The 57671-nt window shown below is 39.8% G+C and carries 45 protein-coding genes, 12 tRNA genes and 4 rRNA genes (1 of these 61 only partly in view); 5 read left to right on the top strand and 56 right to left on the bottom strand.

Annotation, left to right across the window (positions count from 1 at the left end):
- From AC3WSO_RS01745 to AC3WSO_RS01595, 31 genes are all read right to left on the bottom strand, one after another.
- Positions 1–1476, bottom strand: a 16S ribosomal RNA gene (locus AC3WSO_RS01745) (it extends 76 nt beyond the left edge of the window).
- Between the two features lie 145 nt (positions 1477–1621).
- Positions 1622–1697, bottom strand: a tRNA-Ala gene (locus AC3WSO_RS01740).
- An 18-nt stretch (positions 1698–1715) separates the two neighbouring features.
- A tRNA-Pro gene (locus AC3WSO_RS01735) sits at positions 1716–1792 on the bottom strand.
- 10 nt (positions 1793–1802) lie between these two features.
- Positions 1803–1879, bottom strand: a tRNA-Arg gene (locus AC3WSO_RS01730).
- Positions 1880–1896: 17 nt separating this feature from the next.
- A tRNA-Leu gene (locus AC3WSO_RS01725) sits at positions 1897–1985 on the bottom strand.
- Positions 1986–1990: 5 nt separating this feature from the next.
- A tRNA-Gly gene (locus AC3WSO_RS01720) sits at positions 1991–2065 on the bottom strand.
- Between the two features lie 46 nt (positions 2066–2111).
- Positions 2112–2196, bottom strand: a tRNA-Leu gene (locus tag AC3WSO_RS01715).
- A gap of 21 nt (positions 2197–2217) precedes the next feature.
- A tRNA-Lys gene (locus tag AC3WSO_RS01710) sits at positions 2218–2293 on the bottom strand.
- A 6-nt stretch (positions 2294–2299) separates the two neighbouring features.
- A tRNA-Thr gene (locus AC3WSO_RS01705) sits at positions 2300–2375 on the bottom strand.
- Positions 2376–2378: 3 nt separating this feature from the next.
- A tRNA-Val gene (locus AC3WSO_RS01700) sits at positions 2379–2454 on the bottom strand.
- A gap of 10 nt (positions 2455–2464) precedes the next feature.
- Positions 2465–2580: ribosomal RNA gene (rrf, locus tag AC3WSO_RS01695) — 5S ribosomal RNA — on the bottom strand.
- 116 nt (positions 2581–2696) lie between these two features.
- Positions 2697–5624: ribosomal RNA gene (locus AC3WSO_RS01690) — 23S ribosomal RNA — on the bottom strand.
- A gap of 179 nt (positions 5625–5803) precedes the next feature.
- Positions 5804–7355, bottom strand: a 16S ribosomal RNA gene (locus AC3WSO_RS01685).
- The 16S, 23S and 5S rRNA genes sit together here with 9 tRNA genes alongside, the layout of an rRNA operon.
- An 826-nt stretch (positions 7356–8181) precedes the next feature.
- On the bottom strand, positions 8182–8454 hold the full coding sequence (locus tag AC3WSO_RS01680; protein ID WP_349661792.1) for a hypothetical protein: 273 nt from the start codon (positions 8452–8454) through the stop codon (positions 8182–8184).
- 515 nt (positions 8455–8969) lie between these two features.
- Positions 8970–10472 carry a lysine--tRNA ligase gene (gene lysS, locus AC3WSO_RS01675; protein ID WP_492528198.1) on the bottom strand — a complete coding sequence of 501 codons (1503 nt, stop codon included), beginning with the start codon at positions 10470–10472 and terminating at the stop codon, positions 8970–8972.
- 268 nt (positions 10473–10740) lie between these two features.
- Complete coding sequence (gene dusB, locus AC3WSO_RS01670) at positions 10741–11781, bottom strand: tRNA dihydrouridine synthase DusB (RefSeq protein WP_492528196.1); 1041 nt, start codon at positions 11779–11781, stop codon at positions 10741–10743.
- Between the two features lie 82 nt (positions 11782–11863).
- Positions 11864–12385, bottom strand: coding sequence for a 2-amino-4-hydroxy-6-hydroxymethyldihydropteridine diphosphokinase (folK, locus tag AC3WSO_RS01665; protein WP_492528195.1), 522 nt, complete (start codon positions 12383–12385; stop codon positions 11864–11866).
- The gene (gene folB, locus AC3WSO_RS01660; protein ID WP_492528193.1) at positions 12385–12750 is read right to left on the bottom strand and encodes a dihydroneopterin aldolase; all 366 of its coding nucleotides are present in this window, start codon (positions 12748–12750) and stop codon (positions 12385–12387) included. Before folB ends, folK begins: the two co-directional genes overlap by 1 nt.
- Positions 12750–13604 (bottom strand): dihydropteroate synthase, encoded by an 855-nt coding sequence (gene folP / locus AC3WSO_RS01655; RefSeq protein ID WP_492528191.1) that lies wholly within the window; start codon positions 13602–13604, stop codon positions 12750–12752. The genes folB and folP overlap by 1 nt, the downstream gene beginning before the upstream one ends.
- Before the next feature lie 13 nt (positions 13605–13617).
- Entirely contained in the window at positions 13618–14457 is an 840-nt protein-coding gene (gene pabC / locus AC3WSO_RS01650; RefSeq protein WP_492528189.1) for an aminodeoxychorismate lyase, read from the bottom strand.
- Entirely contained in the window at positions 14458–15039 is a 582-nt protein-coding gene (pabA, locus tag AC3WSO_RS01645) for an aminodeoxychorismate/anthranilate synthase component II (protein ID WP_492528187.1), read from the bottom strand.
- Positions 15036–16445 carry an anthranilate synthase component I family protein gene (locus AC3WSO_RS01640; protein WP_492528185.1) on the bottom strand — a complete coding sequence of 470 codons (1410 nt, stop codon included), beginning with the start codon at positions 16443–16445 and terminating at the stop codon, positions 15036–15038. The genes pabA and AC3WSO_RS01640 overlap by 4 nt, the downstream gene beginning before the upstream one ends.
- A gap of 299 nt (positions 16446–16744) precedes the next feature.
- Positions 16745–17674, bottom strand: a complete 930-nt coding sequence (cysK, locus tag AC3WSO_RS01635; RefSeq protein ID WP_492528183.1) for a cysteine synthase A — start codon at positions 17672–17674, stop codon at positions 16745–16747.
- A 726-nt stretch (positions 17675–18400) separates the two neighbouring features.
- Positions 18401–19372 carry a peptidyl-prolyl cis-trans isomerase gene (locus AC3WSO_RS01630; protein ID WP_492528181.1) on the bottom strand — a complete coding sequence of 324 codons (972 nt, stop codon included), beginning with the start codon at positions 19370–19372 and terminating at the stop codon, positions 18401–18403.
- On the bottom strand, positions 19356–20237 hold the full coding sequence (gene hslO, locus AC3WSO_RS01625) for an Hsp33 family molecular chaperone HslO (RefSeq protein ID WP_492528179.1): 882 nt from the start codon (positions 20235–20237) through the stop codon (positions 19356–19358). Before hslO ends, AC3WSO_RS01630 begins: the two co-directional genes overlap by 17 nt.
- 21 nt (positions 20238–20258) lie before the next feature.
- Positions 20259–21026 (bottom strand): type III pantothenate kinase, encoded by a 768-nt coding sequence (locus AC3WSO_RS01620; RefSeq protein ID WP_492528177.1) that lies wholly within the window; start codon positions 21024–21026, stop codon positions 20259–20261.
- A gap of 844 nt (positions 21027–21870) precedes the next feature.
- On the bottom strand, positions 21871–22704 hold the full coding sequence (locus AC3WSO_RS01615; protein WP_492528175.1) for an aldo/keto reductase: 834 nt from the start codon (positions 22702–22704) through the stop codon (positions 21871–21873).
- Between the two features lie 129 nt (positions 22705–22833).
- On the bottom strand, positions 22834–24858 hold the full coding sequence (gene ftsH, locus AC3WSO_RS01610; RefSeq protein ID WP_492528173.1) for an ATP-dependent zinc metalloprotease FtsH: 2025 nt from the start codon (positions 24856–24858) through the stop codon (positions 22834–22836).
- A gap of 435 nt (positions 24859–25293) precedes the next feature.
- Positions 25294–25836: a hypoxanthine phosphoribosyltransferase gene (gene hpt, locus AC3WSO_RS01605; RefSeq protein WP_079563700.1), complete on the bottom strand. Its 543-nt coding sequence runs from the start codon at positions 25834–25836 to the stop codon at positions 25294–25296.
- A gap of 63 nt (positions 25837–25899) precedes the next feature.
- Positions 25900–27306 (bottom strand): tRNA lysidine(34) synthetase TilS, encoded by a 1407-nt coding sequence (gene tilS, locus AC3WSO_RS01600; RefSeq protein WP_492528171.1) that lies wholly within the window; start codon positions 27304–27306, stop codon positions 25900–25902.
- Between the two features lie 31 nt (positions 27307–27337).
- The gene (locus AC3WSO_RS01595; protein WP_492528169.1) at positions 27338–29728 is read right to left on the bottom strand and encodes a SpoIIE family protein phosphatase; all 2391 of its coding nucleotides are present in this window, start codon (positions 29726–29728) and stop codon (positions 27338–27340) included.
- A gap of 688 nt (positions 29729–30416) precedes the next feature.
- Between AC3WSO_RS01595 and AC3WSO_RS01590 the strand changes: the two genes are divergently transcribed.
- The 4 genes from AC3WSO_RS01590 to AC3WSO_RS01575 all read left to right on the top strand — a co-directional run bounded on the left by AC3WSO_RS01590 (position 30417) and on the right by AC3WSO_RS01575 (position 31302).
- A tRNA-Gly gene (locus AC3WSO_RS01590) sits at positions 30417–30491 on the top strand.
- A 10-nt stretch (positions 30492–30501) separates the two neighbouring features.
- A tRNA-Met gene (locus tag AC3WSO_RS01585) sits at positions 30502–30578 on the top strand.
- A gap of 5 nt (positions 30579–30583) precedes the next feature.
- Positions 30584–30655, top strand: a tRNA-Glu gene (locus AC3WSO_RS01580).
- A gap of 395 nt (positions 30656–31050) precedes the next feature.
- The gene (locus tag AC3WSO_RS01575; protein ID WP_492528167.1) at positions 31051–31302 is read left to right on the top strand and encodes a hypothetical protein; all 252 of its coding nucleotides are present in this window, start codon (positions 31051–31053) and stop codon (positions 31300–31302) included.
- A gap of 211 nt (positions 31303–31513) precedes the next feature.
- Here the strand turns inward: AC3WSO_RS01575 and AC3WSO_RS01570 are convergent, their stop codons facing one another.
- From AC3WSO_RS01570 to metG, 25 genes are all read right to left on the bottom strand, one after another.
- Positions 31514–31969, bottom strand: a complete 456-nt coding sequence (locus tag AC3WSO_RS01570) for a S1 domain-containing RNA-binding protein (RefSeq protein ID WP_386830828.1) — start codon at positions 31967–31969, stop codon at positions 31514–31516.
- 133 nt (positions 31970–32102) lie between these two features.
- Complete coding sequence (locus AC3WSO_RS01565; protein ID WP_492528165.1) at positions 32103–32567, bottom strand: FtsB family cell division protein; 465 nt, start codon at positions 32565–32567, stop codon at positions 32103–32105.
- Between the two features lie 17 nt (positions 32568–32584).
- Entirely contained in the window at positions 32585–33076 is a 492-nt protein-coding gene (yabQ, locus tag AC3WSO_RS01560) for a spore cortex biosynthesis protein YabQ (protein ID WP_492528163.1), read from the bottom strand.
- The gene (gene yabP / locus AC3WSO_RS01555; RefSeq protein ID WP_004229167.1) at positions 33073–33372 is read right to left on the bottom strand and encodes a sporulation protein YabP; all 300 of its coding nucleotides are present in this window, start codon (positions 33370–33372) and stop codon (positions 33073–33075) included. Before yabP ends, yabQ begins: the two co-directional genes overlap by 4 nt.
- 108 nt (positions 33373–33480) lie before the next feature.
- Positions 33481–33771: an RNA-binding S4 domain-containing protein gene (locus AC3WSO_RS01550; RefSeq protein WP_197142729.1), complete on the bottom strand. Its 291-nt coding sequence runs from the start codon at positions 33769–33771 to the stop codon at positions 33481–33483.
- A gap of 4 nt (positions 33772–33775) precedes the next feature.
- Complete coding sequence (yabN, locus tag AC3WSO_RS01545; RefSeq protein ID WP_492528160.1) at positions 33776–35236, bottom strand: bifunctional methyltransferase/pyrophosphohydrolase YabN; 1461 nt, start codon at positions 35234–35236, stop codon at positions 33776–33778.
- A 9-nt stretch (positions 35237–35245) separates the two neighbouring features.
- The gene (locus tag AC3WSO_RS01540) at positions 35246–36868 is read right to left on the bottom strand and encodes a putative polysaccharide biosynthesis protein (RefSeq protein WP_492528158.1); all 1623 of its coding nucleotides are present in this window, start codon (positions 36866–36868) and stop codon (positions 35246–35248) included.
- Between the two features lie 148 nt (positions 36869–37016).
- Positions 37017–37553, bottom strand: a complete 537-nt coding sequence (spoVT, locus tag AC3WSO_RS01535) for a stage V sporulation protein T (protein WP_197142735.1) — start codon at positions 37551–37553, stop codon at positions 37017–37019.
- Between the two features lie 907 nt (positions 37554–38460).
- Positions 38461–41967, bottom strand: coding sequence for a transcription-repair coupling factor (gene mfd, locus AC3WSO_RS01530; protein ID WP_492528156.1), 3507 nt, complete (start codon positions 41965–41967; stop codon positions 38461–38463).
- Positions 41968–42164: 197 nt separating this feature from the next.
- The gene (locus AC3WSO_RS01525; protein WP_492528154.1) at positions 42165–42392 is read right to left on the bottom strand and encodes an anti-sigma-F factor Fin; all 228 of its coding nucleotides are present in this window, start codon (positions 42390–42392) and stop codon (positions 42165–42167) included.
- Positions 42393–42692: 300 nt separating this feature from the next.
- A complete protein-coding gene (pth, locus tag AC3WSO_RS01520) occupies positions 42693–43253 on the bottom strand; it encodes an aminoacyl-tRNA hydrolase (RefSeq protein WP_349661794.1) in 561 nt (186 codons plus the stop codon).
- Between the two features lie 266 nt (positions 43254–43519).
- The gene (locus AC3WSO_RS01515) at positions 43520–44110 is read right to left on the bottom strand and encodes a 50S ribosomal protein L25/general stress protein Ctc (protein ID WP_492528151.1); all 591 of its coding nucleotides are present in this window, start codon (positions 44108–44110) and stop codon (positions 43520–43522) included.
- 253 nt (positions 44111–44363) lie between these two features.
- Entirely contained in the window at positions 44364–45323 is a 960-nt protein-coding gene (locus AC3WSO_RS01510) for a ribose-phosphate diphosphokinase (protein WP_053485323.1), read from the bottom strand.
- A gap of 24 nt (positions 45324–45347) precedes the next feature.
- A complete protein-coding gene (glmU, locus tag AC3WSO_RS01505) occupies positions 45348–46718 on the bottom strand; it encodes a bifunctional UDP-N-acetylglucosamine diphosphorylase/glucosamine-1-phosphate N-acetyltransferase GlmU (protein ID WP_492528149.1) in 1371 nt (456 codons plus the stop codon).
- A gap of 262 nt (positions 46719–46980) precedes the next feature.
- On the bottom strand, positions 46981–47283 hold the full coding sequence (spoVG, locus tag AC3WSO_RS01500; RefSeq protein WP_079563683.1) for a septation regulator SpoVG: 303 nt from the start codon (positions 47281–47283) through the stop codon (positions 46981–46983).
- Positions 47284–47549: 266 nt separating this feature from the next.
- Complete coding sequence (locus AC3WSO_RS01495) at positions 47550–47924, bottom strand: RidA family protein (protein WP_079563682.1); 375 nt, start codon at positions 47922–47924, stop codon at positions 47550–47552.
- Complete coding sequence (purR, locus tag AC3WSO_RS01490) at positions 47921–48754, bottom strand: pur operon repressor (RefSeq protein ID WP_079563681.1); 834 nt, start codon at positions 48752–48754, stop codon at positions 47921–47923. The genes AC3WSO_RS01495 and purR overlap by 4 nt, the downstream gene beginning before the upstream one ends.
- A gap of 56 nt (positions 48755–48810) precedes the next feature.
- Positions 48811–49677: a 4-(cytidine 5'-diphospho)-2-C-methyl-D-erythritol kinase gene (gene ispE / locus AC3WSO_RS01485; RefSeq protein WP_492528147.1), complete on the bottom strand. Its 867-nt coding sequence runs from the start codon at positions 49675–49677 to the stop codon at positions 48811–48813.
- 454 nt (positions 49678–50131) lie between these two features.
- Positions 50132–50314 carry a small, acid-soluble spore protein, alpha/beta type gene (locus tag AC3WSO_RS01480; RefSeq protein WP_206700644.1) on the bottom strand — a complete coding sequence of 61 codons (183 nt, stop codon included), beginning with the start codon at positions 50312–50314 and terminating at the stop codon, positions 50132–50134.
- A 114-nt stretch (positions 50315–50428) separates the two neighbouring features.
- A complete protein-coding gene (gene veg / locus AC3WSO_RS01475) occupies positions 50429–50689 on the bottom strand; it encodes a biofilm formation stimulator Veg (protein ID WP_049667356.1) in 261 nt (86 codons plus the stop codon).
- Positions 50690–50846: 157 nt separating this feature from the next.
- Positions 50847–51728 carry a 16S rRNA (adenine(1518)-N(6)/adenine(1519)-N(6))-dimethyltransferase RsmA gene (gene rsmA / locus AC3WSO_RS01470; RefSeq protein ID WP_492528144.1) on the bottom strand — a complete coding sequence of 294 codons (882 nt, stop codon included), beginning with the start codon at positions 51726–51728 and terminating at the stop codon, positions 50847–50849.
- On the bottom strand, positions 51721–52287 hold the full coding sequence (rnmV, locus tag AC3WSO_RS01465) for a ribonuclease M5 (RefSeq protein WP_492528142.1): 567 nt from the start codon (positions 52285–52287) through the stop codon (positions 51721–51723). The genes rsmA and rnmV overlap by 8 nt, the downstream gene beginning before the upstream one ends.
- Positions 52288–52550: 263 nt before the next feature.
- A complete protein-coding gene (locus AC3WSO_RS01460) occupies positions 52551–53771 on the bottom strand; it encodes a resuscitation-promoting factor (RefSeq protein WP_492528140.1) in 1221 nt (406 codons plus the stop codon).
- Positions 53772–53908: 137 nt separating this feature from the next.
- Entirely contained in the window at positions 53909–54679 is a 771-nt protein-coding gene (locus AC3WSO_RS01455) for a TatD family hydrolase (protein WP_492528138.1), read from the bottom strand.
- A 251-nt stretch (positions 54680–54930) separates the two neighbouring features.
- Positions 54931–56907 carry a methionine--tRNA ligase gene (metG, locus tag AC3WSO_RS01450; RefSeq protein ID WP_492528136.1) on the bottom strand — a complete coding sequence of 659 codons (1977 nt, stop codon included), beginning with the start codon at positions 56905–56907 and terminating at the stop codon, positions 54931–54933.
- Positions 56908–57343: 436 nt separating this feature from the next.
- On the opposite strand from metG, the gene abrB reads away from it, so the two are divergent.
- Complete coding sequence (abrB, locus tag AC3WSO_RS01445; RefSeq protein WP_492528134.1) at positions 57344–57622, top strand: transition state genes transcriptional regulator AbrB; 279 nt, start codon at positions 57344–57346, stop codon at positions 57620–57622.
- Positions 57623–57671 lie beyond the last annotated feature (49 nt).

Raw genomic sequence — 57671 nt, 5'->3', positions numbered from 1 at the left:
GGCGGCTGGCTCCAAAAGGTTACCCCACCGACTTCGGGTGTTACAAACTCTCGTGGTGTGACGGGCGGTGTGTACAAGGCCCGGGAACGTATTCACCGCGGCATGCTGATCCGCGATTACTAGCGATTCCGGCTTCATGTAGGCGAGTTGCAGCCTACAATCCGAACTGAGAACGACTTTATCGGATTAGCTCCCTCTCGCGAGTTGGCAACCGTTTGTATCGTCCATTGTAGCACGTGTGTAGCCCAGGTCATAAGGGGCATGATGATTTGACGTCATCCCCACCTTCCTCCGGTTTGTCACCGGCAGTCACCTTAGAGTGCCCAACTAAATGATGGCAACTAAGATCAAGGGTTGCGCTCGTTGCGGGACTTAACCCAACATCTCACGACACGAGCTGACGACAACCATGCACCACCTGTCACCGTTGTCCCCGAAGGGAAAACCATATCTCTACAGTGGTCAACGGGATGTCAAGACCTGGTAAGGTTCTTCGCGTTGCTTCGAATTAAACCACATGCTCCACCGCTTGTGCGGGCCCCCGTCAATTCCTTTGAGTTTCAGTCTTGCGACCGTACTCCCCAGGCGGAGTGCTTAATGCGTTAGCTGCAGCACTAAGGGGCGGAAACCCCCTAACACTTAGCACTCATCGTTTACGGCGTGGACTACCAGGGTATCTAATCCTGTTTGCTCCCCACGCTTTCGCGCCTCAGCGTCAGTTACAGACCAGAAAGTCGCCTTCGCCACTGGTGTTCCTCCAAATCTCTACGCATTTCACCGCTACACTTGGAATTCCACTTTCCTCTTCTGCACTCAAGTCCCCCAGTTTCCAATGACCCTCCACGGTTGAGCCGTGGGCTTTCACATCAGACTTAAAGGACCGCCTGCGCGCGCTTTACGCCCAATAATTCCGGACAACGCTTGCCACCTACGTATTACCGCGGCTGCTGGCACGTAGTTAGCCGTGGCTTTCTAATAAGGTACCGTCAAGGTACAGCCAGTTACTACTGTACTTGTTCTTCCCTTACAACAGAGTTTTACGATCCGAAAACCTTCTTCACTCACGCGGCGTTGCTCCATCAGGCTTTCGCCCATTGTGGAAGATTCCCTACTGCTGCCTCCCGTAGGAGTCTGGGCCGTGTCTCAGTCCCAGTGTGGCCGATCACCCTCTCAGGTCGGCTACGCATCGTCGCCTTGGTGAGCCGTTACCTCACCAACTAGCTAATGCGCCGCGGGCCCATCTTATAGCGACAGCCGAGACCGTCTTTCAGTATTTCACTATGAAGTAAAATAGATTATTCGGTATTAGCCCCGGTTTCCCGGAGTTATCCCAAACTATAAGGTAGGTTGCCCACGTGTTACTCACCCGTCCGCCGCTAACGTCAAAGGAGCAAGCTCCTTATCTGTTCGCTCGACTTGCATGTATTAGGCACGCCGCCAGCGTTCGTCCTGAGCCAGGATCAAACTCTCCATAAAAAGAAATTTGATTAGCTCAAATTGTTTTGCTGGCATCATGTTTGATGTCCAAAATTTTGTTTCGTTCACTAACTCAAGGTTAGCTACTAAAAACTTTATTGATTACGTTTTGCTTGTTCAGTTTTCAAGGTTCATTTGTTTTAATTGGTGGAGCCTAGCGGGATCGAACCGCTGACCTCCTGCGTGCAAGGCAGGCGCTCTCCCAGCTGAGCTAAGGCCCCATAGATATTTTTAGGAAATGGTCGGGAAGACAGGATTCGAACCTGCGACCCCTTGGTCCCAAACCAAGTGCTCTACCAAGCTGAGCTACTTCCCGTTTGTTATATTGGCGCGCCCGACAGGAGTCGAACCCATAACCTTCTGATCCGTAGTCAGACGCTCTATCCAATTGAGCTACGGGCGCTAATTATTAAAATAAAATGGTGCCGAGGGCCGGAATCGAACCGGCACGGTAGTCACCTACCGCAGGATTTTAAGTCCTGTGCGTCTGCCAGTTCCGCCACCCCGGCACATTTGGAGCGGAAGACGAGGTTCGAACTCGCGACCCCCACCTTGGCAAGGTGGTGTTCTACCACTGAACTACTTCCGCATGTGCATAAGATTTATTTATCCTGGCAATTATTAAATTTAAAATATGGTGCGGGTGAAGGGAGTCGAACCCCCACGCCTTGCGGCGCTAGATCCTAAGTCTAGTGCGTCTGCCAATTCCGCCACACCCGCATATTTTGTTGGCAATTTAAATGGTGAGCCATGAAGGACTCGAACCTTCGACCCTCTGATTAAAAGTCAGATGCTCTACCAACTGAGCTAATGGCTCAAACTATGGTGCCGGCGATAGGAGTCGAACCCACGACCTACTGATTACAAGTCAGTTGCTCTACCAACTGAGCTACACCGGCAAATGGTGGAGGATGACGGGCTCGAACCGCCGACCCCCTGCTTGTAAGGCAGGTGCTCTCCCAGCTGAGCTAATCCTCCTGGGTATTACGCCTAGCGACGTCCTACTCTCGCAGGGGGAAGCCCCCAACTACCATCGGCGCTAAAGAGCTTAACTTCCGTGTTCGGTATGGGAACGGGTGTGACCTCTTTGCCATCATCACTAGACTATTTTAAAGACAAGATTTATTATAACACATTTTGTTATAATTGCAAGCTTTTTTTAAAAAACTTTCTTGTTCTTTCAAAACTGGATAAACGGTGCATTGAATGTTTCAAACATTTTGGTTAAGTCCTCGATCGATTAGTATTCGTCAGCTCCATGTGTCACCACACTTCCACCTCGAACCTATCTACCTCATCGTCTTTGAGGGATCTTACTTACTTGCGTAATGGGAAATCTCATCTTGAGGGGGGCTTCATGCTTAGATGCTTTCAGCACTTATCCCGTCCACACATAGCTACCCAGCGATGCCTTTGGCAAGACAACTGGTACACCAGCGGTGTGTCCATCCCGGTCCTCTCGTACTAAGGACAGCTCCTCTCAAATTTCCTACGCCCACGACGGATAGGGACCGAACTGTCTCACGACGTTCTGAACCCAGCTCGCGTACCGCTTTAATGGGCGAACAGCCCAACCCTTGGGACCGACTACAGCCCCAGGATGCGATGAGCCGACATCGAGGTGCCAAACCTCCCCGTCGATGTGGACTCTTGGGGGAGATAAGCCTGTTATCCCCGGGGTAGCTTTTATCCGTTGAGCGATGGCCCTTCCATGCGGAACCACCGGATCACTAAGCCCGTCTTTCGACCCTGCTCGACTTGTAGGTCTCGCAGTCAAGCTCCCTTGTGCCTTTACACTCTACGAATGATTTCCAACCATTCTGAGGGAACCTTTGGGCGCCTCCGTTACCTTTTAGGAGGCGACCGCCCCAGTCAAACTGTCCGCCTGACACTGTCTCCTGCCCCGCTAAGGGGCATGGGTTAGAATTTCAATACAACCAGGGTAGTATCCCACCGACGCCTCCTTCGAAGCTGGCGCTCCGAGATCTCTGGCTCCTACCTATCCTGTACAAGTTGTACCAAAATTCAATATCAGGCTACAGTAAAGCTCCACGGGGTCTTTCCGTCCTGTCGCGGGTAACCTGCATCTTCACAGGTACTATAATTTCACCGAGTCTCTCGTTGAGACAGTGCCCAGATCGTTACGCCTTTCGTGCGGGTCGGAACTTACCCGACAAGGAATTTCGCTACCTTAGGACCGTTATAGTTACGGCCGCCGTTTACTGGGGCTTCAATTCGCAGCTTCGCTTGCGCTAACCACTCCTCTTAACCTTCCAGCACCGGGCAGGCGTCAGCCCCTATACGTCACCTTACGGTTTTGCAGAGACCTGTGTTTTTGCTAAACAGTCGCCTGGGCCTATTCACTGCGGCTCTCATGCGCTTGCACGCTCAAGAGCACCCCTTCTCCCGAAGTTACGGGGTCATTTTGCCGAGTTCCTTAACGAGAGTTCTCTCGCACACCTTAGGATTCTCTCCTCGACTACCTGTGTCGGTTTGCGGTACGGGCACCTCTCACCTCGATAGAGGCTTTTCTTGGCAGTGTGAAATCAGGAACTTCGTCCATACGGACTCGCCATCACAGCTCAACGTTACAGTGTGCGGATTTGCCTACACACACGCCTTACTGCTTGGACGCGCATATCCAACAGCGCGCTTACCCTATCCTACTGCGTCCCCCCATTTCTCAAACGGTGAGGAGGTGGTACAGGAATATCAACCTGTTGTCCATCGCCTACGCCTATCGGCCTCGGCTTAGGTCCCGACTAACCCTGAGCGGACGAGCCTTCCTCAGGAAACCTTAGTCATACGGTGGACGGGATTCTCACCCGTCTTTCGCTACTCATACCGGCATTCTCACTTCTAAGCGCTCCACCAGTCCTTCCGATCTGACTTCAACGCACTTAGAACGCTCTCCTACCACTGACATCGTAGATGTCAATCCACAGCTTCGGTGAATCGTTTAGCCCCGATACATTTTCGGCGCAGCGTCACTCGACCAGTGAGCTATTACGCACTCTTTAAATGATGGCTGCTTCTAAGCCAACATCCTGGTTGTCTGTGCAACGCCACATCCTTTTCCACTTAACGATTACTTTGGGACCTTAGCTGGTGGTCTGGGCTGTTTCCCTTTTGACTACGGATCTTATCACTCGCAGTCTGACTCCCGTGTATAAATATCTGGCATTCGGAGTTTGTCTGAATTCGGTAAACCGGGATGGCCCCCTAGTCCAAACAGTGCTCTACCTCCAGTATTCTCATCACGAGGCTAGCCCTAAAGCTATTTCGGAGAGAACCAGCTATCTCCAAGTTCGATTGGAATTTCTCCGCTACCCACACCTCATCCCCGCACTTTTCAACGTGCGTGGGTTCGGGCCTCCAGTAAGTGTTACCTCACCTTCACCCTGGACATGGGTAGATCACCTGGTTTCGGGTCTACGACCACGTACTATTTCGCCCTATTCAGACTCGCTTTCGCTGCGGCTCCGCCTTCTAAAGCTTAACCTCGCACGTAATCGTAACTCGCCGGTTCATTCTACAAAAGGCACGCTATCACCCATTAACGGGCTCTAACTACTTGTAGGCACACGGTTTCAGGATCTCTTTCACTCCCCTTCCGGGGTGCTTTTCACCTTTCCCTCACGGTACTGGTTCACTATCGGTCACTAGGTAGTATTTAGCCTTGGGAGATGGTCCTCCCGGATTCCGACGGAATTTCACGTGTTCCGCCGTACTCAGGATCCACTCAGGAGAGAACGAACTTTCGACTACAGGGCTTTTACCTGCTCTGGCGGACCTTTCCAAGTCGCTTCATCTAACTCGCTCTTTTGTAACTCCGTATAGAGTGTCCTACAACCCCAAGAGGCAAGCCTCTTGGTTTGGGCTCTTCCCGTTTCGCTCGCCGCTACTCAGGGAATCGATTTTTCTTTCTCTTCCTCCAGGTACTTAGATGTTTCAGTTCCCTGGGTCTGCCTTCAAGACGCTATGTATTCACGTCAAGATACTACGCGATTAAACGTAGTGGGTTCCCCCATTCGGAAATCTCCGGATCAAAGCTCACTTACAGCTCCCCGAAGCATATCGGTGTTAGTGCCGTCCTTCATCGGCTCCTAGTGCCAAGGCATTCGCCGTGCGCCCTTAATAACTTAACCAAGTTATTAAGCCTAAAAAACTTAAAAAATAAATGTGTTTGTTACTATTTCAATGTCGTTTTATCCAGTTTTCAAAGAACAAGTTTTGAAGTATTTCATTCGTTAAGAATGAACCTTCAAAACTGAACGCAAAACGTAATCTTACAAACCCTAGGTTTGTATTCCGAAAATATCCTTAGAAAGGAGGTGATCCAGCCGCACCTTCCGATACGGCTACCTTGTTACGACTTCACCCCAATCATCTATCCCACCTTCGGCGGCTGGCTCCAAAAGGTTACCCCACCGACTTCGGGTGTTACAAACTCTCGTGGTGTGACGGGCGGTGTGTACAAGGCCCGGGAACGTATTCACCGCGGCATGCTGATCCGCGATTACTAGCGATTCCGGCTTCATGTAGGCGAGTTGCAGCCTACAATCCGAACTGAGAACGACTTTATCGGATTAGCTCCCTCTCGCGAGTTGGCAACCGTTTGTATCGTCCATTGTAGCACGTGTGTAGCCCAGGTCATAAGGGGCATGATGATTTGACGTCATCCCCACCTTCCTCCGGTTTGTCACCGGCAGTCACCTTAGAGTGCCCAACTAAATGATGGCAACTAAGATCAAGGGTTGCGCTCGTTGCGGGACTTAACCCAACATCTCACGACACGAGCTGACGACAACCATGCACCACCTGTCACCGTTGTCCCCGAAGGGAAAACCATATCTCTACAGTGGTCAACGGGATGTCAAGACCTGGTAAGGTTCTTCGCGTTGCTTCGAATTAAACCACATGCTCCACCGCTTGTGCGGGCCCCCGTCAATTCCTTTGAGTTTCAGTCTTGCGACCGTACTCCCCAGGCGGAGTGCTTAATGCGTTAGCTGCAGCACTAAGGGGCGGAAACCCCCTAACACTTAGCACTCATCGTTTACGGCGTGGACTACCAGGGTATCTAATCCTGTTTGCTCCCCACGCTTTCGCGCCTCAGCGTCAGTTACAGACCAGAAAGTCGCCTTCGCCACTGGTGTTCCTCCAAATCTCTACGCATTTCACCGCTACACTTGGAATTCCACTTTCCTCTTCTGCACTCAAGTCCCCCAGTTTCCAATGACCCTCCACGGTTGAGCCGTGGGCTTTCACATCAGACTTAAAGGACCGCCTGCGCGCGCTTTACGCCCAATAATTCCGGACAACGCTTGCCACCTACGTATTACCGCGGCTGCTGGCACGTAGTTAGCCGTGGCTTTCTAATAAGGTACCGTCAAGGTACAGCCAGTTACTACTGTACTTGTTCTTCCCTTACAACAGAGTTTTACGATCCGAAAACCTTCTTCACTCACGCGGCGTTGCTCCATCAGGCTTTCGCCCATTGTGGAAGATTCCCTACTGCTGCCTCCCGTAGGAGTCTGGGCCGTGTCTCAGTCCCAGTGTGGCCGATCACCCTCTCAGGTCGGCTACGCATCGTCGCCTTGGTGAGCCGTTACCTCACCAACTAGCTAATGCGCCGCGGGCCCATCTTATAGCGACAGCCGAAACCGTCTTTTAGTATTTCACCATGAAGTGAAATAGATTATTCGGTATTAGCCCCGGTTTCCCGGAGTTATCCCAAACTATAAGGTAGGTTGCCCACGTGTTACTCACCCGTCCGCCGCTAACGTCAAAGGAGCAAGCTCCTTATCTGTTCGCTCGACTTGCATGTATTAGGCACGCCGCCAGCGTTCGTCCTGAGCCAGGATCAAACTCTCCATAAAAGAAATTTGATTAGCTCAAATTGTTTTGCTGGCATCATGTTTGATGTCCAAAATTTTGTTTCGTTCACCAACTCAAGGTTAGCTACTAAAAACTTTATTGATTACGTTTTGCTTGTTCAGTTTTCAAGGTTCATTTCGTTGTTGTTTTGTTTCAACAACTTTTATAGTATAACATTTTTGTTTTTCGTTGTCAACTCTTTTTTAGAAGTTTTTTCACTTCGTTTCAAAAGCAACAACTCTTATATAATACCATTCTTAGTTTTCAATGTCAACATCTTTTTTTGATGTTTTTTCGAATTCATTTTGTTCCTTGCGTCGTCTTAACGACAAGTAATAATTTATCATGATTCTACTATATCCGCAAGTGTTTTTTCACTATAAAATTTTCTTTTTTATAAATAGCGAATTAGTGAGTTATTTTACGTTTTTTCGAGAACTAAATAACTCTTATAACCTTCTATCTATCTCTTTATTTGTTTTACTATACATCTCTTTCTTAAAAATCACAACAAACTAAATAAGAAGAGTCTTACTTCTATAAAAGAATAACCTTTTTAAAAGGATGTTTTCTCAAACTTTTCTTGAAAAACAACTAAGTTCTACACAATAAAATGTGTCATCGCCCCTCTTACACATCTCTCTAACAAATAAACAATAGAAAAAAGGAGTCAAAGTGTTCTCCTACACCTCGACTCCTACTTATTCATGTTTATTACTTTTTAACTTATTGTTCCGCACAAAATAACAAAAAAGAAAGAAGAATATATTATGTTCGCTTTTCAAATGCGGAATTCAAAATTGAAAGTGTGTTTTTCAAAATAAAATATTAGTTATTTTGTTTCTCAACTACATCTAAGCACCAAGAGAAATTATCCCATGCCGAATACCAGCCACTGAAAACTTCAGAGGAATCATCCCAACGAACATCGAACTTCTTCTGACCATTTATATCCACTAAATATAAAGCTAGAGTCGGTTCCAACTTAGAAACCGCTAATTTCATGCCATTTTCAAGCTCTTCCTCAGTAAACAGAACATCTGAAACTGAGCGTACTTGCGCCTGTTCAAATACTAGTTTGTTAAAGATTTTATAATTCATTATAAGCCTCCAATAATACTTCTATAATGTCTATTTCTATTTTATCTGCAAATTACAGAACTCTAAAAGTATACCTTATATTCATTCATCATTTAAATACTCTACTTAATTCTTTTTATCAATTATGTCTCGGCATAATTGCGTCCGGAGGCTTTAGGCCAACACGAAGTTGGTCCACTCAGTCGTGCCACAGGACGTGGCTCCCTTAGACTGAGTTCCTCGATTTCAGCAGATGTTTGCACACCGGCTGAAAAGTGACTTAAAACTACATTCGTCTTAACACCTATAGAGGTGGGAGACTTCCGCTAAAAAAGATAAACTTTTCAAACATTAACTAATTAAGTCTATTTCATCACAGAAAACACAAAACAGGAGTCTTAGTGCTTCTCCTACACCTCGACTCCTGTTTTTTCACGATTACCTCTAAACAAAAGCTGTTCTTTTCTAGTTCGATTACCGCTTTTTTATCCTGAGTAGTAGTCGTGCTATATCCTCTATCAATTAAGTTAAAACAACTATTTAGTTGTATGACGCATTGTAGGGAATAATAATACGTCACGAATTGATGGTGAATTTGTAAGAAGCATGATTAAACGGTCGATACCAATGCCCAATCCACCTGTTGGAGGCATACCGTATTCTAATGCTTCAATGAAATCATTGTCCATTTCATGCGCTTCATCATTACCGGCTGCTTTTTCAACTAATTGAGCTTCAAAGCGCTCACGTTGGTCAATAGGGTCATTTAGTTCTGTAAAGGCATTCGCATGCTCACGACGAACGATGAATAGTTCGAAACGGTCTGTAAAACGCTCGTCCTCTGGATTTTTCTTAGCTAGAGGTGAGATTTCTACTGGATGACCATAAACAAATGTAGGTTGAACTAGAGTTTCCTCAATCTTTTGCTCGAAGAACTCGTTAATAATATGACCTACCTCATGTGTTTCTTTAACTTCTACTCCATGTTCTTTAGCAAGTGCTTGAGCTTGTTCCTTAGTCATAGGCTGCCAGAAGTCTACACCTGTAGCTTCTTTTACTGCATCTACCATATGAACTCGTTTCCAGCCTACAGCAAGATTAATTTCATCTTCACCGTATTGAACTGTAGTTGTCCCAAGAACTTCTTGCGCTACATGAGCAATAAGGTTTTCTGTTAGAGACATAATATCTTTGTAGTCCGCATAAGCTTCATACAGCTCTATCATTGTAAATTCAGGGTTGTGGCGTGTTGAGATCCCTTCATTTCGGAAAACACGACCAATTTCATACACTTTCTCTAGTCCGCCAACAATTAGACGTTTCAAATGTAGTTCGATTGCAATACGCATATATAATTCCATATCAAGTGCATTATGGTGTGTAATAAATGGACGAGCTGCTGCACCACCAGCAATTGTATGAAGCATTGGTGTTTCTACTTCTAAATATCCTGCATTATCTAAATAATTGCGAATAGCACGGATAATTTTAGAACGCGTAATAAATGTTGTTTTACTTTCCTCATTTGTCATTAAATCTAAATAACGTTGACGGTAGCGTTGTTCAACATCTTGTAAACCGTGGAATTTTTCCGGCATAGGGCGTAGCGCTTTTGATAAGAATGTAAACTCTTCAGCCTTTACAGAAAGCTCTCCCACTTGTGTTCGGAATACATTACCACGAATACCTACGATATCACCTAGGTCAGCTTGTTTAAATAGTTCATATGCTTCTTCGCCAACATGATCTTGGCGAACGTAAATTTGAATTTGGCCACCTAAATCTTGAATATGTGCAAAGCCAGCTTTTCCTTTACCGCGTTTCGTCATAATACGCCCCGCAATAATTACCTCTTGTAGGTTTTCCTCTAGCTGCTCTTTTGTTTGATCTGCAAATTGTTCACGTACTTCTGGTGATAAATGCGTACGTTCAAAACGACTACCAAATGGATCTTGACCATTTTCTCGAATAGCCGTCATTTTTTGGCGTCTCACCAAAAGCTGATCATTTAATTCTTCTATGTTTGACACTTGATTCACTCCTTATTAAATTGTCCGCGTTGCGTTTATATCCATAATATTTCTATTGTACACAATTTTATTGCTGTAATCATCTGTTTCGCTTTAATTTCCATAAGAGAAAAAATGATTAATAATTCTAAAAATTGATTTTGACAGAAAAATAGACGTCTCAAAAACAAATGAGACGCCTTTTTAATGTAATCAATTATGCCTCGGCATAATTGCCCGCTTCGCTTTCGCTGAGTTCCTCTATTTCATCCTGTGTTTGGACACCCACAGAAAGAAGTTATAGAATTAACTCTTTTGCTTCTGGAATTATTAATGTATTTTCAAGTTCTTCATAGTCTTGTACAAGTCCATTTAATAGTGCACGAAGCTCTACCGCAGTTTCTGTTTGGTTAATCGCTTTACGCGCTTTACCATTACCTCGAATACCTTTTAAATACCACGAAGCATGTTTACGCATTTCGCGTACTGCAACACTCTCTCCTTTTAATTGCATAAGGCGTTCAAAGTGAAGCAAACACACATCAATTTTTTCACGTACATTTGGCTCTTCCTTTAGCTCACCAGTTTCAAGGTATTGAACTGTACGATAAATCATCCACGGATTACCTAAAGCAGCGCGTCCAATCATTACTGCATCTACCCCAGTAGTATCAAGCATACGTTTTGCATCTTGAGGAGTTTCTACATCACCATTACCAAGCACAGGAATTTTCACATTTTCCTTCACTTGTCGAATGATATCCCAGTTTGCTTTTCCTTCGTACATTTGTACACGTGTACGTCCGTGAACAGCTATTGCTGAAGCACCAGCACGTTCAGCAGCTTGTGCGTTCTCAACAGCAAAAATATGCTCGTCATCCCAACCAATACGCATTTTTACGCTGACAGGTTTTTTTACTGCATCGACAACAGCCGCTACCATTTCATATAATTTATTCGGATCTAAAAGTAAACGTGCGCCCGCTTCACATTTAATAATTTTATTAACCGGGCAGCCCATATTAATATCGATAATATCGGCAGTTGTGTTTTCATCTACATACTTAGCTGCTTCCACTAGTGTTGCTTTATCACCACCGAAAATTTGCAATGAAAGTGGATTTTCACGCTCATCGATATAAAGCATGCCCAGTGTTTTTTCGTTCTTCTGGACAATCCCTTTATCACTAATCATTTCTGCATACACTAGCCCCGCCCCGAACTCCTTAACAGTTAAACGGAAAGCAGAGTTACAAATTCCAGCCATTGGCGCTAATACGACACGGTTGTCCATGACAATATTCCCAATTTGAAACGGCTTCTCAGTTGTCTGACCCAACGTTGTTTTCCCCCTTCTATAGGTTTTCACCTATTTCTATATAAAAGCAACCGCAGGAGGCTTTAATTTAAAGATTAGAAACCTAATTAACGGACTGCATCATTTTTAACTTCGCTGATGCTTGCCATAAAATTACGCCTTCCTCTTCACTATCCATCTGTTGCATTATATCGTGTGCCCTTCTCAGCTGTTCTCCAACTGGCGCAGGCGTAATTTCTATGAGTGGTACTAGTACGAAAGCTCGCTCATACATTCTTGGATGTGGAACAATTAAGCTTTCAGTTTCAATATTTTCGTTATTGTAGAGCAAAATGTCAAGGTCAATGATTCGTGGGCCCCATCGAAATTCACGAACCCGCCCTAGTTCACCTTCAGCCCATTGGCAAATTTTCAGCATTTCGGAAGATGAATAACTCGTTTTAATATGAACAGCAATATTTAAAAAATCTGCTTGATCGGTGTAGCCTACCGCCGCTGTTTCATAAACTGACGAAGTTTGTACAACTTCAATTCCACCTTTACCCTCTAAAAGTTTAACAGCGTGCTGCAGATTTTCAAATCGATCTCCCATATTTGTACCGATCGATAAATACACATCATTCATTAGTAAACACCTCTCGTTACCTCTACAGACACCTCTTTATAATAACCGTGTATCGGTGGGTCCGGTTTAATAAGCTCCACGCGAACACCCTTAACCTTTTCTGAGTATGTCTCTAAAATACTGTTTGCTATTTTTGAAACAAGTGCTTCAATAAGCTTGAAAGGTTCGCCTTCTACGATATCACGGCACAACGCATAAACCTCTGCATAGTTTACCGTATAATCCAAGTCATCAGTCTCTCCAGCCTTTGTCATATCTACAGCAAGTGAAACATTTGCACGGAAGCGTTGACCAAGTTTCGTTTCCGCCGCTAAAACACCGTGATAACCGTAAAACTGCATATCCTTTAAATGAATATAATCCATTACGCTTCCTCCTTGTAGATACGCTTACCTACTAAAATATCAGCCATATGTGTCGCTCGTGTCATTTCCTTTACATCATGCACACGAATCATATGACAGCCCTTTTCAATACCGTAAACAACCGTTGCACCTGTACCTTCTATACGCTCCTCAACAGGTAACTTTAAGACATTACCAATCATTGATTTACGTGAAGTCGCTAGCAAAACAGGATACCCCATTGCTACCAATTCATCTAAATGTTGCATCATTTCTATATTTTGAGCGGTAGTTTTCGCAAAACCTATGCCCGGATCTAAAATAATATGATTATCTGGTACACCTGCATTTCGAGCAATAGAAATACTCTTTTCTAAGTCGCTTTTAGCCGTCATCCAGAAATCAATACCATAATTAGTATTTTCTCGATTATGCATTAAAATAATTGGTACATTTAAATCTGCAGCCACTTGAGCGATCTCAGGTTCAGCTTTTGCTCCCCAAATATCATTAATAATATGCGCACCAGCCTCAATAGCCGCTCGAGCTACGTTCGCTTTATACGTATCAACCGAGATAATTGCCGGCACTTTAGCTACTAACGCTTGAATAACTGGCACAATGCGTGCAATTTCATCTTCATCGGAGATACGTTCATAACCTGGTCGTGTTGATTCTCCGCCAACATCAATAATTTTAGCACCATCAGCTACCATTTTTTTTGCTTGTTCAATAGCTGCTTCAACATTATTAAACTTTCCTCCGTCTGAAAACGAATCCGGTGTGACATTTAAAATACCCATCACAAAAGTTTCTGCTTTATAGTCTAACGTGATACCGTTAATAGTTAATGTTGTTGTATAGTTTTCTAGCATGTAAACTCTCCTTCTATTCTTGTTCCACTTCATTGGAAAATGCTTCATGTAAACGCGAATAAACAGGCCCTTTATTGCCTAATAATTGCTTGCTCTCTAATTTAAGAATTGGAACAAGTTCTTGTATAGAGTTAGTAATAAAGCACTCCGAGCTTTTCTCTACATCTTCACTAGTAAAGAAACCTTCTTCCACCTTAATGCCCAGAGATTGTGCTCGCTCAATTACCCACGCTCGGATAATTCCAGGTAAAATACCCGTCTCTAAGGAAGGCGTATATAGTATATCATCTTTCACCCAAAAAATATTTGATGTTACACCCTCAGCAACAAAGCCATCTTCCGTTAAAAAGAAGCCCTCTTGTTGCGCTAGAGATGGCATCTCAAAACGCCCAAGAACGTTATTACCATAATGGTGCGACTTCACTCGAAGCCCTTTTTCAGGAGTGTTACGAGGTGTTACAAGCCATTGTGCGTTTTTTTCCATGCCTCGAGGTGTAGCATGTAATTCTTTGCGAAAAACAATAACATTCGGTTGTCTATATTCAGTAGGCTGTAAACCGATACTATGCTCTCCAGCTGAGACATTTATTCGGAAATAACCATCCTGTCCTTCGGCCTGCTCATTTAATTGCTGAACAACCTTAAGTAAATCCGCTTCGGTATAGGACATATGAATACGATATTGAGAAAGCGCCGTTTGCAACCTTTCCATATGTGCTTCCCAGCAAAACACCTTTCCTTTATACGTTCGAAACGTTTCAAAAAAGCCTAACCCGTATAAGAATCCATGATCAAATGGTGAAACGCGTAAATCCTGCGCCTCTACGTAGTCTCCATTCATCCAGCACCGCATTTACTTCGCTCCCTCAACATACAAATCTATAAACTGGCGTAGAAGCTTCTTTCCTTGTTCTGTCATAATCGATTCAGGATGGTATTGCACTCCCTCAATTGGATAATCCTTATGACGAATGCCCATAATTTCGCCTTCTTCTGTCCATGCCGTTACTTCAAGACATGCAGGTAATGTTTCCTTCTCTACAATTAAAGAATGGTAACGAGTAGCTTCAAATGGATTTGGCATCCCCCTATGCAAACCTATTTCAGCATGATGCACAGGTGATGTTTTACCATGCATCAAACGCTCAGCCCGTATAACACTCCCTCCGAACACTTGAGCAATGGCTTGATGGCCAAGACAAACGCCTAAAATCGGAATATTTCCCGCGAAATACTTAATAATGTTCAGGCTTTCACCCGCTTCATTCGGGCTGCATGGCCCAGGAGAAATGACAATCATATCTGGCGCAAGCTGCTCAATATCTTTCACCGTCAATACATCGTTTCTTTTTACTATCAGTTCATGACCAAACTCCCCAAAATACTGTACAAGGTTATACGTAAAAGAATCGTAGTTATCAATCATTAAAATCATTTTGCTCTCTCCTCTGCCATTGCCTTAGCCTGCCACATCGCCTTCGCTTTATTTAAAGATTCTTGGTATTCTCTTTCCGGAACAGAATCAATAACAATGCCCGCTCCCGCCTGAATATGTGCTACTCCATCTTTAACAAATGCTGTACGAATGACAATATTAAATTCCATATCACCTGTGTAGCCTAGCCAGCCAATCGAACCCGTGTATAATCCTCTTCTTACAGGTTCTAATTCCTCAATAATCTCCATCGTACGAATTTTCGGTGCGCCTGTTATCGTTCCTCCCGGGAACATGGCACGGATAACGTCTGCATTGGTTTTCCCTTCAGCTATTTCTCCTCTTACATTAGAAACAATGTGCATCACGTGTGAATAGCGTTCAATCACCATGAACTCATCCACCTCAACCGTCCCATACGTAGATACTCTTCCTAAATCATTGCGCTCTAAATCAACAAGCATTACATGTTCAGCACGTTCTTTGTCGTTATCAATTAATTCCTGTGCTAATGCTAAATCCTCTGCCTCTGATTTCCCTCTTGGTCGTGTACCAGCAATCGGTCGAGTAGACAATTCGTTACCGTGACGCTTCACCAAAAGCTCAGGTGAACCAGAAACGACAGCAAAATCCGGTGCTTCTATAAACGCCATGTACGGTGAAGCATTAAATGCACGTAACGCTTCATATACATCCATTGCAGTTGCGTTTAACTTTTTAGATTGACGCACTGACAAATTCACTTGAAATACATCACCTTGCGCTATGTACGTTTGGATTTTACTCACCGCTTCCTCAAAAGCCGTTCCAGCGAATGATACTAACAGTTCACTTTCATCATTTACGATTTCTACAGCACTTGCTTTTTCAAATTTACGATTAAGCAATCCTTCTTGCGCTGCCCCCTGCCACGCATTAGCCCATTCCTCCAAATTTACATTACAGTCTGCTAACTTCATAAGCGTAACTTTATTTGTTTTCACATCGTGTACCGCCCAGCAATCAAACATATAAAAATATATATCTGGTACATGTAAATCATCTATAGCAGTAGTAGGCAACACTTCAATTTTACGAGCGTAATCGTATGCTACAAACCCAATAGCTCCACCTTGAAAAACAGGAAGCTCAGCATTATAAGAAACGTGATATTTCTCTACTAATTTCTCTAATAAATCAAGAGGCTCACCCTTTAAATTTTCAGTCACACCATTTCTCCACTTTATAAGTAAACCATTCTCAACCGATTGCGCTGTAGCTAACGGATTCCAAGCAGCTATCGTAAAATTTCCTCCGCGTCCACTTTCTAAAAAAATATGTGCTTGTTGTGCTTCTGTTTGCTTCTTATAACTATAAAAAAACGAGTCTGCATCCATCGATATTGTTTTCGTAAGTATTGTCTTCAAATTGCTATTCCCCTTTTAGTCATATGATGTGTGATTCCATCTTAACTTGAATACTGATAAAGCACTAGACTCTATTTATCAAATAATAAACACGGCCGCTAACAATGGCTTCGTAAAGATTTTAAGTAATACAGTTGCCTAGTGAAGTCTATCCTAATTCCATTTTTTCGAACTGCCCCATAAATGTTAGTTATACCACTAACATTTACGGGCAATTTTTATTTTCAATTATGCCGAGGCATTATTGATAATAAAAAAAGGCCCCTCGTTAAAGGAGCCCCTACGTACAAATAATTAGATTAGTCTTCAAATTGATATAAAGGTGTTGATAAATAACGTTCCCCATTTGAAGGTACGATTGCAAGAACATTTGAACCCTTACCTAAACGTTTCGCTGCTTCAATCGCAACATGAATAGCTGCACCTGATGAAATACCACATAAGATACCTTCTTCACGCGCTACTTTACGAGCTACATCAAAAGCAATCTCATTTTCAACTGGGAATACAGTAGAGTATACATCTGTATCTAACACTTCAGGAACGAAACCAGCTCCGATACCTTGAATTTTATGTGGCCCTGGTTGACCGCCAGAAAGTACCGGTGAATCTTTTGGTTCAACAGCAATAATTTCAATATTTGGGTATTTCTCTTTTAGCACAGCACCAGCACCAGTAATTGTACCTCCTGTACCAACACCAGCAACAAATGCATCTAATGTTAAACCTTCAAACGCTTCTACAATTTCTGGACCTGTAGTTAAACGGTGAACAACAGCATTAGCTGGGTTCGTGAATTGTTGTGGTAAGAAGTAGCCATGCTCCGCAGACAATTCCTCCGCCTTAGAAATTGCACCTTTCATACCTGCTGGTCCAGGTGTTAATACTAGTTCTGCACCATAAGCACGCAATAAGTTACGACGCTCTAAGCTCATTGTTTCTGGCATTACTAAAATTGCTTTATAGCCTTTAGCTGCAGCAATCATTGCAAGACCAATACCTGTATTTCCAGAAGTAGGCTCAATAATTGTACCACCTGACTTTAATGTACCATCTTTCTCAGCCGCCTCAATCATCGCTAAAGCTAAACGGTCTTTTACTGAGCTACCTGGGTTAAAGTATTCTAATTTTACATAAACAGTACCTTCATTTTCACCTGTTGCATGATTTAATTTAACAATTGGCGTTTTACCAACTAATTCAGCTACTGAATTTGCTAATCTACTCATTTATCAATCCACTCCTAATTCCTACTAATTTTATAGGTTTTACTTATTTTTGATTTTATCAATTTTTCCATTCGATTGTCAATAAATATAACTTATATTTTCAGAATATTTATTACATCCGATTCAACCTCAACTTATAATAATATCGCCTTGGCGTAATAACGCCATAAAGCTTTCAGTCGACTTTTGCGTATGAAGAGAAATAAAAATCCGCTCAATATCCTGGGGTGGCCGTTGCTTTGTGACGCTAAACGTCTGCAGGGGTTTTCCCTGGCTCACTTTTCCCGCAGATATCTCGCAGATTCTTTAACTTTTTTCAGCTAATGGATTTTGTAGCGAAAGCGAGGTGACAGATACAGAAGTCATCTCCTCTTTATATGGTGAGCCGAAATAGAGGAAGTCAGTCTAAGAACGCCACGTCCTGTGGCAATGACTGAGTGACCAACATCGGTGCTGTTGTTGTTGTTGCTGTCGCTTCGCTTTCGCACAGATAAAACCGTGTTGCTGTCGCTTCGCTTTCGCACAGATAAAACCGTGTTGCTGTCGCTTCGCTTTCGCACAGATAAAACCGTGTTGCTGTCGCTTCGCTTTCGCACATACAAACACGTTGCTGCCGCTACGTCAGCACTACGCTTCCGCGAAAAAATCATCTGTTGACCTAAAGCCTCCGACGGATGTCACGGAATTATGCCGAGGCATAATTGCTACTCATTTCAGAGCAATCTGTTATTTAACTTTTTTCGCTTCACCGTAGTACCAAGTTGCATTAAATTCAGACCAAAATGCTTCTGGTGTAACAGATTGTGACAACTGCTCTAAGGCAAGCTCACGTTCAATATGTTCTTTCACATCATCATATGTAAAGGATTGACCTTCTAATATCTCTTGTACTTGTACAATTCCATAATGACCATTAGCAAGCTTAAACGCTTTACTAATCTCACCTGCTTTTAAAGCTTTCACTGTTTTTAAAATAGCTGGATCGATATTTTCTTGGTTTTCTGTAAGGAAACCGACATCTCCACCTAAGCTAGCCGACGCACTGTCTACGGATATTTCACGTGCCAGTACCGAAAAATCAGAGGCATTTTTCATTTCACTTAATGCTTCCTCAGCAGCTTTTTTTGAATCCACCTCTATAAAATTCGTACGATAGTTTGTTTTCGTATTATAAAGCGCCTGGTTTTCCTCGTAATATTTCTCAATACTACCTTTTTTTATAACCACATCTTTCGTCAACACTTTATCCAAAATAAGCTGTGAACGAATTTTTTGTCGTAGTTGCTCTGATGAAAGGTTTTGCATGGTAGTATCAAATTTATCTTGAGCAGAACGCATTAAGGCTAACTCTAAATCAATCTCCTTATCCGTCACTTGAATTTTAAATTTTTTAGCTGCCTTTTCCATTACAGATTCATTCACTAAATTTTGTAGCGTCTCTTTACCATAGCGTTCTTCCATGGCTATCATCCACTCTTGTCGTGTAATAACTTCCCCGTCAACGGCAGCGACTTGCTCGTCGCTACCAATTTCCTGGTCTTTATTAGGGATTAACCAAGTAATAAACCATAAAATATTTCCTAATAACAAGATTGCAATTACTGTTAAAGCTGGTTTTGTCTTAAGGCGGCGTTGCAGTAAGGGCGTTTGGTTAGGTGTTCCAGCGGATAAAGGTCTTCGATTACGCGTTGAGCTCATCAATAAATCCTTCTAACTCTTCTTTTGAGAAACGGTATGTTTCTAAACAGAAGTGACATTGCGCTTCCGCTGCGCCATCCTCTTCAATCATTTCTCGAATTTCCTGTGTCCCTAACCCTAAAATCGCTGCACCAAATCGCTCTTTTGAACATTGACATTTAAATTCTACAGGCATGGAGTCTAAAATTTGTAGATGGCCTTCTCCTAATACAGCCTCTAAAATTTGCTCAGGTGTAAAACCTTTTTCAATCATTTTTGAAACCGGCTCTAAAGTAGCTAGATGCTGCTCAATTTCATTGATTGTCTCTTCTTCACAGCCTGGCATTAATTGTAGGATAAAACCACCAGCTGCAAGAATTGTGTTATCAGGATTTACTAAAACCCCTAAACCAACTGATGAAGGCACTTGCTCTGATGTAGCAAAATAATAAGTAAAGTCCTCAGCAATTTCACCTGATACAATTGGCGTTTGTCCAGAGAACATATCTCTCAAGCCCAGATCTTTTACGACCGTTAATGCACCCTCTGTTCCAACACCTGCTCGAACATCAAGCTTACCGTGCTCATTTAAATCGAAATGAACATGAGGATTTGTCACAAAGCCGCGTACTTCACCGCGTGCGTTACTGTCAATTACCATTGGACCGATTGGACCGTTCCCCTCAATTTTAACAGTGATTTTTTCCTCACCTTTTAACATGGCACCCATCATCACCCCAGCAGTCATAGAACGACCAAGGGCTGCTGAAACAATAGGCCATGTATTATGACGTCGTTGCGCTTCTCCTACTGTTGCTGTTGTACAAGCCGCAAAAACACGAACCTGCCCGTTGAATCCTAAACCGCGTACTAAATAGTCTTTCATAAATGAAATGTCCCTCATTTCTTATTGATTGCGTTTATATAGCTTATATAAGCCTTTTAATGTTAAAAACGGGTCGACTACATCAATAGCTTGCGTCTCCCCAGCAATTAAATTTGCTAATCCTCCAGTAGCAATTACTAAAGGGTCTTCCTTACTTTGTGCTTTCATGCGATTAACAATTCCCTCAACTTGCCCCACAAAGCCGTAAAAAATTCCAGCCTGCATAGCAGATACGGTTGTCTTTCCAACAATATGTGTAGAGCGCAATATTTCAATACGCGGCAATCTAGCTGCCTGTGTATAAAGCGCCTCCGTTGAAATCGAAATACCCGGAGCGATAGCACCGCCCATATAATCGCCTTTTTTGTTTAAGTAACAATACGTCGTGGCAGTACCAAAATCAACAATAATCAATGGTGCTTTATAATCATCAAGAGCCGCAATAGCGTTCACTATACGGTCCGAGCCAACTTCACGAGGGTTTTCATATTTAATATTCAATCCTGTTTTCACACCTGGTCCTACGACGAGCGGTTTTTTTCGAAAATACTTTTGACACATCGCTTCTAACGAAAACATGATTGGTGGTACAACAGAGGATATAATAATGCCTTTAACCTTTTCAAATGAAATGCCTGCATGATTAAAGAAAGATAATACTTGCATTGCGTATTCATCTTCTGTTTTATGAAGGTCTGTCACCATACGCCAATGGAAGGCCAATTGATCGTTGTCATCATAGACACCTAATACGATATTCGAATTTCCTGCATCTAAAACTAAAATCATCGTTGATGCCTCCTAATTTATTGCCCCTCATCGTAATTGTACCTGTCACTATGCAATTGATACAACTAAAACAATGCATACTCATGCACAAAAAATCAAATTAAACACTTTAGAAAATGATACCACACTTTTATTCCTACGAAATAGCATTCACTCTTACTCCTAAAAGGAGCCACCCTCATATTAGGTAGCTCCTTTCAAATTAAATCTATATTAAAGCGTGAAGTTGATTTCCGTTCCAGGCTACTCGCTTTCCTGTGGGCGAACGTCGAGCCGCTTCCTCCGCTGCGCTCCGTGCAGGGTCTCTCCTGTCTCGCTTTCCCACGGGAGTCGAGTAGCCTTCCACTCCAATCAGCGATAGCGTAAATTTTTATAAATTTTATTCATTTCAAAAGTGAGTAATATTGCGACTTATAACAGGGAAGTAATTGTACAACTGTTATTGCTAATGTTTCGCTTTCGTACATAGATAAACAATATTGCTGTAGTCTCGTTCTATAACTATAAATTAGTCCATGCCAGAAAATACATCTTTGCGCATTGGTAGATTGGAGTGGAGACTAGGCGACTCCTTTGGGATCAGCAATAGAGGAACGGGGGCTAAAAGCATCACAACCTGCGATAACACCTCCGTGACCAACATCGGTGCTGCTGCCGCTTCGTTAGCACTACGCTTTCGCGCAAAAAACATCTGTTGGCCCGAGACCCTGGAGCGAGCATCGCGAGTGAAGCGGCTCATCGGACGCCCACAGGAAAGCGCCCAGTCGGAACGGAAATCAACCCCTCATTTTGCCGAAGAACCATACTAAAGGAGCCACCCTCATATTAGGTAGCTCCTTACATATTATTTAAAATTAAATTTTTCTGGGTCTGGTCCGCAACGTAATCCATCATTTAGTGCATCTAACTGAGCCATTTCTTCCTCCGTTAATGCAAAGTCAAAGACCGTTAGATTTTCCGTCATTCGTGCAGGAGTCATTGTTTTTGGAATAGTGACTACACCATGCTGAACATCATAGCGTAACACAATTTGTGCAGGTGTTTTGCCATATTTAGAAGCTAGCTGCTGAATCAATGATTCTTCCAATAGAGAACCATTCATTAGTGGTGACCAAGCTTCGGCCTGTATTCCTTTCTCCTTACAAAATGCACGTACTTCCTCTTGAGTTAAGTGCGGGTGAAATTCAATTTGATTAATAACAGGAACAACTGATGTTTCCTTTAATAAATGTTCTAAATGATGAACATGGAAATTACTAACACCAATTGAGCGTACACGTCCATCCTGATAAACTTTTTCAAGTGCCTTATAAACATCAACATAATTTGTATCTATACCCGGCCAGTGAACTAAATATAAATCCAAATAATCTAATCCTAATTTCTCTAAACTACTATCATAAGCTGCAAGTGTTTCTTCATAGGAAAGTCCATCGTTCCAAACCTTTGATGTTACGAATAGTTCTTCACGTGTTACTAAGCCCTCATCAATCGCTGCATGAATTCCTCGCCCTACACTTTCTTCATTGCGATATACTTGCGCTGTATCAATGCTGCGGTAACCTTTTGCAATAGCTGTTTTTACCGCTTCAGCCAAATCGTCTCCTTCAGGTACTCGAAAAACGCCATAGCCGATTAACGGCATTTCTAAACCATTATTCAATGTTACGTTACCCACGTTTCATCACTCCTATCTATTTTGGCTCTAAAATATTAAAGAACCTATATAAAATTATCGTAATACCTAATACAGAAAAAAGGCAAAGAAAAAGACTGCTTACTAAAATCGTAAACAGTCTTTCCCATATTAATCACGCTTTTCATCGATACCTTTTGATGTATCATTCGGCCCTATGTCCTCTTTAGGTAAATCACCTGTTGTTGGATTTGGTTCATTGTTAAGCAACTCTTTCTTAACGACTGGTTCACCAACCACATCTAATACTGGTTGAGCTTCAGCTTTAGGAGCTTTTTCTACAACCGGTTCTACCTCTGGTTCCGGTAAGACACCGTGATCACGTAAATGCTCGATTTCTTGCGCGTTCAATGTTTCTTTTTCCATCAACGTGTTAGCAATTAAATCAAGTAATCCACGTTTTTCAGTTAAGATTCGTTTAGTACGCTCATATTGCGAATCGATAATTTTTTGCATTTCCTTATCAATTTCATAAGCGATTGAATCAGAGTAGTTTTGATCTGAATTAAAGTCACGACCAAGGAATACATTCCCACCCTGACTTGAACCAAACTGCATTGCACCAAGATTTTCACTCATACCATATTCAGTGACCATGGCACGTGCAATACTTGTTACCTTTTGGAAGTCGTTATGTGCACCAGTAGATACTTCGCCAAGGACGATTTCCTCTGCCACACGACCACCAAGAAGTCCAGCAATACGGTCTAATAGTTCTTGTTTTGTTGTGAAGAAACGTTCTTCCTTCGGTAACATAATCGCGTAACCTCCAGCTTGGCCACGAGGGACGATCGTTACTTTGTGTACTGTATCTGCTTCATCTAGCTCTAAACCAACAACTACGTGGCCAGCTTCATGGAACGATACAAGTTTCTTCTCTTTCGCTGAGTAAACACGGCTAGCTTTTGCTGGACCTGCAATTACTCGGTCAGATGCCTCATCGATATCTGCCATATTAATTGTACGTTTACTTTTACGAGCCGCTACAAGTGCTGCTTCATTTAACAAGTTCTCTAAGTCGGCACCCGAGAAACCTGGTGTACGTTGTGCAACAGCTGCTAAGTCCACTGACTCTGATAAAGGTTTGTTGCGCGCATGTACTTTTAGAATTGCTTCACGACCTTTTACATCAGGGTGTCCTACTGTAATTTGACGGTCAAATCGACCAGGACGTAATAAAGCTTTATCTAAAATATCTGGGCGGTTTGTTGCAGCGATAATAATAATACCTTCGTTTGCCCCGAAACCATCCATTTCAACTAACAATTGGTTCAATGTTTGTTCACGCTCGTCATGGCCACCACCAAGACCTGCGCCACGTTGACGACCTACTGCATCAATCTCATCGATAAAGATGATACAAGGTGCATTTTTCTTTGCATTTTCAAATAAGTCACGAACACGTGATGCACCGACACCGACGAACATTTCTACGAAGTCAGAACCTGAAATCGAGAAGAATGGTACGCCTGCTTCACCTGCTACTGCTCGTGCAAGTAATGTTTTACCTGTACCAGGAGGACCTACAAGTAAGATACCCTTTGGAATACGAGCACCAATCTCAGTGAACTTACGGTGATCTTTTAAGAAATCAACAACTTCAACAAGCTCTGCTTTCTCTTCATCAGCACCCGCTACATCTGTAAAACGAACTTTTTTCTTCTGATCGTCATAAAGTTTGGCTTTACTTTTACCAAAGCTCATCACTTTATTACCGCCACCTTGAGATTGACTCATTAGGAAGAAGAATAAGAAAATGATAATGATGAAAGGAATAATTCCTGTAAAGAACTGAATCCATCCACTTGTTTCTGGCGCTGTTAAAAATGTAATATTACTATTCTTATCCTTAGCAGCCTCATCGATGCGATCCATTAAAGATTGGTTATTGGTAGGAAGGTTTGCAGTAAAGCTTTCTCCTTTTTCATATCCCTTCAATGTACCTTCAACGATGTATACTGATTTATCAGGTTGAATTGTAGCACTTGTTATTTCTTTCTTATCAAGAGCTTCTATAAACTCATGATAAGTTAACTCTTTCGTTGGTGAAGTTCCACCATTGAAAGTACCAAAAATACCGATAATCACTAAGAAAATCAGTAAATAGAATATGGTATATCGAAATATTCGATTCATCTCCAGCCTCCTCATTACAACAGAAAAATTATAAGTAAAATCTTAACATATCATGATTTCATCATACAACGAAAAGCCCTACATAAAAAAAGTTTCGTGCAATTTTTGTCGAAATCAAAACATATTTATGCATTTAATTACTATGTTCCAGCGTTTGTATCCGATACTTCATTCAGTACAATGTGCCTAGATTTTTAGATTTATGATCAATTGCGCCTCGGCATAATTGCATCCAGAATCAGCTTTAGGTCAACGTGATGTTGGTTACTCAGTTGCGTGCTGTCTGCTGCTGTCGCACAGATAGAACCTTGTAGCTGACGTTTCACTTTCGCTACGTAAACACTGCGAAGGAAAGTAAAAAAACCTAAAAATCTATGACCTTCGCTGGAGGCTCTTACTTTTCATAGCTGGTGTTCTTTCGTTAACTTCTTACTTTTAGAAAGAATAAACTTCTGGCTTTAAAATGCCGATATACGGTAAATTACGGTATTTTTCTGCGTAGTCTAAACCATACCCTACAACAAAGCCATCTGGCACTTCAAAACCAACATAATCAGCAGCTAAGTTTACTTTACGACCTGATGGTTTATCTAACAATGTAACGATTTTGATGGATTTTGCTTTGCGGTATTTAAATAAGTCGACTAAATAGCTCAACGTTAAGCCGCTATCAATGATATCCTCGATTATTACTACGTCACGCCCTTCGACGCTTGTATTTAAATCCTTTAGAATCTTTACTTCCCCAGATGAAACAGTTGCATTACCATAGCTAGAAACATCCATAAAATCTAGCTCAATGAAAGAATCGAAACGTTTCATTAAGTCTGTCATAAAAGGCATAGCTCCTTTTAAAACACCAACAGCTAACGGGAATGAATCTTTATATTCCTCTGTCAATTGTGCTCCTAATTCAGCAATTCTTTCTTGCAATTGTTCTTCTGTAATCATAACTTTTTCGATGTCATTTTGTAACATTTTGATTCCTCCTCGTGTGTATAAAAAATGTTCAACCATGTGCGGTGAAATTTTACAAAGACCTTAGTCTACGATGAGCACTGTATCATCGTTTGGTTGCGGAGAGGTTGAAAACAACATTCCCATACGCACACCAATTACCGCTACGACCTCTTCAGATTGAGAAATCAGTAACGGCCAGCTATTCCGCTCATTCAAAGGAATCTTTTCATCTATAAAAAGGCGAGATAAGCGTTTCGGCCGATCCATTCCTTTTAACAGCATTCTATCCCCTTCCTTACGCGCTCTAACATAGAGTGGAAGTTTGAGTTTGCTAGCATTAAAATAAAAAAGTTGTGCAGTATCCGTCAGCATTTTAGACGATAAATCAGGCAACTCGACTACGCATAAACGTTCACCATTTGTCAGTGTTGTCCACCCATTAGCAGTCGAAATAATCATTTTATCAGGAGAAGCTTGACCTTCTAATGTCTCTTTCTTCTGAATCATAAATTTTTCATAACGGCGAACTGCTATAAAATTTTCTGGCAAGTGAACTTCAGCATACCCCGCTGTCCTATCAAAAAGCTTTGTAATAGAAGTCAATAAAGCATAACTTTGTATCGTATTTGAATCTTTGTAAAGATAGTTTAATAGTATTAAAATGAGCCTCCTTTGTAAAGCAAGTGGTTCCAATTGAAGAGCCTTAATTTCCATGCTATATGTATTTTCGTCAATTCTTTTTACTATTCTAGAAAATACATCCTCCGCTAAATTCATTAAATAGGCATCGTCTTCTTGCAATTGCTTTGTAAAATGGGTTACCTGCTCTGTTACTCGCGGATTTTCTGCCTCCAACAATGGCACCACATGATGTCTAAAACGATTTCGTACATAGGTGTCCTTAGAATTGCTAGCGTCTTCACGATGATCTAACCCCTGCTTAAGTAAATATTCCCTTATTTCGGACTTTGTAACCGTTAAAAACGGACGAATTAATGTTTTTCCTTCAAAAATACGTTGTGAACGTATACCTTGCATACCATTTATCGTTGCATTTTTTGTCAGGGCCATTAATACTGACTCCAGTTGGTCGTCCGCATGATGTGCAGTTACAAGCTTACTAGCATTCGTTTTTTCCATGACCTCTTTAAAATATTGATAACGTTCTCTACGGCAAATAAGCTGTGTATTGCCATTTTCTAAAGCCATAATCTCTGGTATTGGAATAGCTTTTGCATATAAGTATATACCATATTCATCACAATATTTTTGGACAAAAACTCTGTCCTCAGCCGATGCTTCATCTCTTAGCATATGATCAACGTGTACGGCTTCAACCGTAATTCCCCATTGATCTTTTGTTTTTACAAAATAATGGAGTAAAGCCATTGAATCCACTCCACCTGAAACGGCGATGAGAAGATGGTCGTCTTGCTGTAATAATTGCTCTTTTTCAATGATTTTTTTGACCTTTAATTCAAGTGACAAACGCTTCTCCTCCCCTTTTCGTTTTCTATTATCATGAATTGCTCATAGAGTGCTGAACTGGTCTAAACACGGCCCACGTAGGGACAACATGTGTAACCTCTAGCATCAATACAGTGCAATCGTCTTCAATGTCATAGTAAGACTGGAAAGATTGCATAATCGTCGTTAATTTTTCCTGTATAGTTTTAGTAGTGCTCGCTACCTGCTGAGCATACGCTAAAAATGTCTCTTCCTGCTCGTCCCAATCATCAACACTTGAAAACAACCCATCAGAGTGCATCAAAATTACATCGCCCGCCTTAAGCTTTCTTTTTTCTGCCTCTACTGCTGAAATGGATAAAAAACCTACAGGAGCTGCATTGCTTTCAACCTTTAGCACCTCTTTCCCACGTAAAATATACGTAGACATTCCCCCAGCCTTCCACGACCATAAATCACCGTGTTGTAAATCGACAAGTGCAAAATCAAGCGTTGCATACATATCATTTTGTTGCTTTAAGGACATGACATAATGCAACGTGTGCATCGCAGTCTCTGGGTTCATGTTGTAATTTAAACATTCTCGCATTAAATGTATTAACTTTCTACTCTCATGCTGTGCTTCTTTACTCTGCCCCATACCATCTGACAATAAAATTGCAAATAGTCCTGGGTGTAATTGAAATAATGCATGGGAATCACCGGAATATAACGTCGCATCTTTAGACATGCTATATATATCATACTCTACTTCAAAGCTAATAGCTGATCTAAAGCTTACTTGAATATGGCGAAATGGTATATCGCTTGCTACTACCTTTTCAATTTCAAATGGTTCTTCAAAAATATCATATAAAATCGGCAATATCATCCGTTCGGCTACTGTTGTGTCTTCCTCCCAATTGACGCGTGCTGGTGCTAAAGCGCAGACAATTTTTCGTGCTCCCGGCTTATTACTTAACACATCTAGTTGAAAACATTCAATATGTGCATCCTTTAACCGTTGAGTAATGTCCTTTTCCACACTAGCGAATGAAATAGTCTCTTCTTTCATCTCCGCTATTAACTGATTTAGATGATTGCTCATATCACGTAACTGAAGGGCAATCATTTTCTTACCATGAAAATACTGACCATTAATACGCTCTCTGTACAGCTCTGTCTCCAATTCTTCGAAAATTTTTGTTGATTTCACGCATTTATAACGTATTTGTTCTTCGACACGATGAATACCTGAATCCTTTCCAACTCCTTTCATATGAAACCAGTCTGTCATTAGCTTGTCCATTCCGTTGGTTTGCGCTCCCCAACAGCGATCATAGCGGAAACAGCTTAGGCATGTGTTCATCGGCGACACTTCCTTTGCCTCCTCTATAGGGGCTGTCATAAAGCGCTCAAACACAAGTTCCTTCATAAATTGTACAAAGTGCTGAAAGTGCTCTAATTTAAACGTAACATGCTCCGTTAACCAACTTTGACGGGCAAGTAAGACCTCCTCACGCTGCGGAAACAGCTTGTTCCGCACCTTATCAGAATATTTTTTCGGAATGGATAGAAAAGCAATACTCCCAACTGCAATCGATGTAAAATAAACGCTATCTAACGGCAATGTTGCATCGTAAAATAAAAAAAACACACTTGGCAAAATGCTGCCAATTGCTACACCAAATCTTCCAATGCGGGCCCCCATCCCTGCACACAATCCAGTTAATGTGGCCACAGAAAGCATACCCGTAAACGAAAGCTTTGCAATGCCAATAAGCGTTCCGAGCACTGCTCCGATAACTGTCGCTAACGGTACACTCCCTACTAAGGCACCGAAGCAAATTAATAGTTGTAATAAAAAAATGGGAAGTGAAAAATAGCTAATGACAACTGCTTGCATCCCTGTAAGCATAGCAGCAAATACAACTAATCCAGAACCCAACTTCTCATAAGTCCAATGGCTCGTAAACCATTCATAAGAATTAACAAACAACACTTGCATAAACAACGTCATAATAAGAGCTAAAGCCGCTTCACAACCTACATAAAATTGCACAAGCACCGGCGGTAAACCCTGATGCATAACCCCCTGCCACATTATTTGCACAACCAGTACCGCCAAAGAGACAGCTATACTTTGTGGCAACTGCCAATAACGGAAGCGCATGATACATTCATACATAAGGATTTGCAATGCTAAAATAAAGACTTGTCCAAATCCAAGAAAAAAACATCCTATCAGACCACCAAACAAAACATACTTGGCGTATTCCTTATACTTCGTTCGAATAATTGCCCACAAAGGAATCGAGAAAGGTACGGCCGCTTCAAATACAACGGACTGAGCTAAAAAGAAGGATGTTAAAAAAAATAAAGAACCTATTAACAATTGCCTTTTTTTCACTCCTAATTTTTGTTCATCTACATTTGCCGTGTTATACCATTCAATACTCGTCATTTCACTATCCCCTTTCAGCACTTTTGGAGCTATTATAAAAAATTATGTATGGAAAGATTGTCTGACGGTGGCAGAAAAAAATATAAACATTTCGACGAATACATATGCATAAATACGAGAAATGGCAACAATTCCTACATGAAATATAAGCTGTACAAGATTAGAAAAACCGTTTTCTATGAGGTTGGTTTTAAACAACATAATATTTAGGTGATTATTCCCCATTGTCGTTATATACGATACTTTACAAAATCTATGCCACAAGCGGGCTAATGCCCTCTAACCCTTTCTTTTCCGCCGATCGATGTTCTATTATTCGGCATAATTACTATAGTCAGCAGTGTCGATGATACTTTTCTACTTAAGAACAAAAAGTTTGATATTTTTCCCATAAAAAGGGCTCATCACCAAAAGTTGCGGATGACATTTATTATGCAGTTGATCGAAAGTGGGGACTAGGTAACTCCTTGGGATTAGCGTCCAGATGAGCTCTTGCAGTGCATAGGGGAACGGAAATCAACCGCTCATCATGGTGATGAGCCATCATAATCCCCCCTTTTTATTAGCAAATCTATAATTAATGAATAAAACCATATATTTTTATTAATTTTTTCAAAAAACTACTTGACGTTAGTAACAAAGGCTTGTATTATATAACTTGTTGCTAAAATAAATTGTTTTAAAAAACGCGGAAGTAGTTCAGTGGTAGAACACCACCTTGCCAAGGTGGGGGTCGCGAGTTCGAACCTCGTCTTCCGCTCCATAATCTTATTGGCGGCCTAGCTCAGCTGGCTAGAGCGTACGGTTCATACCCGTAAGGTCGGGGGTTCGATCCCCTCGGCCGCCACCATAGTAGGCCCCTTGGTCAAGTGGTTAAGACACCGCCCTTTCACGGCGGTAACACGGGTTCGAATCCCGTAGGGGTCATCTCAAACAGGCATCTCAGAAATAATTCTGAGACGCCTGTTTTTTTGTCAATTAACAGTACAACAGCCTTTTAAACTATAAAGTAACCTATTAGTCAATATCACATTACTTATTCTTTTCTTCACTGTATGAGACGTAGAGGCAGCAAATAGAGAAACGAATACTAAAAAACACCCTGTCCTATAAACGGCTTCTTGAACGACTCTCCGTTGTTGCTGTCGCTTCGCTTTCGCACAGACAAAACTCTTATTGTTGCTGTCGCACAAAAAATTTATTGCTGCCACTCATTGAAAAGCGCCCGGTAAAATAGAATCAGCCCCACGTTATGGTGATACGCTTGAAAATATGGCATACTATTAATGAAAAAAGCGCGTTATCTAGGAGGTTTATTTCCTTTGAATTCATTAACGAAAGCTGCTTCAATTTGTGGAAGCGGCTCTATGATCATTCTCGTATCCATTCTTATTAATTTACCATTCGCTGTACAAATACTTTTACTTCTTACTGGACTAGCCGTTAGTGTATACGGTGTGTTTTTACTTGTTAAAATGGTTGTTCATCCAACCAAAAAGTCTTCAGAAACACCTACTGAACAAGCACCCCTACCTGCTCCTAAAAAGAAAAAGAGACCGACATCAACGTTGTAAGAATCGTTTGCCCTTACATCCGCCGGAGGCTTTAGCCAACAAGTTTCACTTCTTTCGCTACGAAAACACTTACTGAAAGAATTTAAAAAGTAATCACGACTTTTGGCTAGACGAAATGTATACAGAAATCATTAAAAAAAGGGATTAGCCTAATATAAGCTAATCCCAACTCTATTTATACACTTTTTCTACGATTAAAACAGTCAGCAAACTACCCTCTTCTAGCTCCGCGACCACCGCGTTTTGACTCTGTAGCACGTTTTAGTGTTGCTAGACGTTCATCACTATCTTTTAAGAAACGGGCCATTTTTTGTTCAAAATTCTCTTTTGGTTGATGGCGCTCGTTACGATCATTAGAACGATTATCGCGACGTGGACGTGCTGGACGCTCTGGACGCTCCGGACGCTCCGGACGCTCTGGTCTCTCTGCTTGAGGCTTTGCTTTACGGATTGAAAGACCGATCTTTCCGTCCGCTTCAACATTCATCACTTTTACTTCAACTTCATCTCCAACTTTTAGATGCTCATTGATATCTTTTACATAATTGTCAGCAACTTCACTGATGTGTACTAAGCCTGTTTTGCCATCTGGCAGCTCAACGAATGCTCCAAAATTTGTGATTCCTGTTACTTTACCTTGTACCTTGCTGCCTACTTCAATTGACATAAAAAAAATGCTCCTCCTTAAAAATTAAGCGACTCTTTTGAGTCATGTAATCAATTTATCAAACTTTTTACTACAATAAGTTTCTCTCTTCATTATATATAACAAAAAAAGAGTGTCAACAATACATAGCTTTTCAGTCGTCTTTTTTACCTTTCTTTTCTGATACGGCGTCTTTTTTATCTGGTATATCGCCCTTTTTTTCTTTTTCATCTTTTCCATCCGGTATAATGAAAATTATTTCACCTTTTTCGGATAGGAAATACTCTTTGCGTAGTAACTTTGCGATATACTCATCATTCTCTAACTGTTTAATTCTAAGATTTAACGATTCTCGCTCTTCTTTCAAATCAGAAAGATGCTCCTTCGCTTCAACCTTTTCCTGCTCTTTTGCAGCTAGCGTTTCATTTTGATTCAAAAGTATATTTCCGAGAACGGCAATAATAACGACTGGTACAATCGCAAAAAAGGCAATGCGGCGCATTTTCCGTTTCCGCCCTTCAATTTTACGATTTATAGCTTTATCCGTGTTACGGACATAGTCATTATCAAGCTTAGTATAGTTTTGTTGGCGATCATTTGATGAACGACGTTTAGTCATGCCCGCACCTCCGAAAGTTATTGTTGTCTTTTATTATACTTGATAAATCGAAATTTTTTAAAAAAAGTGTTGGACAAATACGAATAAATTTTGACAAAAGGTCTTAAAACAAATGCTCCAATATTTATTAATAAAATAAAAATTTGTCGAATGGTAGCAAATATTAATCGTATGATGAACCACAAAGGTCTCCATGTTATATTCACCAAAACCCTTGCGATGAAACGTAAAAAAGTCTGAAAAAATGTTTGATACAAAAAAATTCCGGCTATTTGCGCTAGCGGGTCATAAGCCCGCCATGCGCCATCCTTTAGCCAAAATAATAAATAGTATGTCATGCCCCCAAGCAGAATCCAGGTAAGTAGTTCAAATACCATCATCCATCTTCGAAGGCTTGACCTTTTTGGAGTTGAAAAAACAATGAGCCTTACACTATCAATAATGAATCCAACTGCTATACCGCTCAAAACCATGACTAATAGTTGAACAAATTGTTCACTAACAATCATCCAAATAACTTATGAAGGAAACCTTTCGAGAAGCCACTTTCCTCCTCGTCATACTGTAAGGTTTTTACAGTTCCTTCAAGGGTCAATAACCCTTTATCAACATCTAAATGAACGATATGCAGTTCTTCTCCACGGATTAACAAATGCCCTTGGGACGTCTTAATGAAAAACTCTTCCTGATCAAAGCGTTCAATTGATTTTACAGAAGTCATGTCCATTCTTTTACGATTACGAATCGTTAAAATATGCTCTCCAGATGGAATTGTGTAACGGTTACTTTCTTGATGTAGCGTCATTTTTTTCCTCCTTTAGTCGTCCTAGCTTCTGTTCACTTTATGCGGACAACCTTAAAAGCATGACAACTTTATCAAAGTTGCTACACTTTTATCAGAGGAATAATTGATTTAATCTTCATCATCAATAAATTCAGGCTCAATTTTTTCAAGACGTTCTTCCTTCAAAATCGTAAACATTTTTGCGGCATCTTCTTTTTTCACAGTATCACGTAATTCTTCTACACGCGCTGTCACAATCTTTTGTCCAAAACGAATGGCTAGCTCGTCTCCAGCTTTAACAGCACTACTAGCCTTTGCGATCTTATCATTGATCGTAATACGTCCTTGGTCTGCTACTTCTTTCGCTAAGGTACGGCGTTTAATTAAACGTGATACCTTTAAAAATTTATCTAATCGCATACTTTTACTCCTTTTCCAGTTGCTTCGCTTCACTCCAAAAAGCATCTAATTGTTCTAATGTATAATCAGAAAATGGTTTTCCACTTTCCTTTACCTTTGCCTCCACATAACCAAAGCGTCTCGCAAACTTCTCATTGGCATGTAACATAGCCTCTTCTGGATTTAACTTGTAGAAACGTGCTAAATTCACAAGCGTGAACAAGACATCTCCAAATTCATCTAGACGTGACGCACTTGTACCTTTCGTCACCTCATTACGAAATTCCTGCCATTCCTCCGCAAACTTGTCCCATGCACCATCTACATCGGGCCAATCAAACCCAACCTTTGCAGCTCTTTTTTGATAATTATAGGCAGTTTGTAGAGCAGAGGACGCCCGGTACTCCTCTTCCAATAGTGGCTTATCACTTATTCCCTTTTCTTCTGCTTTTATAACTTCCCAATTCGCTACAACACCCTCTGCATCTTCTACCGATACATCTCCAAATACGTGTGGGTGTCGACGAATCATTTTTTCACTTATTGAAGCTAATACATCTTCCAATGTAAAGTAACCTTGATCCTCTCCGATTTGTGCATGAAGGAATACTTGTAACAGTACATCTCCGAGCTCCTCAATCATCGCAAAGTCATCCTCTGCATCTACCGCCGCCAAATATTCGTGCGCTTCTTCTAGTAAATATTTTTTCAGTGATTCATGCGTTTGCTTTTGATCCCACGGACAGCCATTTGGACCTCGTAAAACAGCAATAATTTGACGGAAGGTTGCCCAATCTCTTAAAGCCTCCTCTTGCGATTTCACAGGTGGTACATATACCGTTGTTAAATTGTTCACCTCAACGCTTTGATCGAGCTCATAAAGTGGTACCGTCACTAATTTTTCCTGTGCCGAGCCTGCTGCAGTAACTACTGTAACAGGGTATTCGTCATTGTATTTCTCCATTAACGTAAGCTTTACTTCTGACGCACTGAATGTATCATACACTTGAGCAATTAAAATATGCTGACGCATGTTAATGTCATGCATAGAAAAACTAGTGCCATCCAGCAGCTGAAAACCCTCAATCGGGTCGATCTTTAATGCCCCGAATATTGGGTCTAAGAAGCTTTGTCCACCTTCAATGACTAATTTTACTTTTTCCGCATCCGCAGCAGCAATCAGCAATTGTACAGTCTGCTCCGCAACAAGTGGATGTCCTGGTACAGCGTACATTACATCTTCAATCGCCGTAGCAGCCACAAGCGTTTCCGCAATTTCTTCATAAACAGGCTGGAACGAACTATGTTTTTCATAGATCTTGTCAAAGCTTTCAAATTGTAAGCCCTCTGCTGATAATTCTTCTAATACTGGATGATCCACTGTACGTACATATAATTTTCTAGCCGCTTTTAATTTTTTATAGACACCCATTTGCAGCTGATTAAAATCACCCGCACCTAGACCAATAACTGTTAAAGTATTCAATAAATCCACCTACCTCTTCCGATTTAACCACAATTGATAAACTGCCATCTTGCGCCCAAACGGCAGTAAGTACCACTCTTTTTCGCCTAGCACTCGTAACTTAGCAACTATTGTGACCATTACAAACGCCCCTAAACTAACGGCTGTAAAACCTGCTACCACCGCAACAAATCGCGGTGATAAAAATTGGCTTAACAACGATGGTATAAACTGTAACCAAACTAGCACTACAACTGCCATGCTTAGTGATGCAATTCCAACTTTTTTATAAAAACTAGTTGGTGCTAATTGAATTGCAATTATTTTCTTTAAATAAATAACAAGCATGAGGGCAGTAAACAATAGACCCACATTATTAGCAATAGCAGCACCCAATACACCAAATAAACTAATTGTCAGCACATTCAATATTATTTTTAATATAAAACCTACAATTAAAAATAAAGCTGGCTTTTTTAATTTACCATAACCTTGAAGAATAGCTGTAAATGTCAAAATAATCGACAAAGGCACGATTTGTAACACATATACCATAAGAACTTCCGACAGCGCATCCGTTTTAAAGAGCATTGCGTTAATATAAGGCATAACAAGTATTAAACCTAAAGATGCTGCCCACCCAAATAATACGGACGCTCTATACGTTAATTGTATAAACGGAATTGCACTACGGCCTTCCTGTCTTTTGGACATATGTGCGACAAGGGGTACAATAGCCAGTGAAAGAGAAGAAGCAATGACAACTCCGAGTTGCACTAACGGCTGCCCACGATCATAAACACCTTTCGTTATCTTAGCTACCTTCTGATCCATTCCACCTTCTACTAATAATGAATAAATTGTAAAGGAATCAACTAGCTGATAACCAAGTAACAATAGGCCACTCATGCTTACACTTAAACTTAGCAACGTGACCTCTTTAATAACAGGAAAATTTTCGATACGTCGCCGCTGTTTCTTATCGTTAAATAAACCGAAACGTTTTTTAAAGATAAACGCAAGTAATATAAAACCTACAATTTCACCAATAACTGTACCTATTATAGCCATTTGTCCAGCACTATATAGTGATTCTGTCGTCTTCATAATGATAAATGTACCCGCTAAAATGACGGATACCCTCACCGCTTGTTCAAGGACTTGTGCATAAGCAACTGGCTCCATAATACCTCTTGATTGGAAGCCGCCCTTTAAAATAGCAAGAGCCGGCATGACAAATACTATAAATGAACCTGTCCGTATTAAAGGAGCAAGCTGCGTATCGCCCATAAGCCTTGCAATTATTTCAGCTCCACTAAATAAAACAACAAAAAACAATAACGACAGTACTGTTAAATAACGAAAAACAATACGCATAATACTGCTTCGTTTTTGATTTCGCTCTAGCGGGTCTAAAATACAATCATTATCTGCAAGCATCTTAGAAATAGCTACTGCAAATCCACTAGATGTCCATACGACAAAAATAGATATAACTGGATATACTTGCTGATAAATATAAAATCCTTCATCACCAACAAGGTTTTGAAAAGGCACACGATAAATTGCACTAAGAACCTTCACAATAAGGGCAGCAATTGTAAGTAAGGCTGCGCCCTTCATGTAGCTTTTCATGCCAAAACGTTCCGACATAAATTGCCCTCTTTCCTTCTTTAACAATGCCAATAGTATAGCATATCTCAAAAGTTTGACGCGCGCGGGTAGGATTACCTTAAAACTATGTACGAAAAAAAGTTATTGTTCAGCCTAAAAAGGTCAGCGCAATAACTTTCTATTCTCATCAACTATTCATTTGTTTAGCTAAGAAGTTAGCAGCAGTTTCTGCAACTTTCACTTCAACTTCACCAACAAAATGTACCTTAGATAAAACGATAATACAACCGATTGGATCGCCATTCACCATTATAGGTGTTGCACAATAAGACTTCACTTGCTCATATTGTCCAGGAACAATCTCGATAGTTGTTTCCATTTTTTCTATTTTTGTTGAACGCTCTTCCATAAAACTTTCCGCAAAAGATGTAATACGACGATTAATATACTCTTTCTTACCGATTCCTGCGACAGCAATTACTTCATCACGGTCGGTTACAAACGCTGGAGTACCTAATGTTTCATATAATGTTTCTACATATTCCCTTGCAAATTCCCCTAAATCGTTAATTGGAGAATATTTCTTTAAAATAACTTCGCCTTCACGGTCTGTATAAATCTCTAACGGGTCACCCTCGCGAATACGTAGCGTCCTACGAATTTCTTTTGGAATAACCACACGCCCTAAATCATCAATACGACGAACAATTCCTGTTGCCTTCATTCATAATCCTCGCTTTCGCTACAATAAAAATTTTTTTCAACTCTAGTATGGTTTTTTATGAAGTAATCTATGCAAAAACTGAAGAAAAAGGATTTCACACCCAACAATATTTTTCAAAAAGACCTTAAAACCTAAATTATTGTACTTCAAATACATTTAGCATATAGAATTTTAACTTCAATCAACTTATCTTAGATTAACCACAAAAATAAACTTTTATAAATAATTTATAAAAAAATTTTAACAAGAAATAATAATAATCCAACCTATATTATTGCGTCAATGAGCCAAAAGGATTTTTATTATAAAGGCGTTTTTATGTAATTTAATCCTTTTCACCTCTTCGCTCTTATCAGCTAGATCCACAGTCTTATTTGTAAAAACGATTCTTAAGCAGTCGCTCTATCTACAGTCCAATCAAAATTTCAATTCGCATGCACCTTTTGGCATATCATCCAAAGTTAATAATGGTAAAATAAAACTTCTGCAAGTATCTGTACGAATGTGAAGGAGCAGCATCAAATATTTTTTGTGCGTACGTGTAGTGCTAACGTTGCGTCTGTAACATATATTTTCTGTATACAAGTGTAGTGCTAACGGTGGTTTACAGAAATTTTTTATTGCGCGAAAGCGAAGCGACAGCATCGGATATTTTCAGTGCGTAAGTTAGCCCTAACATCGCAACTAATAAGGGTTTTCTGTGTATGAGCCAGCGCTAATGTTGCGTCTGCAACAAAGGTTTTCTGTGCGTAAGCATAGTGCTAACGTAGCGTCCATAACAACAGTTTTCTATGCGTAAACACAGCAACAACGTCAACATTCATTAAGATATCCTAGACCGTTTTGTTTTTCTATAATAAAAAACTGACCATTATCCTAGTTAGATAAGGTCAGCTTTTTATCATTTTTATTTTTTTGCGTTAGCAATAATATGCATCATATCTTCTAAAATATCAAAGGGTTGATATTTCCCACATTTTCGTTCATCAATTGTTAATTTCAGTTGCATACCATCCATACCAAAACCGACAGCTCGTTCAAATTTCATGGATTCTTCAACAACTTTACTGCCATCAACTTGTACTGTCCCCTCTTCAGACAACAATATTGTGATAATTTTTTGCTTTTCTTTTACCGACAATACGCCTGCACCTAAGCCCCATACCTTCATACGTGCAATTCGCAGTAAGCGCTCTGTTTCAATCGGGAGATCTCCGAAGCGATCCTCTAATTCCTCCGTGATTTCGCCATACTCCTCCACTTGATCCATCGCTTTAATACGTTTATACATTTGAATTTTTTGATAGCCATCAGGAATGTATACATCTGGAATATACGCATCAATACTCAATAAAATTTCAATGTCAGGCTTCTCTTCTTTTTTCACACCCGTTTGGCGCTCAGCAATCGCCTCTTGTAGCATTTGTGAATACAAGTCAAAACCGACAGAATCAATAAAGCCATGTTGTTGCGCCCCCAGCAGATTTCCAGCACCGCGAATAGATAAATCACGCATAGCAATTTTAAATCCTGAACCTAACTCTGTAAATTCTTTAATCGCCTGTAATCGTTGCTCAGCTACATCTGTAAGAACTTTATCACGTTGGTACATAAAGTACGCATATGCTACCCTATTAGAACGCCCAACACGCCCACGCAATTGATAAAGCTGCGCCAAGCCCATTCGATCAGCATCGTGAACAATCAATGTATTAACATTCGGTATATCTACACCTGTCTCAATAATCGTTGTTGTTACAAGCACATCATAGGCACCTTCTAAAAAGGCTAATATGACAGATTCTAATTCTGACTCCGTCATTTTCCCATGTGCATGCCCGATACGTGCTTCGGGGACAAGCGTTTGAATTTCATCAACTTTACGAGCCATATCCTCTACACGATTGTATAAGTAGAATACTTGCCCACCACGCGCCATTTCTCTCTCAATAGCTTCCCGGACTAATGCACCGCTATGCTCCATTACATAGGTTTGTACAGGGAAACGGTTTGCTGGTGGCGTTTCAATTACCGATAAATCACGAACACCTACCATCGACATATGAAGTGTTCTTGGAATCGGAGTTGCCGTTAGTGTTAATACATCAACATTCGTCTTAAGTTGTTTAATTTTTTCCTTATGTGTTACGCCAAAACGTTGCTCCTCATCAACAATAAGCAATCCAAGGTCTTGGAATAATAAGTCTTTAGATAAAATTCGATGCGTTCCAATAACAATATCAACTTGCCCTTCTTTTAAGCCCTTTAACGTTGCTGTTTGCTCTTTTTTTGTGCGGAAACGAGACAGGAGACCTACATTAATAGCAAAGTCTTGGAATCTCTCACGAATCGTTTCGTAATGTTGCTGCGCTAAAATCGTTGTCGGTACAAGGAAAGCTACCTGTTTGCCGTCCTGAATTGCTTTGAATGCTGCACGAATCGCTACCTCAGTTTTACCATATCCCACGTCTCCGCATACGAGGCGATCCATAGGACGTTCACGTTCCATATCACGTTTCACTTCGATAATTGAACGTAACTGATCCTCTGTTTCCTCATAAGCGAATGAAGCCTCAAAATTGCGCTGATCGTCATTGTCAATCGCAAATGCATGACCCTTCTCGGCTTCACGTTTCGCATACAGCTTTATTAAATCATCAGCAATATCTTGCACAGCAGAGGATACTTTAGCTTTAGCTTTTTTCCACTCTGCTCCACCTAATTTATGTAGCTTTGGTTCACGGTCTTCAGATGCTACATATTTTTGGATTAAATCTATTTGCTCTACTGGAACATACAACTTATCATCTGCGCGATATCGAATGTGTAGGTAATCTTTATGTGTACCATTTACCTCCAGTGTTTCTAAGCCAATATATTTCCCAATACCGTGATGTACATGTACAACATAGTCGCCAGCTTTAATTTCTGTATAGCTTTTAATACGTTCTGCGTTCGTCATTTTTTGAGGACGCGCTTTTTTCTTCGCCTGCTGTTTAAACAGCTCATCCTCTGTAATTACCGCTAAACGCTGTAACGGTAATTCAAAGCCACTAGATAACGAGCCATCCAAAATATAAATACCCGCTTCTGTCGGGTGACCAATTGTCGTATGAATATCATATTCCCCAAGCATTTGCTGTACACGTTTAACACGGTCTTTATCTCTCGCCACAATTAGTACAGTAAATTTACCGAGTAGCCAGCGTTCAACTTCGCTTTGTAATAATGACATTTGGCCATGAAATTGTTGCATTGGTTTGCAAGAAAAGTTCGTCGTCTTATTAAAGGATACACCTGCAAAAGTTCGCGAAAATAATGAGAAATATAGCTTTTGCTGAGATAACATTGCTAGAATCTCTTTTAAAGAGAATGCAGGCTTTACATCATGCACCATCTTTCCTTCTTCAATTAGAGATAAAAACCACTCATCTTCTTCACGCTCCCATGCATCCATAACCTCCTGAATGCGCCCGAGCTCATCAAACAGCACAATGCCGTCGTGTACAAAATAATCTCCTAAATAGGCTGTCTTCTCATACAATAACGAACCATATTTATTTACATAGTCTGGTAAATTCCCTTGCTGTAACAATTCAATATCATATTGAATATGCTGATACAGTAACTCCTTCGTCTCCTGCTTCTTGACTTTCTTTAAGCTTGTCGCTAACGCAGCTTCTAAACGACCTGCCAATGCCGTTCTTTCTTCCTTTGTCAAAATAACTTCTGACGCAGGGAGGATACGAATCTTCTGTAATTTATCAATGGAACGTTGATCGTCCGCAGAAAATGTTCGAATCGAGTCCACTTCCGTATCAAATAATTCTATACGAATCGGTGACTCTAAATACGGAGGATAAATATCTAATATGCCACCACGTAACGCAAATTCTCCAGGTGTTGTCACCATCGAATTACGTACGTACCCCATCTCCACTAATGTTTGGAGCCATTCATCAACCTGAATATCCTCACCTACTGCTATTTGTAAAAAATACTGTAACCAATGCTCTTTAGGCTGCATCATTTTACGCAAGCCCGCAACCGGTATTACATAAACAGCTTTTTCACCTCTAGCAAGACGATCAAGTGTTGCGATACGTTCAGCACGTAGCTCAGGGGAAGCAACAGATAAATCAGCAGCAATAAACTCATCAGCAGGATAATAATGAACATGCTCCTCACCTAAAAGTCCCGCCAGCTCGTCGGCCATTTTCTGAGCCTGCAATAGATTAGGAGATACAATATAAATTGGTTTTTTTACATATTCAAATAAAGCATCAACCATTACCGGGCGTGCGCTTCCAGTTAATCCTGTAATAAGCTGTGTTGCAGAATGACCGCTCTGAATCTCCTGTAAAAATGATGTGATATGTTTGTCCTGCATCACAAGCTGTCGTAAAACTTCCAATGTCAAAAGCTCCTTTCAACGCATAATTCTCGTCACCATTACTAGTAATCTAGTACTATAATACGTATTTTTATTGTTTATTTTTTCATTATACCTTGGCATAATTTCGTTCGGAATTGGCTTTAAGCCTAAGCCTGAGCGAAGTTAAACGGAAAAAGCTTTGGACGCACGTAATGTGCGCCAAAGCGTCCTTCCAATTATTGAATCCATTTATTGAGTGCGTGATAATCTGGATATTGTTTCAGCGAATCCTCACATTGCTCACAAATGCAGTGCACCGTCGTTTGTCCATGTTTATCTTTCTCAACATAATCATCCGCTTCACCCAATTCGAAAATATGTAGTTTTCGAATTGTATCATCTGCATCAAATGGTAGCGTCCCTATTTCTACTTCACAATGCCGACATCGATATCGAACTGACATCTCCAAATCATCCTCCTTTAAGCAACTTACTACTTAAAGTATAGACATTTCGAAAAAAGATTATGCACTTCCAATTTTGTCTTAGAGGTCATTTCAGAAATAGAGAATAGTTTTGCACTGTGGTTAATACTATATATTTAGTTAGCTGTTGTCGCAGAAAAAAACAACACCAATTATACCTCGGTATAATTGCGTCGGGAGTCGGCTTTGTGTAGGCCTGTAGCTGACGCTACAAAAAACACTCGCTGAAATAGAAATAAATTAAATCGTCATCCTAAACAACTGTAATATCCATGATTGTTATCCGTTAAAGCGATTCATCACATCAAGAAATGGATTTGAAAGAGATGCTTCTACAGCATTTACACACTTTTCAATAGCTTCGCCAACAACTGCTTGATCTTCTTTTGAAAATTTTGATAACACGTAATCTGCTACCTTCATGCCTGCTGGTGGGCGATTAACCCCAACTCGTATGCGATTAAATTCTTGTGTACCTAAATGCTGAATTAATGATTTAATACCATTATGTCCACCTGCACTACCTTTTTGACGCAGGCGTAATTTACCTGTCTCTAAATCTAAATCGTCATAAATAACAATTAAATCTTCCACATCAATATCAAAATAGTTCATTAAGGGACCAACACATTCCCCTGATAAATTCATATATGTTAAAGGTTTAACAAGTAGAACCTTTCCTTCAGGACGATGTACCGTTGCATACATACCATTAAACTTTGAATTAGTTAAAGGTGCACCCCATTTTTCAGCTAATGCATCTATAACATCGAAGCCAATATTATGTCTTGTATGCTCATAAGGTTTACCTGGATTTCCCAAACCAACAATAATTTTCATAAGTATCCCTCTTCTTTCAAATCTAATAGTCATTATTTTACCATATCATGCACTCAGAAAGCAGTTTGGACAATTTTTGAAAGTAAAAGTTCAATAACGGCTTGATATTATTTAAAATTTTCAATTCAACCATACATATCGCGAAATGGTTATGACTTAAAAAGAAAGCAAACGCACGAATAACGCGCCAATGCCCTTGCTAAATAAAATAAAAAGGCTACTGAAGAAGCTTAGCTTCCTCAGTAGCCTTTCCTTAACAAATATTTTTACTCTTGTACCTGTTCACTATCTACTGCTGATTCTTCAACGACTGCCGGAGCCATAATTGATACCAATGTATGACCATCTTCACTAAGAATATCAAAATCAATCGTTTCTCGAATATCTGCTACTGTTATTGTTTCACCAATTTTAAGTTCAGTAATATCCACTTCAATAGCTTCTGGTATATCTGCTGGTTTTACATTAATCTTCACATCTAAGTTAGGCTGCATTAATATGCCACCAACACTAACACCAACCGACTCCCCTACAAGTTTAATAGGCACTTCAGCTTCTATCGCTTCGGACATATTAATTGCTAAAAAGTCAATATGATTTACTTCATCTTTCATAGAACATTGTTGGATTTCTGATACAACAACATTCACTTTTTCTCCATCTAAATCCACCGAAAACACACCGTTTTGTCCATTCTTTTGAATGGATTTTCTGAATTCCTTCGCTGATATAGAAATTGGGGTAGAATGCAATTTATAGCCGTAAATAACTGCAGGAATGGCTCCCCCTTTTCTAAGTTGGGTTAATGTCGAACGGTGCCCAGCTTCGCGCTTTTTAACACTTAATACTGTACTCATATCTATACTTCCCCTTCCAAGAAAAATTATTTACGCCTTATTATAAATGTCACTACTTTCAATGACATTTATTAAGGCTATAATAATATTTACTATTTTTCATAAAGTAGTGTAAATATTATTAAGTCACAACTACCATATACCCTTTTATAAGAAAATTCAAACAAAGTAAACCTAGAAAAAAGGACAAATCTACTTGTATACGTAGATTTGTCCTTAATAAGCCACATATCGGCTCTTGTTTATTTATATATTAATCAAATAGAGTACTTACAGATTTGTTTTCATAGACACGAGAGATTGCATCTGCCATTAATTTAGCTACTGAAAGCTCTGTAATTTTTGGAGATTTTTTCTCTTCTGGAAGCTGGATTGTATTTGTTACAACTAATTCTTTAATCGAAGAGTTTTCAATACGCTCGATTGCTGGGCCTGATAGTACTGGGTGAGAGCAGCAAGCATAAACTTCTTTTGCGCCAGCAGCACGTAATGCGTCTGCGCCGATTGTAATTGTACCAGCAGTGTCAATAATATCATCAATCAAGATTGCCACTTTACCATCAACATTACCAACAATGTTCATTACTTCTGCAACGTTTGGTTTTGGACGGCGTTTGTCAATAATTGCAATAGGTGCTTTTAAACGTTCTGCCATTTTACGAGCACGTGTTACACCACCATGGTCTGGTGAAACAACAACGATTTCATCTTCTGGAATACCTTTTGATTTGAAGTAATCAGATAGTAAAGGTACTGCCATCAAGTGGTCGATTAAAATATCGAAGAAACCTTGGATTTGCGGTGCATGTAAATCTAAAACGATAACACGTGTAGCACCAGCTGTTTCAAGTAAGTTTGCTACTAATTTAGCTGTAATTGGCTCGCGTGCTTTTGCTTTACGGTCCTGACGAGCATATCCATAGTAAGGCATTACAACGTTTACTGTACGAGCAGATGCACGTTTTACAGCATCTACCATAATTAAAAGCTCCATTAAATGTTCGTTTACAGGTGCAGAAGTAGACTGCACGATAAACACATCACAACCACGAATACTTTCTTCAATGCTAATTTGAACTTCTCCATCGCTGAAGTGTTTAACAGAAGATTTACCTAATTCAACACCCATTTCTTGCGCAATTTCTTGAGCAAGTGGATTGTTAGAGTTAAGTGAAAATATTTTTAATTGTGAGTTTGCATAATGATACGGCATGATGGCCTCCTGTTTAGTTGATAATTATTTTGAATTTAATTTGCTTACATAATTCGGTTTGTTTTCTTGTCTTGCACGTGCAATTGCAAGTGCATCCTCAGGAACTTCTTTTGTAATTGTAGATCCTGCTGCAATAAATGAACCTTTTCCAACTTTCACTGGCGCTACTAAGTTAGTATTACATCCTACAAATACATCATCTTCAATAATTGTTTGGAACTTGTTTTTCCCATCATAGTTTACTGTAATGGAACCACAGCCAACATTGACATTGCTTCCTATTTCAGCATCGCCAATATAGCTTAAGTGGGATACTTTCGTGTCATTACCTAGTTTACTTTTCTTCACTTCTACAAAGTTACCAATTTTCACATGGCTACCTATATCAGATAGTGGTCGAATATTTGCAAACGGTCCTATAGCTGTGTCTTCTGCTACAGCGCTTTCACGTACAACAGAAGAATGTACAGTTGTTCGGTCACCGATACGGCTATCAATGATTTGTGTGTTTGGTCCGATTATACAATCTTCACCAATAACAGTTGTACCTTCAATCATAGAACCTGGTTGGATGACAGTATCACGACCAATCATTGCCTCAGCGCTGATGTATGTTGCATCTGGATTAATAATTGTGACACCGTTACGCATATGCTTTTCATTAATTCTCGTACGCATTAGCGCCTCTGCTTGAGACAGAGCAACACGATCATTAACACCAAGTGTTTCTTCGAAATCTCCCGTTACATATGCTTCAACGACTTCACCTTGCTTTTGTAAAATTTCAATGACATCAGGTAAATAATATTCACCCTGTGCATTGTCGTTTTTCACAAGTTTTAATGTCTCAAATAAGGCCTTATTATCAAAGCAATATGTGCCCGTATTAATCTCTTTCACTAGTTGTTGCTCAGCTGAAGCGTCCTTTTGTTCAACAATTTGCTCCACTTGTCCATTGTCGCCACGTAAAATGCGACCGTAGCCTGTTGGATTTTCAGCAATAGCTGTTAATATTGTTGCCTTGGCTTTCTTTGCTTGATGATGTTCAAACAAAGCTTGCATCGTTTCAGGGCGGATAAGTGGCGTATCACCACAAACAACTAATGTTGTCCCTTCTTCGCTACTTAAAATTGCCTCAGCCTGTTGTACAGCATGAGCTGTCCCTAACTGTTCAGCTTGTAAAACATACTCGCTTTTATCACCAAGCTGTTGTTTCACCATTTCTGCACCGTGTCCTACAACCGTTACAATGCGCTTCACATCTAACGTTTGAATGTGATCCACCACATGTTGCACCATTGGTTTCCCACATACTGGATGTAGCACTTTATATAATTTGGACTTCATACGTGTACCTTGACCTGCAGCCAAAATGACAGCAAAAATGTTGCTCATCTGTAAGTCCTCCAATACGCTCATTTTCTCTTATGACTATATAGCAAAACCCATCTATTTTCAAGGCATGTTGACTTGACAAAAAGATGAATTTCCAAATCAAATGCACCTTATGCTCGAATGTTAATATGTATGTCTTAAAAACTGCTCGTTTTCTCTTATTCTCAAAATAAAAAGAACTCTCCAAATATGAAGAGTTCTTATTATTCACTTTCATCATAAGTATAAATTGCCATAGTTAAATTTACACTTATCCCCTTTTCTATACGCCAATTCCTTCTAATTCTTCTGTCTTTTCTGTCGCGTCTTCCTCGCTTGAATTATGGTACTCGTTTAAAATAATCTCTTGAATTTTATTACGAGTAGTAGAATTAATAGGATGCGCAATATCTCTAAATTCACCGTCTGGCGTCCGTTTACTTGGCATAGCAACAAATAATCCTGTATTGCCATCAATCACACGAATATCGTGCACTACGAACTCATTGTCGAGTGTAATGGAAGCAATCGCACGCATGCGACCATCCGTCTGTACACGACGTAACCTTACATCAGTAACTTCCATTTTCTCACCACCTCTCTTCTTAGATGCCTAAATATAAATACAATATTCTTTATTACCGAATATTTTCCTTTTTATAGTCTATCAAATTTTCTAAAAAATTTGAATACTTATTAGTATAATTTTCTCTAATTTACGTAATTTTTGACAATTGTTTGTCAGTCACCCTGCCGCTTTGCTTTCGTCTACAAAGCATTTTTGAACGGAGAATAAAAAAGGCCCACTAAAAGAGTTAATCATTTCTCTTTCAGTGAGCTTCATACATTTCTTTATTTAACGATAGCAATAACTTCAATTTCTACACTTACATCTTTTGGAAGACGTGCAACTTCCACTGCTGAACGTGCTGGTTTATGATCTCCAAAATGGCTAGCATATACTTCATTCATCGCTACAAAGTCGTTCATATCCTTCATAAAAACGGTCGTTTTAACAACGCTGTCTAAAGATGCTCCGGCAGCTTCTAAAACGGCTTTCAAATTAGCAAATACTTGATTTGTTTGAACAGTAATATCACCTTCCACTAATTCGCCTGTTGCTGTTAGTGGAATCTGACCTGAGCTATAAAACATGCCATTTACAATAATTCCTTGTGAATATGGTCCAATTGCTGCTGGTGCATTTGTTGTTGCTACTACTTTCATTTGTCATTTCCCCTTTTAGAAAAATAGTTACCTTCACTTAATGCAATTGTACGGTCTTTTTCATTGACCTCATGAAGCTTCACTAGTGAATAATAATCATCTACTAAAGTTTCGTCTGCATGCTCAGCCTCTACAAGCACGGCAATACCAGCTAGTTGACAGTCAAACTCCTCTAATAGATTTTTCATGCCATTCATTGTACCGCCGACCTTCATAAAGTCGTCAGTAATAAGCACTCGTTGCCCACTCTTCATGCTTCTTTTTGATAATACCATTGTCTGAATTCTTCTGGAAGAACCAGATACATAGTTGATGCTAACTGTAGAGCCTTCAGTTACCTTACTATCTCTTCTGACAACAACAACCGGTACATTTAAATGTCTTGCTATCGCATGGGCAATAGAAATACCCTTTGTAGCGACAGTCATTATGACATCAATTTGTTGATCAGCAAATGCGGATGCAAATACTTTACCAACTCGATTAATTAAATCTGGATTGCCAAGTAAATCCGTCATAAATAAATAACCGCCTGGTAATAAACGATCTGAATGCTCAAGCTCCGCTTTTAAATCATGAATAACTAAGCGGACCTCCGCTTCGGACATTTTAGGAATATACTTTACTCCTCCTGCAGCGCCCGGTACTGTCATCAATAACCCGATTCCTTTTTCTTCGAAAGTTTCTTTTACAATCGTCAAATCTTCACTAATGGAAGACTTTGCAGATTGATATAGTTCAGAAAAATAAGTTAGCGGGATCAGCTGATGTGGATGTTCTAGTAAATAGTACGTCATATCAACTAGTCGTTCACTACGCTTCCATTTCATGCGACCCTCTCCTAAACACGAATATTTATAGGTAAAATTAACACAAATTTGCGGTTTTAAGCAAGCGTATTTCGCTCGCCTAAAATCCGAACTGCATATACTTCTTCGCAAAAACCACGTAAACCATTATAAATGCGACTTACTCGAGCTTCACTATCCACTAAACCGAACACAGTCGGACCGCTTCCACTCATTAATGTTGCATCTGCTCCAAAGCGCTTCATCTGTTCCTTTAACATTACTACCTCTGGATGCAGCTTAAATGTTACAGTTTCCAAAACATTTCCTAATGATGCACATAGTAGCTCATAATCTTCCGTTTCAATAGCACGAATCATTTGCTTCGTATTTGGATGTTCTAACCCTTCAACCTTTAGACCTCCATACACTTCTGCAGTAGAAACACCTATTTTAGGCTTAGCTAAAACTACCCAACAGTTTGGTGGTGCAGGCAATTCCTGAATTTTTTCTCCACGCCCCGTTGCTAATGCTGTGCCACCATAGACACAAAACGAAACATCTGAACCAATTTTCGCACCTAATTCAGCTAACTCATCTATAGATAACCCTAAATTCCACAGATCATTTAACCCCTTCAGTGTAGCAGCCGCGTCGCTACTACCACCCGCTAATCCCGCTGCAATTGGTATTTCCTTTTCTATAGTAATGGATACACCTTGTCCAATGCCGTATGTATCTTTAACTAGACGCGCTGCCTGATACGCAAAATTTCGATGATCGTTCGGTACGAAATTATCAGTCGAAATTATTTCTATTTCACCATCTTCTCGAGATTCTAAACAAATACGATCAGCTAAATCCACAGTCGTCATGACCATCTCTACTTCATGATAATTATCTGGTCTTTTATAAAGTACATCTAATGTTAAATTTATTTTTGCAGGCGCCTTTACATAAAGCATCTTTCTTCCTCCTTATAGCTACACTTATCAATTACCGCCAGATCATTCAGTCGATACTTGAACCTTAAAATGCAGGATTCTTCTGTTACAAAATATCAGCAGCTGGCGTTCACTTTCGCTATATTAAAGATTTTCTGAATGAAGATAAATCTGTTGTTCATCTTTTAATTCATTTTATTTTACCATAATGGGAAAGCGAAAATGGAAAAAAAGAACCGTATACCCCTAAATGGTGTAACGGTTCTCTCTCGTCAGTTGTGTTGTTGTGTCTACAGGAAGCTTTCATCCCTGCTGAAGATCAATTAAGCCTCGGCATAATTGCGTCCGCCGGAGGCTTTAGGCAAACACGGTGTTGGACCTCAGGCACTTTCACAGATACCTAGACACCCGCTGAAAAGTGACTTCTCTCACCACTATAGAGATGAGGGAAGTCTAATAAGCAGTCTAGTTCAGGCTACTTATTATTTTCTTGCTCGTTACTTGCTCTTTCAGCCATTTCGATGGCACGTTTGACCATATTACCGGCGTCTCGAGCTTTAATGCCGCCCCATCCTTCTCGTTGCACAACATCATAAAATCCAAGCTCTTTAGCGATCTCTTCTTTTAAACGAGGTGACATGATACCCTTTCTAGGCATAATAAACTCCTCCTTTTACAACTGACGAATTTAGTATATCCCAGAAAACGCAAAACACTCATGTAGTTTTTAACATACATGAGTGTTTCAAAATATAGAAATAAGTACTAGAAACTATTTTGCGATAGCAGCCTTTGCTTCGTCTAAAAATGTAATCTCTACTGCTTCAGTTAAAATATCTGTGTAACTATACGATACGCGCTTGCACGTATTGTCTTCTTGATCAAGCTCAACCACAAAGATAGCGCGATATGTCTCACGCAATACCCCTGCACACTCGACCGTTTTCTTGCGACCTCCGTTTGCTCTTAACTGCAAACGTTTACCCAAATGACAATCCAACGACTTTTTAATGTCCGCTAAAGTTTTTGGCATTTTCGCTTACACCTCACTATTTATTAGTATAAGCGATTCGCCCAAAAATGTCAACAAAATATAATATTTTATCAGCAGATTATAAATATTGTCAACTTATTTTTCATAAAAAAACCATGTTTTTTTACGTATACTCAAAAAAGTTAACAAAAATTTTTTACTTTGCAAACGTAGGATATAGTACATCGGCTAATTTTCCAAACTCTTGAATAGTTAATGTCTCTCCTCGACGTGTTGGTTCAATATTTACCGCTTGTAAAGCATCCATTATTTTTTCTTTGTTTGCTTTACCATTTGGTAAACCCGATTGTAAATTATTGAAGATTGTTTTTCGTCTTTGTACAAACGATGCACGAGTAACAACAAATAAAAAGTCCTCATCAATTACTTTTACTGGAGGTTCATCATGTTTAATAAGACGAATCACTGCAGAATCAACATTTGGCTGGGGCATAAAAACAGTTTTCGGCACTGTCATGGCAATATCAGCCTTCACATAGTACTGAATCGCAATTGATAAAGAGCCATACTCTTTCGTTCCAGGTTTAGCCGTAATACGGTCTGCTACCTCTTTTTGCATCATGACAACAAATCCGCGAATTGGCAAACGATCATTAAGTAATTTCATTAAAATCGGAGTCGTCACATAATAAGGTAAATTTGCTACAACCATAATATCCTCAATACCCGGCATCTCTTCCTGAATTATTTTAGCAACATCTGCCTTTAAAATGTCCGAATGTACAATCTTTACATTATTATATGGACTAAGTGTGTCTTCTAATACAGGTAATAGTCGCTGATCAATTTCAAAAGATACAACTTTTTTTGCATTTCTTGCTAAATGCTCTGTTAATGCTCCAATACCAGGACCAACTTCGATTGCACCACTACTTTCAGTTAAATTTGCGTGACTAACAATATTTCGTAAAATGTTCGGATCTACTAAAAAATTTTGACCTAAGCTTTTTTTAAATGAAAACCCATATTTTTTTAATATTTCTTGTGTTCTAATTGGTGTTGCAATATCCTTATGCATCATTTTCCTCCTGATCTACCTGTGCGATTGCCGCACCAAATTGCTTTTCTGTGATTTGAAACATTTTTAATCTTTTATGAAGTTGTTTACCGTTTGTTGTACCAATATTCAAAATTTCCCCAAGACGATCACGACGAGCTTTCGCCTGTGGGTGGCCAATTAAACGTGCCGTCATTAAATCTTCGAGCGTAATGTCATCATTGGTTGGCTCAACATCGTTAGGGGTATAAACATGCCGTAGTGCCTCGCGAATATCTTCATCAGCTGCATGCTCTATGCCTAGTCCTTTACCGTTTTTCGCAATAGTTTTAGCTTTTGGTAAAAAAGCGTGTTTTGCACCTTTTACATGCTCTTCGATAATGGCACGAATTCGACGTCCTGGATAGTCTGGGTCAGTAAAAATAATAACACCTCTTTTATCCTGTGCATGCTGAATTCTCTTTAGTGTTTCCTCTGAAATAGCCGACCCATTTGTTTCTATTGTATCTGCTTGTACAGCTCGCTTAATAGCCGTTGTATCATCTTTTCCTTCAACAACGATGATTTCTTTTATTTGCAAAAAGGCCCCTCTTTTCTACGTATCTTCAGACCATTTTACAACTGCACTGTATGATTGTACAGAAATACACGGCTACTTACCTTATGCTATTGCTGTACTTTCTCTTTCGATTAGACCGTGCAGTTGATGTTACAGCTTAATTTCTGTAGATATGAGTATATTTATCCTCCAGTACAAATACTGAAAAAGAAAAAAGCTTTCCCGCCAGTCAAAACGGGAAAGCCAGTAAGTGAAAAACATTTTTGATTAATTTTACAATTTTTTTAATTTAATACTTTTATACGAACTTTCTTTACTCCCCAAGAACTTGCTTGAGATTCCGTTTGTACAAGTATGTCGATCTTATTACCCTTAATTGCACCACCAGTATCCCCTGCTATAGCTGTTCCATAGCCTTCGACCCAAACTTTTGAGCCAAGCTTAATAACAGAAGGGTCTACTGCAATTACTTTCAAACCAGAGTTTGATCGTAAATCAATGCCAGTGGCAGATTTCCCCGAGCAGCCATTACAATACGGTGTATAGGCAGTTGCCGTTACATAAAATTCTCTACCGCTAGCTGGCTCTGTTGAACCACGTGAAACTGTCGGTGCGCTAGCAGCAGTAGCTACTACAGTTTTAGTTCCTACTGCAACCACTTGCTTCTGCGGTTCTTTTACAACATTTTTAGATTGTAGATTTTTAGCTACAACTTGGCCGTTCTCTTTTACTATTTCATACGTTTTAGTCATTAAACCTTTTTGGCCTGCTGTTACAATTTTTTGTTTTCCCTTTTGCAATGAAGCATCTTGCTTCTTTTCAATTGCGAAATCTAAAGAGTCTTCCACTACATCGATAACCTTTTCTACGCGAACTACTGTGATTTTACTCTGTGGAGTGATTACGTCCTTCAGGTTATTCTCGACACGATCGAATTCATTTAGCTGAATTCCTTGTTGTTTTAAAAAGTTAGCGACCGTAGTCGAAGTGGACCATACTTGTCTGTTGTTTACACCATCGACAAGCGATACTTGAAACGCTTTTTGAATATCGATCTTGTTGTCTGCTCCTATTTCTGTATCTATGCCTTGTTTTAAAGAATCATGCTCAGATACTTCAATATTCGCTTCTTTCAAAATGTCTTTCACTTGTGTTTCAGTTGTCCAAACTTTTGACTGATTTCCATCAACTGAAATAGTTACTTCTTTTGCCTGTTCCCATGAAATTGCTAATCCATTAACAATTTTGGTGTTCAGAGAGGGTGATATTTTGTCATGCTCTGCTACGTCTATATTTTGACCTTGTAATAATTGTTCTACAGTTTTGGCATGTGTTGTTACTTCGATTGCTTCTCCGTTCGCATCAAGCGTTACGGTTTTTTTAGTACCTTGATAAAGTACGAATGAAATTACAGACACAAACAGAATAAGTGAAATAACGCTTATTACTGTTTGCTTACTCCTCAATGATCCTAAGAACAAGTTTTTCATGGAATTATTTGACATGAAAAAACGCCTCCTTAATATACAAGGTTGGATTATACGTACTAGATTTGGCACTGTCAACCCGAATGTATTTCTAAAAAAATTGACAACGCCTTTTTAGCCAACCACAAACCTAGTATTGGAGGCGTCTCAGCTAGTTAATTGTCAATCTTAAAAAATTTTTTCGCATTGGTTGTCGTTACCTGTGCAATTTCCTCAATCGTTAAACCTTTTAAACGTGCAATTTCTTCTGCAACTAACGGTACGAAAGCTGGTTCATTACGTTTTCCTCGATATGGATGGGGCGCTAAATACGGTGCATCTGTTTCGATCATCAAATGCTCTACTGGTATTTCTGTTGCCACTTCTTTCGGCATTCTCGCGTTTTTAAATGTCACCGGTCCACCAAGACTAATCATAAAATTCATAGCAATACATTCATGTGCGGTTTCCACGCTGCCACTAAAGCAATGCATAACGCCTCCCACGGAAGCTGCATTTTCATCTCGTAAAATTTGAACAACATCCCCAGTTGCATCTCTGTTATGAATAATGATTGGTAAATTCAACTTTTGTGCTAAATGAATCTGCTTGCGGAAAAGCGCTTGTTGAACATCTTTTGGTGATTTATCCCAATGGTAGTCCAACCCGGTTTCACCAATACCCACTATCTTTGGATGTGCTGCTAATTCCTCAATCCAATCTAAATCCTCTTGTCTACAATCAATGGCGTCAACTGGGTGCCAGCCTATAACACCATAAACAAAATCATATTGCTCAACTAGTTGCATTGTTTTTTCAATGGTTTTGCGATCAAAACCAACAACAACCATCGTTTCTACCTTGGCCTCAAGAGCCCTATCTATAACCTCTTGTAAGTCCTCTTCATACTGATCTGCGTTTAAGTGTACATGTGTATCAATAAACATCTTCATTCTCCTAACATAGATTTTATTAAAAATTATTATTTCGCATTTTACATAACTGTTACAATTTTATTACAAAAAATTTTGTATTATAACATTACGCATAACCAAAGACCCTTTATTTGTTACTATTTACCTAAAAACATCTAATTTTTACCGTAAATAAATTATTTCAAGATAATAAATCACTCATTTTTATATGGATTTTAAAAGCCTGCTGAACTTTTTTATTCAGCAGGCCTTCCTAAAATTGTTTACTTTACTTTTGCGCCATTCTCTAGTTTTGAATCCACCGATGCTAATTTTAAAATTCCATCTTTTTCACCAGCTAGAATCATCCCTTGCGATAATTCACCGCGTAATTTAACTGGCTTTAAGTTAGCGACTACAATCACTTTTTGACCAATTAATTCATCTGGAGAATAGAACTTTGAAATACCTGAAACTACTTGTCGTTGCTCATATCCAAGATCCACTTGAAGCTTTAATAATTTGTCTGCTTTCGGAATCGTTTCACACGCTGTTACAGTGGCTACACGTAAATCCACCTTCATAAAATCATCAATTGTAATTTCAGGAATTTCTGGAATATCCGCAGCTTTCTGCTCACCTTTTGATTCTTCTTCTTGTGGAGTTTTCACTGAACCACGCATTTCCTCACGAATATACGTAATTTCAACTTCATTTTCTAAACGAGGGAAAATCGGAATCCCTTTTTCTACCACTTTAATGTTTGCTGGAATAGTATTGCCGAATGTTTCAATTGTTTCCCATGCTAAGAATTTGTCATCCAACCCTAATTGTTCAATAATTCGTTTAGGAGTAGATGTCATAAATGGTTGTAACATGACAGCAATTTGGTGTAAACTTTCCGCCAAATTTCGCATAACAGCTCCTAATTTTGGCTTATCAGTTTCCTCTTTAGCTAGCACCCATGGTTGAGTTTCATCTATATATTTATTTGTTCTTGAAACTAGCGTCCATAAGTCGGCTAATACGACACTAAATTGCATTTTTTCCATACTTTCTTCATATTTAATACGAACTGATTCAGCCTGTTCTTTTAAAGCTGCGTCAAACTCTGTCGATTGAAGATTTTCAGTTGGAATAATGCCATCGAAATATTTATTAATCATTGAAATAGTACGATTCAATAAATTTCCTAAATCGTTTGCTAAGTCGAAGTTTGTACGTTCAACAAAAGATTCTGGAGAAAATACACCATCAGAGCCGAATGGTAACTCACGCAATAGGAAATATCGTGTTGCATCTAAACCATAACGCTCTATTAACATTTCAGGATAAATAACATTGCCTTTTGATTTAGACATCTTACCGTCTTTCATCATGATAAATCCATGAGCAAACACTTTTTTAGGAAGTGGTAAATCTAGTGCCATTAAGAAAATTGGCCAATAAATAGTATGGAATCGAACGATATCTTTACCAACTACATGTACATCTGCCGGCCAATATTTATTGAATAATGTTTCATCCTCTGATAGATAACCTAATGATGTTATATAGTTAGTTAAAGCATCTACCCATACATAAATTACATGTTTAGGATCTCCTGGAACTTTAATGCCCCAATCAAATGATGTTCTTGAAACAGATAAATCTTCTAGCCCTGGTTTAATAAAGTTATTAATCATTTCATTTTTTCGAGATTCAGGCTCAATGAAATCAAGGTTTTCTTCATAATAAGCTAAAAGACGATCAGCGTATTTCTTCATATTAAAGAAGTACGATTCCTCTTTAACTTTGTGTACTGAACGACCACAGTCTGGACAGTTACCTTCTACTAATTGTGTCTCAGTAAAAAATGATTCACATGGTGTACAATACCAACCTTCATACTCACCTTTATATATATCACCATTATCTAAAAACTTTTGGAAAATCTTTTCGACAGTTTTCGTATGACGCTCTTGCGTTGTTTGAATAAAGTCATCGTATGAAATGTCCATTAATGCCCAAAGTTTTTTTGCAGCATCTGCAATTTCATTTACGTATTCTTGAGGATGCTTGCCCGCTTCAGCAGCTTTTTCTTGAATTTTTTGCCCATGCTCATCCATTCCAGTTAAAAAACGTACATCATACCCGAGTAAACGTTTATAACGCGCAATTGTATCTGATGCTACAGTTGTATACGCTGTACCAATATGGAATTTCCCACTTGGGTAATAAATAGGGGTTGTTATATAGAATGTTTTATTTTGTTCGCTCACTAGAACTGCCTCCATTGTTTCACAGTATACTATCTATTCTAACTAAGTACGAAATTCGTTTCAACTTCTTTCAGCGGGTGTCACGTAATCAGAAAGGTACTAATATAGGATGTTAGCCGATTCCGGACGTAATTATGCCGAGGTATAATTGGTAGAAAGTTTCTTGTACGCGAAAAATGTCGAATAATATAATTAATCCATTTAATGTCTTAAATAAGAAGCTTTTTTACTATAAATTAAAATATATAATAAAAACCTTTTAAAAAAACCAAAATATCTGTTTTCTTCTCAAAAATTTTTTTCGAAACAATAATATTAGTGCATTAATTAATTGACGTTTATGGCATTACTTGGTATGATAACAATCAGACAAGGAATTATGTCGAAATTTGACGAAATACAAATATAACTTTTAACATTAGGAGGAAATATAATTATGAAATCAACAGGAATCGTTCGTAAAGTCGATGAATTAGGTCGTGTAGTAATTCCAATCGAATTACGCCGTACATTAGGTATTGCAGAAAAAGACGCTTTAGAAATCTATGTGGATGACGACAAAATCATCTTAAAAAAATATATGCCTAACATGACATGTGCTGTAACTGGTGAAGTTTCTGATGATAACTTCCGTCTAGTTGGCGGTAAATTAATTTTAAGCCCAGAAGGCGCAGAAATGTTAGTGAATGAAATCCAAGCTAACTTAAAAAAATAATTTGATACAATTTGATACACACCTAAATCAACCACAGTGATTTGGGTGT

The sequence above is a fragment of the Lysinibacillus sp. EB106-09-02-XG168 genome (genome assembly GCF_058791475.1).
The sequence above is the reverse complement of the archived record's forward strand: the minus strand, read 5'-3'. Positions and strand labels throughout refer to the sequence as shown.

Coding starts and splice junctions, on each gene's coding strand:
- glmU (WP_492528149.1), bottom strand. CDS start 46,718: ATGAGCAACATTTTTGCTGTCATTTTGGCTGCAGGTCAAGGTACACGT.
- pabC (WP_492528189.1), bottom strand. CDS start 14,457: ATGCGGTGCTGGATGAATGGAGACTACGTAGAGGCGCAGGATTTACGC.
- abrB (WP_492528134.1), top strand. CDS start 57,344: ATGAAATCAACAGGAATCGTTCGTAAAGTCGATGAATTAGGTCGTGTA.
- AC3WSO_RS01540 (WP_492528158.1), bottom strand. CDS start 36,868: ATGTCGGAACGTTTTGGCATGAAAAGCTACATGAAGGGCGCAGCCTTA.
- AC3WSO_RS01480 (WP_206700644.1), bottom strand. CDS start 50,314: ATGCCTAGAAAGGGTATCATGTCACCTCGTTTAAAAGAAGAGATCGCT.
- AC3WSO_RS01515 (WP_492528151.1), bottom strand. CDS start 44,110: ATGAGTACAGTATTAAGTGTTAAAAAGCGCGAAGCTGGGCACCGTTCG.
- hslO (WP_492528179.1), bottom strand. CDS start 20,237: ATGAAAGACTATTTAGTACGCGGTTTAGGATTCAACGGGCAGGTTCGT.
- spoVT (WP_197142735.1), bottom strand. CDS start 37,553: ATGAAGGCAACAGGAATTGTTCGTCGTATTGATGATTTAGGGCGTGTG.
- AC3WSO_RS01525 (WP_492528154.1), bottom strand. CDS start 42,392: ATGTCAGTTCGATATCGATGTCGGCATTGTGAAGTAGAAATAGGGACG.
- AC3WSO_RS01565 (WP_492528165.1), bottom strand. CDS start 32,567: ATGACTAAACGTCGTTCATCAAATGATCGCCAACAAAACTATACTAAG.
- AC3WSO_RS01595 (WP_492528169.1), bottom strand. CDS start 29,728: ATGACGAGTATTGAATGGTATAACACGGCAAATGTAGATGAACAAAAA.
- hpt (WP_079563700.1), bottom strand. CDS start 25,836: ATGTTACAAAATGACATCGAAAAAGTTATGATTACAGAAGAACAATTG.
- spoVG (WP_079563683.1), bottom strand. CDS start 47,283: ATGGAAGTTACTGATGTAAGGTTACGTCGTGTACAGACGGATGGTCGC.
- AC3WSO_RS01455 (WP_492528138.1), bottom strand. CDS start 54,679: ATGTTTATTGATACACATGTACACTTAAACGCAGATCAGTATGAAGAG.
- folK (WP_492528195.1), bottom strand. CDS start 12,385: ATGAATGATGTGTATTTATCGATCGGTACAAATATGGGAGATCGATTT.
- AC3WSO_RS01460 (WP_492528140.1), bottom strand. CDS start 53,771: ATGTCAAATAATTCCATGAAAAACTTGTTCTTAGGATCATTGAGGAGT.
- rsmA (WP_492528144.1), bottom strand. CDS start 51,728: ATGCATAAGGATATTGCAACACCAATTAGAACACAAGAAATATTAAAA.
- folB (WP_492528193.1), bottom strand. CDS start 12,750: ATGGATTATATTCATTTAAAGGATATGCAGTTTTACGGTTATCACGGT.
- cysK (WP_492528183.1), bottom strand. CDS start 17,674: ATGAGTAGATTAGCAAATTCAGTAGCTGAATTAGTTGGTAAAACGCCA.
- pth (WP_349661794.1), bottom strand. CDS start 43,253: ATGAAAATTATTGTTGGTTTGGGAAATCCAGGTAAACCTTATGAGCAT.
- ftsH (WP_492528173.1), bottom strand. CDS start 24,858: ATGAATCGAATATTTCGATATACCATATTCTATTTACTGATTTTCTTA.
- AC3WSO_RS01510 (WP_053485323.1), bottom strand. CDS start 45,323: ATGCCGTATCATTATGCAAACTCACAATTAAAAATATTTTCACTTAAC.
- AC3WSO_RS01570 (WP_386830828.1), bottom strand. CDS start 31,969: ATGTCAATTGAAGTAGGCAGCAAGGTACAAGGTAAAGTAACAGGAATC.
- pabA (WP_492528187.1), bottom strand. CDS start 15,039: ATGATTTTAATGATTGATAACTACGATTCTTTTACGTATAACCTTGTA.
- AC3WSO_RS01630 (WP_492528181.1), bottom strand. CDS start 19,372: ATGAGCTCAACGCGTAATCGAAGACCTTTATCCGCTGGAACACCTAAC.
- ispE (WP_492528147.1), bottom strand. CDS start 49,677: ATGCTTTATGTAAAGGCGCCTGCAAAAATAAATTTAACATTAGATGTA.
- veg (WP_049667356.1), bottom strand. CDS start 50,689: ATGCCAAAAACTTTAGCGGACATTAAAAAGTCGTTGGATTGTCATTTG.
- AC3WSO_RS01620 (WP_492528177.1), bottom strand. CDS start 21,026: ATGATTTTAGTTTTAGATGCAGGAAATTCGAATATCGTATTAGGTGTC.
- AC3WSO_RS01550 (WP_197142729.1), bottom strand. CDS start 33,771: ATGCGATTAGATAAATTTTTAAAGGTATCACGTTTAATTAAACGCCGT.
- yabQ (WP_492528163.1), bottom strand. CDS start 33,076: ATGATTGTTAGTGAACAATTTGTTCAACTATTAGTCATGGTTTTGAGC.
- AC3WSO_RS01495 (WP_079563682.1), bottom strand. CDS start 47,924: ATGAAAGTAGTAGCAACAACAAATGCACCAGCAGCAATTGGACCATAT.
- yabP (WP_004229167.1), bottom strand. CDS start 33,372: ATGACGCTACATCAAGAAAGTAACCGTTACACAATTCCATCTGGAGAG.
- AC3WSO_RS01680 (WP_349661792.1), bottom strand. CDS start 8,454: ATGAATTATAAAATCTTTAACAAACTAGTATTTGAACAGGCGCAAGTA.
- folP (WP_492528191.1), bottom strand. CDS start 13,604: ATGCTAGAAAACTATACAACAACATTAACTATTAACGGTATCACGTTA.
- purR (WP_079563681.1), bottom strand. CDS start 48,754: ATGAAATGGAAGCGTAGTGAACGACTAGTTGATATGACGTACTATTTA.